The organism is Streptomyces sp. CA-111067, from assembly GCF_050956065.1.
Lineage (GTDB): Bacteria > Actinomycetota > Actinomycetes > Streptomycetales > Streptomycetaceae > Actinacidiphila.
Window position 1 is genome coordinate 2,482,096 of sequence record NZ_CP192103.1, and the last position, 57,671, is coordinate 2,539,766.

At 72.2% G+C, this 57,671-nt stretch carries 44 protein-coding genes and 1 pseudogene (2 of these 45 only partly in view); 28 read left to right on the plus strand and 17 right to left on the minus strand.

Going from position 1 to position 57,671, the window contains the following annotated elements; all coding sequences use genetic code 11:
- A protein-coding gene (locus ACQPW6_RS10800) for an asparaginase (RefSeq protein ID WP_433889353.1) crosses the window boundary here: on the plus strand, positions 1–531 show its final stretch. It extends 597 nt beyond the left edge of the window; the window shows 531 of its 1,128 coding nt (coding positions 598–1,128); its start codon lies off the left edge, out of view; its stop codon occupies positions 529–531.
- On the opposite strand, the gene ACQPW6_RS10805 is transcribed toward ACQPW6_RS10800, so the two are convergent.
- The gene (locus ACQPW6_RS10805) at positions 496–690 is read right to left on the minus strand and encodes a hypothetical protein (protein WP_433889354.1); all 195 of its coding nucleotides are present in this window, start codon (positions 688–690) and stop codon (positions 496–498) included. The genes ACQPW6_RS10800 and ACQPW6_RS10805 overlap by 36 nt on opposite strands.
- A gap of 133 nt (positions 691–823) precedes the next feature.
- On the minus strand, positions 824–1,966 hold the full coding sequence (locus tag ACQPW6_RS10810; protein ID WP_433889355.1) for a PP2C family protein-serine/threonine phosphatase: 1,143 nt from the start codon (positions 1,964–1,966) through the stop codon (positions 824–826).
- Positions 1,967–2,287: 321 nt separating this feature from the next.
- On the opposite strand from ACQPW6_RS10810, the gene ACQPW6_RS10815 reads away from it, so the two are divergent.
- Both ACQPW6_RS10815 and ACQPW6_RS10820 read left to right on the plus strand, forming a co-directional pair.
- Positions 2,288–3,523, plus strand: a complete 1,236-nt coding sequence (locus tag ACQPW6_RS10815) for a GNAT family N-acetyltransferase (protein WP_433889356.1) — start codon at positions 2,288–2,290, stop codon at positions 3,521–3,523.
- A gap of 411 nt (positions 3,524–3,934) precedes the next feature.
- Positions 3,935–4,345: pseudogene (locus tag ACQPW6_RS10820) on the plus strand (GntR family transcriptional regulator); the annotation flags it as partial.
- 15 nt (positions 4,346–4,360) lie between these two features.
- Here the strand turns inward: ACQPW6_RS10820 and ACQPW6_RS10825 are convergent.
- Positions 4,361–4,828: a MarR family winged helix-turn-helix transcriptional regulator gene (locus ACQPW6_RS10825; protein WP_433889357.1), complete on the minus strand. Its 468-nt coding sequence runs from the start codon at positions 4,826–4,828 to the stop codon at positions 4,361–4,363.
- Positions 4,829–4,957: 129 nt separating this feature from the next.
- Between ACQPW6_RS10825 and ACQPW6_RS10830 the strand changes: the two genes are divergently transcribed.
- A complete protein-coding gene (locus tag ACQPW6_RS10830; protein ID WP_433889358.1) occupies positions 4,958–5,605 on the plus strand; it encodes a nitroreductase family protein in 648 nt (215 codons plus the stop codon).
- A 359-nt stretch (positions 5,606–5,964) separates the two neighbouring features.
- Here the strand turns inward: ACQPW6_RS10830 and ACQPW6_RS10835 are convergent, their stop codons facing one another.
- The 4 genes from ACQPW6_RS10835 to ACQPW6_RS10850 form a co-directional block, all read right to left on the minus strand.
- A complete protein-coding gene (locus ACQPW6_RS10835) occupies positions 5,965–6,855 on the minus strand; it encodes an Fpg/Nei family DNA glycosylase (RefSeq protein WP_433889359.1) in 891 nt (296 codons plus the stop codon).
- A gap of 8 nt (positions 6,856–6,863) precedes the next feature.
- On the minus strand, positions 6,864–7,352 hold the full coding sequence (locus ACQPW6_RS10840; RefSeq protein ID WP_433889360.1) for a ribose-5-phosphate isomerase: 489 nt from the start codon (positions 7,350–7,352) through the stop codon (positions 6,864–6,866).
- A gap of 51 nt (positions 7,353–7,403) precedes the next feature.
- Positions 7,404–7,793: a VOC family protein gene (locus ACQPW6_RS10845; RefSeq protein WP_433889361.1), complete on the minus strand. Its 390-nt coding sequence runs from the start codon at positions 7,791–7,793 to the stop codon at positions 7,404–7,406.
- Between the two features lie 147 nt (positions 7,794–7,940).
- A complete protein-coding gene (locus tag ACQPW6_RS10850) occupies positions 7,941–8,600 on the minus strand; it encodes a mycothiol-dependent nitroreductase Rv2466c family protein (protein WP_433889362.1) in 660 nt (219 codons plus the stop codon).
- A 194-nt stretch (positions 8,601–8,794) separates the two neighbouring features.
- Here ACQPW6_RS10850 and pepN (ACQPW6_RS10855) point away from each other — a divergent pair, with 194 nt between their 5' ends.
- Together pepN (ACQPW6_RS10855) and ACQPW6_RS10860 are read left to right on the plus strand one after the other, a co-directional pair.
- The gene (gene pepN / locus ACQPW6_RS10855; RefSeq protein WP_433889363.1) at positions 8,795–11,389 is read left to right on the plus strand and encodes an aminopeptidase N; all 2,595 of its coding nucleotides are present in this window, start codon (positions 8,795–8,797) and stop codon (positions 11,387–11,389) included.
- A gap of 238 nt (positions 11,390–11,627) precedes the next feature.
- Positions 11,628–12,656 carry a hypothetical protein gene (locus ACQPW6_RS10860; protein ID WP_433889364.1) on the plus strand — a complete coding sequence of 343 codons (1,029 nt, stop codon included), beginning with the start codon at positions 11,628–11,630 and terminating at the stop codon, positions 12,654–12,656.
- Positions 12,657–12,713: 57 nt separating this feature from the next.
- Here the strand turns inward: ACQPW6_RS10860 and ACQPW6_RS10865 are convergent, their stop codons facing one another.
- On the minus strand, positions 12,714–14,561 hold the full coding sequence (locus tag ACQPW6_RS10865) for a TIGR03767 family metallophosphoesterase (protein ID WP_433889365.1): 1,848 nt from the start codon (positions 14,559–14,561) through the stop codon (positions 12,714–12,716).
- Between the two features lie 436 nt (positions 14,562–14,997).
- Here ACQPW6_RS10865 and ACQPW6_RS10870 point away from each other — a divergent pair, with 436 nt between their 5' ends.
- A complete protein-coding gene (locus ACQPW6_RS10870; protein WP_433889366.1) occupies positions 14,998–18,336 on the plus strand; it encodes a S8 family serine peptidase in 3,339 nt (1,112 codons plus the stop codon).
- A 127-nt stretch (positions 18,337–18,463) separates the two neighbouring features.
- Here the strand turns inward: ACQPW6_RS10870 and ACQPW6_RS10875 are convergent, their stop codons facing one another.
- Both ACQPW6_RS10875 and ACQPW6_RS10880 read right to left on the minus strand, forming a co-directional pair.
- The gene (locus tag ACQPW6_RS10875) at positions 18,464–20,977 is read right to left on the minus strand and encodes an FtsX-like permease family protein (RefSeq protein ID WP_433889367.1); all 2,514 of its coding nucleotides are present in this window, start codon (positions 20,975–20,977) and stop codon (positions 18,464–18,466) included.
- A 133-nt stretch (positions 20,978–21,110) separates the two neighbouring features.
- Positions 21,111–21,926: an ABC transporter ATP-binding protein gene (locus tag ACQPW6_RS10880; protein ID WP_433889368.1), complete on the minus strand. Its 816-nt coding sequence runs from the start codon at positions 21,924–21,926 to the stop codon at positions 21,111–21,113.
- A gap of 489 nt (positions 21,927–22,415) precedes the next feature.
- On the opposite strand from ACQPW6_RS10880, the gene ACQPW6_RS10885 reads away from it, so the two are divergent.
- The 3 genes from ACQPW6_RS10885 (at position 22,416) to ACQPW6_RS10895 (ending at position 26,305) form a co-directional block, all read left to right on the plus strand.
- Positions 22,416–23,198 (plus strand): DUF4253 domain-containing protein, encoded by a 783-nt coding sequence (locus ACQPW6_RS10885; protein WP_433889369.1) that lies wholly within the window; start codon positions 22,416–22,418, stop codon positions 23,196–23,198.
- A 740-nt stretch (positions 23,199–23,938) separates the two neighbouring features.
- The gene (gene malQ, locus ACQPW6_RS10890) at positions 23,939–26,011 is read left to right on the plus strand and encodes a 4-alpha-glucanotransferase (RefSeq protein WP_433889370.1); all 2,073 of its coding nucleotides are present in this window, start codon (positions 23,939–23,941) and stop codon (positions 26,009–26,011) included.
- Positions 26,012–26,059: 48 nt separating this feature from the next.
- Entirely contained in the window at positions 26,060–26,305 is a 246-nt protein-coding gene (locus ACQPW6_RS10895) for a hypothetical protein (RefSeq protein WP_433889371.1), read from the plus strand.
- Between the two features lie 120 nt (positions 26,306–26,425).
- Here the strand turns inward: ACQPW6_RS10895 and ACQPW6_RS10900 are convergent, their stop codons facing one another.
- Positions 26,426–26,932: a MarR family winged helix-turn-helix transcriptional regulator gene (locus tag ACQPW6_RS10900; protein ID WP_433889372.1), complete on the minus strand. Its 507-nt coding sequence runs from the start codon at positions 26,930–26,932 to the stop codon at positions 26,426–26,428.
- A gap of 108 nt (positions 26,933–27,040) precedes the next feature.
- On the opposite strand from ACQPW6_RS10900, the gene ACQPW6_RS10905 reads away from it, so the two are divergent.
- Positions 27,041–28,438 (plus strand): MFS transporter, encoded by a 1,398-nt coding sequence (locus ACQPW6_RS10905; protein ID WP_433889373.1) that lies wholly within the window; start codon positions 27,041–27,043, stop codon positions 28,436–28,438.
- A gap of 111 nt (positions 28,439–28,549) precedes the next feature.
- Here ACQPW6_RS10905 and ACQPW6_RS10910 read toward each other — a convergent pair whose 3' ends face one another.
- The 3 genes from ACQPW6_RS10910 to ACQPW6_RS10920 all read right to left on the minus strand — a co-directional run bounded on the left by ACQPW6_RS10910 (position 28,550) and on the right by ACQPW6_RS10920 (position 33,089).
- Positions 28,550–29,110, minus strand: a complete 561-nt coding sequence (locus ACQPW6_RS10910) for a GNAT family N-acetyltransferase (protein ID WP_433889374.1) — start codon at positions 29,108–29,110, stop codon at positions 28,550–28,552.
- Between the two features lie 131 nt (positions 29,111–29,241).
- Positions 29,242–31,839 (minus strand): aminopeptidase N, encoded by a 2,598-nt coding sequence (gene pepN / locus ACQPW6_RS10915; protein ID WP_433889375.1) that lies wholly within the window; start codon positions 31,837–31,839, stop codon positions 29,242–29,244.
- Between the two features lie 38 nt (positions 31,840–31,877).
- Positions 31,878–33,089 carry a hypothetical protein gene (locus ACQPW6_RS10920; protein WP_433889376.1) on the minus strand — a complete coding sequence of 404 codons (1,212 nt, stop codon included), beginning with the start codon at positions 33,087–33,089 and terminating at the stop codon, positions 31,878–31,880.
- Positions 33,090–33,220: 131 nt separating this feature from the next.
- Between ACQPW6_RS10920 and ACQPW6_RS10925 the strand changes: the two genes are divergently transcribed.
- Entirely contained in the window at positions 33,221–33,853 is a 633-nt protein-coding gene (locus tag ACQPW6_RS10925) for a hypothetical protein (RefSeq protein ID WP_433889377.1), read from the plus strand.
- Between the two features lie 87 nt (positions 33,854–33,940).
- Positions 33,941–35,017: a Rieske 2Fe-2S domain-containing protein gene (locus tag ACQPW6_RS10930; protein WP_433889378.1), complete on the plus strand. Its 1,077-nt coding sequence runs from the start codon at positions 33,941–33,943 to the stop codon at positions 35,015–35,017.
- 23 nt (positions 35,018–35,040) lie between these two features.
- Here ACQPW6_RS10930 and ACQPW6_RS10935 read toward each other — a convergent pair whose 3' ends face one another.
- On the minus strand, positions 35,041–35,916 hold the full coding sequence (locus tag ACQPW6_RS10935; protein ID WP_433889379.1) for an RNA polymerase sigma-70 factor: 876 nt from the start codon (positions 35,914–35,916) through the stop codon (positions 35,041–35,043).
- Positions 35,913–36,524, minus strand: coding sequence for a carboxymuconolactone decarboxylase family protein (locus ACQPW6_RS10940; protein ID WP_433889380.1), 612 nt, complete (start codon positions 36,522–36,524; stop codon positions 35,913–35,915). The genes ACQPW6_RS10935 and ACQPW6_RS10940 overlap by 4 nt, the downstream gene beginning before the upstream one ends.
- Before the next feature lie 412 nt (positions 36,525–36,936).
- Between ACQPW6_RS10940 and ACQPW6_RS10945 the strand changes: the two genes are divergently transcribed.
- The 3 genes from ACQPW6_RS10945 (at position 36,937) to ACQPW6_RS10955 (ending at position 40,428) form a co-directional block, all read left to right on the plus strand.
- Entirely contained in the window at positions 36,937–37,215 is a 279-nt protein-coding gene (locus ACQPW6_RS10945; protein WP_433889381.1) for a hypothetical protein, read from the plus strand.
- Positions 37,216–37,286: 71 nt separating this feature from the next.
- Complete coding sequence (locus ACQPW6_RS10950; RefSeq protein ID WP_433889382.1) at positions 37,287–39,365, plus strand: hypothetical protein; 2,079 nt, start codon at positions 37,287–37,289, stop codon at positions 39,363–39,365.
- Entirely contained in the window at positions 39,355–40,428 is a 1,074-nt protein-coding gene (locus tag ACQPW6_RS10955; protein WP_433889383.1) for a hypothetical protein, read from the plus strand. Before ACQPW6_RS10950 ends, ACQPW6_RS10955 begins: the two co-directional genes overlap by 11 nt.
- 9 nt (positions 40,429–40,437) lie before the next feature.
- Here ACQPW6_RS10955 and ACQPW6_RS10960 read toward each other — a convergent pair whose 3' ends face one another.
- On the minus strand, positions 40,438–40,974 hold the full coding sequence (locus tag ACQPW6_RS10960; protein ID WP_433889384.1) for an HNH endonuclease: 537 nt from the start codon (positions 40,972–40,974) through the stop codon (positions 40,438–40,440).
- A gap of 233 nt (positions 40,975–41,207) precedes the next feature.
- Here ACQPW6_RS10960 and ACQPW6_RS10965 point away from each other — a divergent pair, with 233 nt between their 5' ends.
- The 12 genes from ACQPW6_RS10965 to ACQPW6_RS11020 all read left to right on the plus strand — a co-directional run.
- Positions 41,208–42,257 (plus strand): mechanosensitive ion channel family protein, encoded by a 1,050-nt coding sequence (locus tag ACQPW6_RS10965; protein ID WP_433889385.1) that lies wholly within the window; start codon positions 41,208–41,210, stop codon positions 42,255–42,257.
- Between the two features lie 245 nt (positions 42,258–42,502).
- Complete coding sequence (locus tag ACQPW6_RS10970; protein WP_433894495.1) at positions 42,503–43,729, plus strand: ROK family transcriptional regulator; 1,227 nt, start codon at positions 42,503–42,505, stop codon at positions 43,727–43,729.
- 190 nt (positions 43,730–43,919) lie between these two features.
- Positions 43,920–45,254, plus strand: coding sequence for an ABC transporter substrate-binding protein (locus tag ACQPW6_RS10975; RefSeq protein WP_433889386.1), 1,335 nt, complete (start codon positions 43,920–43,922; stop codon positions 45,252–45,254).
- Complete coding sequence (locus tag ACQPW6_RS10980; RefSeq protein ID WP_433889387.1) at positions 45,254–46,204, plus strand: carbohydrate ABC transporter permease; 951 nt, start codon at positions 45,254–45,256, stop codon at positions 46,202–46,204. The genes ACQPW6_RS10975 and ACQPW6_RS10980 overlap by 1 nt, the downstream gene beginning before the upstream one ends.
- A gap of 6 nt (positions 46,205–46,210) precedes the next feature.
- Positions 46,211–47,119: a carbohydrate ABC transporter permease gene (locus tag ACQPW6_RS10985; protein WP_433889388.1), complete on the plus strand. Its 909-nt coding sequence runs from the start codon at positions 46,211–46,213 to the stop codon at positions 47,117–47,119.
- Positions 47,116–48,378: a 6-phospho-beta-glucosidase gene (locus tag ACQPW6_RS10990; protein WP_433889389.1), complete on the plus strand. Its 1,263-nt coding sequence runs from the start codon at positions 47,116–47,118 to the stop codon at positions 48,376–48,378. The genes ACQPW6_RS10985 and ACQPW6_RS10990 overlap by 4 nt, the downstream gene beginning before the upstream one ends.
- Positions 48,369–49,409 carry an N-acetylglucosamine kinase gene (locus ACQPW6_RS10995; RefSeq protein WP_433889390.1) on the plus strand — a complete coding sequence of 347 codons (1,041 nt, stop codon included), beginning with the start codon at positions 48,369–48,371 and terminating at the stop codon, positions 49,407–49,409. The genes ACQPW6_RS10990 and ACQPW6_RS10995 overlap by 10 nt, the downstream gene beginning before the upstream one ends.
- A gap of 265 nt (positions 49,410–49,674) precedes the next feature.
- Positions 49,675–51,105: a hypothetical protein gene (locus ACQPW6_RS11000; RefSeq protein ID WP_433894496.1), complete on the plus strand. Its 1,431-nt coding sequence runs from the start codon at positions 49,675–49,677 to the stop codon at positions 51,103–51,105.
- A 56-nt stretch (positions 51,106–51,161) separates the two neighbouring features.
- Positions 51,162–52,190 (plus strand): glutamate ABC transporter substrate-binding protein, encoded by a 1,029-nt coding sequence (locus ACQPW6_RS11005; protein ID WP_433889391.1) that lies wholly within the window; start codon positions 51,162–51,164, stop codon positions 52,188–52,190.
- A gap of 96 nt (positions 52,191–52,286) precedes the next feature.
- Positions 52,287–53,591 carry a hypothetical protein gene (locus tag ACQPW6_RS11010; protein WP_433889392.1) on the plus strand — a complete coding sequence of 435 codons (1,305 nt, stop codon included), beginning with the start codon at positions 52,287–52,289 and terminating at the stop codon, positions 53,589–53,591.
- A 361-nt stretch (positions 53,592–53,952) separates the two neighbouring features.
- Positions 53,953–56,556, plus strand: a complete 2,604-nt coding sequence (locus tag ACQPW6_RS11015) for a tetratricopeptide repeat protein (RefSeq protein WP_433894497.1) — start codon at positions 53,953–53,955, stop codon at positions 56,554–56,556.
- A gap of 4 nt (positions 56,557–56,560) precedes the next feature.
- A protein-coding gene (locus ACQPW6_RS11020) for a PP2C family serine/threonine-protein phosphatase (RefSeq protein WP_433889393.1) crosses the window boundary here: on the plus strand, positions 56,561–57,671 show its 5' portion. Its footprint extends 227 nt past the window's final position; the window shows 1,111 of its 1,338 coding nt (coding positions 1–1,111); the start codon lies at positions 56,561–56,563; its stop codon lies beyond the right edge, outside the window.

The window sequence follows — 57,671 nt, forward strand, 5'->3', positions numbered from 1 at the left end:
GGAGTTCAGCCGCCGCGGGTGGACATCGTCATGCACCACAGCGACGGCGACACCGTGCTGTTCGACGCGGCGCTGGCCGCCGGCGCGCGCGGCATCGTGCTGGTCGGCACCGGCGCGGGCAACGCCACCCCGCAGGTCGCGCGGGCGGTGCGGCGGGCCACCGAGGCGGGCGTGCTCGTCGCGGTGAGCACCAGGGTCGCGGCCGGCGCCGTGGCGCCGATCTACACCGGTGGCGGCGCGGTGGACCTGGTGGCGGCCGGCGCGCAGCTGACCGGCACCCTGCGGGCCGGGCAGGCCCGGATCGCGCTGCTGGCCACGCTGCTCGCGGAGTCGGGCGCGGCCGCCGGAACGGGCGCCCTCCCCGTAGCGGGCCCGCTGACGATCACCGACGGCGCGGCCGGGGACGTACTGCGGGACGCCGTCAGGGAGGCCCCGCAGGACCCGGCCGACATACTCCGGCGGGTCCTGGAAGCCGCCCCCCAGGCCCTGCCTGCCTCAGAGCTTTATCTGGTTGATGGTGTCGGCCAGTGACGTCAGGAACCGGTTGACCGACGGTGCCATGTTCGTCGAGGCGAGGAAGAAGCCGAAGAGCGCGGCCACTATCGCCGGACCGACCTTGATGGTCTTGCTCCTGATCATGACCACCAGGACGATCGCCAGCAACAGCACGGCGGACGCGGAGATAACCACAGCGGATCACTTCCTCTTTCGGTATGCCTAGCCGTCCGGGGACCGCGCCGCCGCCCCCGCCTCGCCCGTTCTCCATGGTGCCATCAGCCACCGACACGAGCGCCGTGTTGGCCTATAGTCCCATTCCCGTCGGCTAGTTGCGGCACACCACGAGCAACGCCCGGTCATCGTTGACGTCCTTGGCGACCGCTTCGATCAACCGCCAGGCAGAACCCCTGAATCCGGTGGTCACGAAGCGGTCGGCCTCGCCGATCAGCCGGTCGATGCCCTCGGTGATGTCCCGGCCGGGGAGCTCCACCAGGCCGTCGGTGAACAGCAGAAGAACGTCACCGGACCGCAACGTGCCCTTGACGCCGTGGAATTCGGCCCCGTCGTACACCCCGAGCAGCGGCCCCTCGGCGGCCTTCTCCTCCCAGCGGCCGGTACCGGCGTGCAGTTGGACGCCCGGCAGGTGCCCGGCGGACAGCAACTCGTAGTCGCCGCTCTCCAGATCGAGCACCAGGTGGACGGATGTGGCGAAGCCCTCGTCCCAGTTCTGCCGCAGCAAGTAGCCGTTGGCGGCCGTGAGGAACGCGTGCGGCGGCAGCGAGCCGAGCAGCCCGCCGAACGCGCCGGACAGCAGCAGCGAGCGGGAGGCGGCGTCCATGCCCTTGCCGGAGACGTCGGTGAGCACGGCCTCCAGCACCCGGCCGTCCGAACTGCGGGTGGCCACCACGAAGTCGCCGGAGAACGACTGCCCGCCGGCCGGCCGCAGCGCCATCTCCGCGTGCCAGCTGCCGGGCAGCCGCGGCAGCCGGCTCTGCACCCTGATGCGTTCGCGCAGGTCGAAGAGCATGGTGTGGCCGCGCCGCCACGGCACCCCGACCCGGGCCCTGAACTGGGCGATGACCAGGCCGATCAGCGCGACGGCGGTGACCACGAGCACGGTGCCCGGGGTGACCCGGGCCGGCCCCTCGCGGTACGGGCCGAGCGCCGCGGACTCCGCGACCAGCGCGACGGCGGAGGCCGCGTAGACCAGCAGCAGGCTCGACGGGCGCAGCAGCAGGCCGCCGGCCAGGATCGGCATCACCAGGGCGCTGGGCGGGCACCAGACGGGCGTGCAGGTGGTGATGTAGGCGAGCAGCGGGATGACGAGGATCAGCACGGCCAGCCCGACCCAGTCGGAGGCGTCGCCGCGGAAGTAGTCGACGGCGGACTTGCGCACGGCGAGGCGGCCCCGGTGCAGCCTTCTGCGCCACCTGAACCGTAGCTCGTCGCTTGCCAGCCGTTTAGCCATGTCCCGGCGACCCTATCCACCGGCGGGCCCGCTGTGCAGGCCGGATGGGGGGTGAGCTGGGTCGCGGGGCGGATTCAGGGGACGCGGGCGGGGGTTGTGGGGCGGCCGGGACGGGCGGTCCGCCGGCGGTGACGGGCGGGCCGTACGGCGGTGACGGGGGCGGGCCGTACGGTGGCGGGGCCGCCGGCTGGACGGCGGTGGAGCCCGGCCGGAGCCCGGCTGGACGGCGGTGGGCCGGTCTGCGGCGCGACCGCGGCCCGGTCGTCGTGGGACGGCCGAAATGCACTCGCCCGCGCGGGGCCCGGCTGGTAGGCAGGGGCCATGACGACCGAACTGCGGGTGCTCGAACGGGACCAGTGGGACCTATTCATGGGACGTCTTGAACGGGCCTTCGGCGGCCCGCAGGACAGCCCGGAAAGACGCGAGGGGTGGCGCCGGGTCACCGAGTTCGAGCGGTCGCTGGCGGTCTGGGACGGCGCGGAACTCGTCGGCACGGCCGGTGCGTTCTCGTTCCGGATGACGGTGCCGGGCGGCGCGCTCGCCGAGATCCCCGGTGTGACGATGGTCAGCGTCCAGCCCACCCACCGGCGCCGCGGGGTGCTGACCTCGATGATGCGGCACCAGATGGACGAGTTCCATCAGCGCGGGGACGCGGTGGCGGTGCTCACCGCATCCGAGCCGGCGATCTACGGCCGCTTCGGATACGGCGTCGGCAGCAGCCAGTTGGCGATGTCGGTGGACACCGGCCGGGTGACGATCGCCGGGCCGCCCGGCGCCGATGTGGACGGCGTCCGGATGCGGGTGGTCTCCCCCGCCGACGGGCGTGAGGCGTGCGAGGCGGTCTACGCGGCCGTCGTCCCGAGCCGCCCGGGCATGATCGCCCGCGGGCCCGGCTGGTTCGAGAAGCTGATCGCCGACGCGCCCGGCGACCGGGACGGCGCGGGCGAGTTGCTGTGCGTGCTGGCCGAGGTCGGGGGCGAAGTGCGGGGCTATGCGCGTTATTCAGTCACATCGGAGTGGGACCTGCGCGGGCCCAAGGGCATCGTCAACCTCCGCGACCTGGAAGCGCTCGATCCGGTGACGTACGCGGCGCTGTGGCGCTACCTGGCGGCGATCGACCTCACCTCGACCATCTCCACGTACAACCGCCCCGTCGACGACCCGCTGCTCCACCTCGTCTCCGACCCGCGCCGCTGCGACCAGCGGGTACGCGACGGACTGCACGTCCGGGTGGTGGACGTGGGCGGCGCCCTCGAATCCCGCACGTACACCGCCCCGGTGGACGTGGTGTTGGACGTCGAGGACGCCTTCTGCCCCTGGAACGCGGGGCGTTGGCGGCTCACCGGTGACACGAAGGGGGCGAGTTGCACTCGCACGGGTGATCAGCCCGATCTGGCGCTGACGGTTCGCGAGTTGGGCGCGGCGTTCTTCGGAGGCTTCAGCCTCCGCGCGATGGGTGCGGCCGGGCTGGTCCGCGAGCTGCGCCCGGGCGCTTTGGCGGAGGCGTCCACGGCTTTCCGGGTCGACGTGGAGCCTTGGCTGCCGCACGGCTTCTAGCTTTGCGCGCTCCTGGTTCTCCCCGGTGAGTGGTGCGGGTCGTTTCCGGGTGCGGCCCGGTTGCCTGCCGGTGTTTCCCACCCCGGTGGGTGGTGCGGTTCGTTTTCACGGCTGGGCGCCGTGCCTGCCGTTTTTTCCCACCGCCCCGCCCGTGCGGGTGCGTCCTTGGGTGCACGTTTTCTGGTGGGTGGGGTCGGTGCCGGTCCGGGGCACCTCCTCGGATTTCCTCCGTGCGGGTCTCTGTTTCGGGTGCGGGCCGGTCTGTCGGAAATCCTGCGGGGGCACCCCGGCCCGTCCCCTCCCGAGTCCGTCGGCGGCTTGAGGCCGCGGGGGGTGATCGGTGGGGGCGGGCGAGACGTAACACGTGAAGGTCACGTCTCTGGGGAGGAGAAGGAGCGATCATTCATGGCCGAGGCGGCGCCGGAGCGGATCGCCAAGGTGCTCGGGCTCGCGCCCGACGCCGCCGTCTGCGTCCGGCGCAGGCGGTTCGTGCTCGACGGCAAGCCGGTGCTCCTCGCCGCGTCCTACCTCCCGGCTGGCGTGGTCTCCGGCTCGGCCATCACCCGCCAGGACACCGGCCCCGGCGGCACGTATGCCCGGCTGGCCGAACTCGGCCTGGAACCCGTGCACTTCCGGGAGGAGATCCGCTCCCGGATGCCCTCCCTGGCCGAGGCGGACCAACTCGGCCTGACCACCGGCACCCCCGTGATCCTGATCTGCCGCACGGCCTACGCGGAGGGCGGACGGGTGGTCGAGGTGAACGAGATGACGCTCGACTCGGCGTCGTACGTCCTTGAGTACGAGTTCGACGCGGAACCGTGATGGCCGCAAGCCCGCTCATCCGCTGGATTGTGAGGGGCGGGGGCGCAGGAGTTTGCCCAGGAGGCCGGAGAGTTGAGCGCGTTCTGTCGGGGTGAGGGGCTGGAAGGTGCCGTCGAGGAAATCCGGGACGGCGTCCTCGGCCTCGGCGAGGAGTCGGCGGCCGGGGGCGGTGATGGTGACGGCGTACGCACGGCGGTCCGCGGTGTCGCGCTCGCGGCGTACGTGGCCAGCCTGTTCGAGGCTGTCGCAGATGCCGACCATCACCGTGCGGTCGATGCGCAGTTCGTCGCTCAGGACGCGCTGCGAGCACGGGCCGACGTCGGCCAGCATCTTCAGCACCAGGTGCTGGCCGACACCGAGCCCTAGCGCAGCGGCCCGGGCGTCCGCGGCCCGCGCGACAGCGGCTGAGGCTCGGCACAGGGCGATGTCCAGGCGCTCTGCGGCGAGCCGGGGGAAGTAGTCGTTGCTCGCGGTGGACGGCATGTGGTCTCCCTCCTGGATGCCGCCACCCTATCAACAATCATCTGACGGCAGATCGTTTGACTACAAACCATCTGTCGGTCAATCATTGGCGCGCAGATGAAGGTCGCACCCGACGCCGAGGAGGCTCTCGTGACCTTGGACCTGACGCCTGACCAACTGCTGTCCACGACCCGCGCGGTGCGCAAGCGCCTCGACCTGGACCGTCCGGTCCCGCGGTCGCTGATCGAGGAGTGCGTCGACCTGGCCACCCAGGCGCCGACCGGGCGCAACCGGCAGCGCTGGCACTTCATCGTCGTCACCGACCCCGACCGGCGCCGCCGCGTCGGCGACATCTTCCGCCGCGCGCTGGCGACCGGCGGCGGCCGCCCGCCGACCGCGCAGGACCTGCCGCGGATGTTCGCGTACCCCGGCTCCATGGAAGGCATCTCGGACGGCCTGCGCCACCTGGCCGACAACATCCACCGCGTGCCCGCCTTCGCCATCCCGGCCGTCGAAGGCCGCACGGAAGGCGCCTCGGTCCTCGACCAGTCCATGACCTGGGGCTCGATCCTCCCGGCGGTCTGGAACTTCATGCTCGCCGCCCGCGCCCGCGGCCTGGGCACGGTGTGGACCACCGCACAAGGCCCCCTGGAGCAGGAACTCGCCGCCGCCCTCGAAGTCCCCTACGACGACGTGATGCTCGCCGCCTTCATCCCCCTGGCGTTCACCCTGGGCACCGAATTCAAACCGGCCCGCCGGATCCCCCGTGACCAGGTCCTGCACTGGGAGCAGTGGTAGCCCAGCCCCCGACACCGAACCCCAGCCCCCACCGATCACCCCCCAGCGGCCGTGAAGCCGCCACTCGGCCCGGGAGGGGACGGGCCGGGGTGCCCCCGCAGGATTTCCGACAGACCGGGGCGCGCCCGGAAACGAAACCCGCACGGAGGAAATCCGAGGAGGTGCCCCGGACCGGCACCGACCCCACCCACCACAAGACGTGCACCCAAGGACGCACCCGCACGGGTGGGGCGGTGGGAAAAACGGCAGGCACGGCGCCGCACGCCGGAAGCAACGGAACCGCCCACCGGGGAGGCGGAAAACCCGGACGGCACCGGGCCCGCACCCGGAAACGACCCGCACCACCCACCGGGCCGGGGTTACTGCACCGCCCGCGCCGGCTGGCACCTGGAGCACCAGAAGAGGTTGCGGCCCGCCAAAAGCGCCGTCCGCACCGGGGTGCCGCACAAAAGACAAGGAGCACCGGTGCGCCGGTAGACGTAGACCTCGCCGCCGTGGTCGTCCCGGCGGGCGGGGCGGGACATCGCCTCCGGGGTGTGCCACGGGCGAACCGTGTCGATGCGGTTCGTGCGGACGCCCTCCCGCATCAGCGCCACCAGGTCGGACCACAGGGCGTCCCAGAGCGGGCGGGGCAGGTCGCGGCCGGGGAGCAGCGGGTCGACGGCGTGCCGGAAGAGGACCTCGGCGCGGTAGACGTTGCCGACGCCCGCGACGACCTTCTGGTCCATCAGCAGGGTGGCGAGCGGCGTACGGGACCGGCTGATCCGGGCGTACGCGCGGTCCGGGTCGTCGCCGGGGCGCAGCGGGTCGGGGCCCAGCCGGTCGTGGATCGCCTGCTTCTCGTCGTCGGTGAGCAGCACGCACGCAGTGGGCCCGCGCAGGTCCGCGTAGTGCTCGGCGTTGGCCAGCCGCAGCCGCACCGTGTCGGCCGGCGGCGGTGCGGGCGCCGCGCCGAAGCCGAGCTTGCCGAACAGGCCGAGGTGGACGTGTATCCAGCCGAAGCCGGGACCGGCCCCTGGGCCGCCCCCCGAGCCGGACTCGGAGCCGGCGCCCGAGCCGAAACCGGGAGCTTCGCCAAAGCCAAGAAACAAGTGCTTGCCGTGCGCCTGCGCCTCGCGCAGCACCTGGCCGTCCACCAGTGCCGCGCCGTCGGCGAACTTGCCCTGCGGGCTGGTCACCCGTACGGGGCGGCCGCCGAACCGCGCCTGGTGGTCGGCGGCCAGCCGGTGGATCGTGTGGCCCTCGGGCATCGCCCGGGTCAGCCCCGCTGCGGGTGGTGCGCCGGGACCGGCGGCAGCTCGCCGGTGGCCTCGTACGCCGTGAGCATGTCGATCCGGCGCTGGTGCCGCTCCTGGTGCGAGTACTCGGTGCGCAGGAAGATCTCCACGAACGTGGTGGCCTCGTCCTGGCTGTGCATCCGGCCGCCGATGCTCAGCACGTTGGCGTCGTTGTGCTCGCGGGCCAGCTCCGCGGTCTCGTCGCTCCAGGCGAGCGCGGCGCGGACGCCCTTGACCTTGTTCGCGGCGATCTGCTCGCCGTTGCCGGAGCCGCCGATCACGATGCCGAGGCTGCCGGGGTCGGCGGCGGTGCGCTCGGCCGCGCGCAGGCAGAACGGCGGGTAGTCGTCCACCGCGTCGTAGATGTGCGGGCCGCAGTCGACGGGCTGGTAGCCGTGGACGGTGAGCCACTCGACGAGGTGGTTCTTGAGTTCGAAACCGGCGTGGTCCGAGCCGAGGTAGACGCGCATGATCCGAGTCTGACACGGCCCGGGTCCGTTCCGCGTCCAGGGCCCCCCGACTCAGCTCGGCTGGATCAGATCCCACCGGTTCCCGTACAGGTCGTTGAAGACCACCACCGCCCCGTACGGCTCGTACCGCGGCTCCTCCTCGAAGACCACCCCGGCCGCGACCATCCGCTTGTACGCGCCGTCGAAGTCGTCGGTGTTCAGGAACAGGCCGACCCGGCCGCCGGTCTGGTCGCCGACCCTGGCGAGCTGGTCGGGGGTGGTGGCCAGGGCGAGCAGCAGGCCGGTCTCCCGGGTGCCGGGCGGGGCGACGACCACCCAGCGGCCGTCGCCGTCCGCCCGCGGGGTGTCCTCGCGCAGCTCGAAGCCGAGGGCGGCGGTGTAGTACTCGATGGCCTCGTCGTAGTCCCGGACGACGACGGCCACCAGGCCGAGGTGTGGCATGGCGTGCGCGCTGCTTTCGGTGAGGGAGGTGGTGGTACAGGGGCTGGCCCCGCGGCCACGTTACGCGGCCGACCTCGTACGAGGGCCGGCCACGTCACGGGGCCTGACGGCCGCCGGCGGTCGGCGGCCTTCAGGAGCCCGCCGCCGTCATTCGAAGCTGGGACCCGCCGTCCGGGTGCGCTTGATCTCGTAGAAGCCGGGCACGGACGCGACCAGCAGCGTGCCGTCCCACAGGTTCGCGGCCTGCTCGCCGCGCGGCGTCGGGGTGACGACCGGGCCGAAGAACGCGATCTCCTCGCCGTCGGCGCCGGGGACCGCGATCACCGGGGTGCCGACGTCCTGGCCGACCTTGTCGATGCCCTCCTTGTGGGAGGCGCGCAGCTGCGTGTCGTACTCGTCGGAGTCGGCGTAGTCGGCCAGCTCGGCGGGCAGGCCGACCTCTTCGAGGGCCGAGACGATGGTCTCGCGGGTCCTGGGCAGGTCCAGGTTGTGGAAGCGGGTGCCGAGCGCGGTGTAGAGCGGGCCGACGACGTCGTCGCCGTGCTGCTGCTGGGCGGCGACGACCACCCGGATCGGGCCCCAGGCGTCCCGCAGGAAGGTGGCGTACTGCTCGGGGAGGGTGTCGAGCTTGTCCTCGTTGAGCACGGCCAGGCTCATCGCGTGCCAGTGCACCTCGACCGGGCGGACCTTCTCCACCTCGAGCATCCAGCGGGAGGTCATCCACGCCCAGGGGCAGAGCGGGTCGAACCAGAAGTCGGCCGGGGTCTTGTCGGCCTGCGGAAAGGTCTCGGGGACGGTCGCGGTCACTGCGTGCTCCTCGTACGGGGTTCGCCGGGTCTCGGCCAATGGCGCTGCGCGGGTCCGTGGTCCTGCGCGAGTCCATGGTCCTGCACAACCGACAACGCGCGGCCACCCCGGCCGATTCCCCAGCGTCGCCGCCGTGGCACCGTGGGAAGATGCCGCGGATACCCCCGTCCAGCGGAAAAAAGAAGGAGTCGCCCGTGCCCGGCGAGAATCTCTCCCGTGAGGAGGCCCGCGCGCGGGCCGCGATCCTGTCCGTCGAACGGTACGACGTGGCGCTCGACGTGCGGTCGGCGGCCGGTCCGGCCGAGCCCGGTCTGCCGCGCGGCTTCCGTACCACGACGGTGATCGACTTCCGGTGCGCGCAGCCGGGCGCGTCGTCCTTCGCCGACCTGATCGCCCAGGAGGTCAGCTCGGTCCGGCTCAACGGCCGCGACCTGGACCCCGCGGAGGTCTTCGACGGCACCCGGATCGCGCTGGACGGCCTCGCCGACCGCAACACGCTGGTGGTGGACGCGCGTTGCGCGTACAGCAGGACGGGCGAGGGGCTGCACCGGTTCGAGGACCCGGAGGACGGCGAGGTCTACCTCTACACGCAGTACGAGCCGGCCGACGCCCGCCGGGTCTTCGCGAACTTCGAACAGCCCGACCTCAAGGCGCCGTTCACCTTCCAGGTGACCGCCCCCGAGGGCTGGACGGTGCTCGGCAACAGCGCGCAGGACGGCGAGCAGACCGCCGCCGACGGCGGCGGCACCGTGACCCGCTTCCTGCCGACGCTGCCGATCTCGACGTACATCACGGCAATCGTGGCCGGGCCGTACCACGTGGAGCAGGACCACTACGCGCGCACGCTGGACGACAAGGCGGTGCTCGACATCCCGCTGCGCGCGCTGTGCCGCCGGTCGCTGGCCCGGCACTTCGACGCGGACGAGATCTTCACCGTCACCAAGCAGGGCCTGGACTTCTTCCACGACCACTTCGACTACCCGTACCCGTTCGGGAAGTACGACCAGGCGTTCGTGCCCGAGTACAACATCGGCGCGATGGAGAACCCGGGCTGCGTGACGTTCCGCGAGGAGCTGGTCTTCCGCGGCAAGGTCACCCGCACGTCGTACGAGCGGCGGGCCAACGTCATCCTGCACGAGATGTCGCACATGTGGTTCGGCGACCTGGTGACGATGCGCTGGTGGGACGACCTGTGGCTGAAGGAGTCGCTGGCGGACTTCATGGCCGCCCTCTCGCAGGTGGCGGCCACCCAGTACAGCGCGGGCTGGATCACCTTCGCCGACCGGCACAAGACCCGCGCGTACCGGGCCGACCAGCTGCCGTCCACCCACCCGGTCACCGCGGACATCCGCGACCTGGAGGACGCCAAGCTCAACTTCGACGGCATCACGTACTCCAAGGGCGCCTCGGTGGTGAAGCAACTGGTCGCCTACGTGGGGCAGGACGCGTTCCTGGAGGCGGCCAGGCGCTACTTCAAGCGGCACGCGTACGGCAACACGACGCTGGACGACCTGCTGTCGGTGCTGACCGAGACCTCGGGGCGGGACATGACCGGCTGGTCCCGGTCCTGGCTGCAGACGGCGGGCGTCAACTCGCTGACCCCGCAGGTCACTTGCGACGGCGAGGACCGGATCACCGGCCTCACCGTGCTGCAGACCGCTGACCCCTCGCATCCCGAACTGCGCCCGCACCGCGTGGCGGTGGGCCTGTACCGGCGGGACACCGCCGGCGCGCTGGAGCGCTACGCGCGCTCCGAGGTGGACGTGTCGGGGCCGGCCACCGAGGTGCCGGGGCTCACCGGGCAGCGGCGCCCCGACCTGGTGCTGGTCAACGACGACGACCTCACGTACTGCAAGATCCGCTTCGACGAGCCGTCGCTGGAGACGCTGCGGGCGCACCTGGGCGACATCACCGACCCGCTGGCCCGCACGCTGGCCTGGTCGGGGGTGTGGAACCTGACCAGGGACGCGCTGATGCCGGCCCGCGACTACCTGGCGCTGGTGCTGCGGTTCGCCGGGCAGGAGTCCGACATCGGGGTGCTCCAGTCGCTGCACCAGCAGGCCAGGACGTCGCTGGCGACCTATGTGGCGCCCGACCGCCGGGCGGAGTCGGCGCTTGAGGTGGCGCAGGGCGCGCTGCGCGAGCTGCGGCTGGCCGAGCCGGGCAGCGGCCACCAGCTGGCGTGGGCGCGGTTCTTCGCCTCGGTGGCCTCCTCGCAGGCCGATCTCCAGCTGCTCCAGGGCCTGTTGGACGACTCGGCGAAGATCGACGGGCTCGATGTGGACCAGGAGCTGCGCTGGACGTTCCTGGAGGCGCTGACCGCGCACGGGGCGGCGGACGAGGCGGCGATCCGGGCGGAGCGGGCCGGCGACGACACCGCGTCCGGCCACCGGCACGAGGTGCGCTGCCTGGCGGCCCGGCCGTCGGCTGCGGTGAAGGCGGCGGCCTGGGCCGACGTGGTGGAGTCCGACGCGCTCTCCAACGCGCTGGTGGAGGCGACGATCTCGGGCTTCATGCAGACCTCGCAGCGGGAGCCGGCCGCGCCTTACGCGCAGCCGTACTTCGCCGCGCTGGAGGGGCTGTGGGAGTCGCGGTCGATCGAGACGGCGATGACGATCGTGCGCGGCCTGTTCCCGTACCTCCAGGACCGGCAGGAGACGCTGGACGCCACCGACGCCTGGCTGGAGGCGCATCCGGAGGCGGCGCCGTCGCTGCGGCGGCTGGTTCTGGAGTCGCGGGACGACCTGGCGCGGGCGCTGCGCGCACAGGCGTGCGACGCGCGGTACTGAACTCCGGTGCTGTTCAAGGGCGTTCAGCGACATTTGATCGACGCTCGGTGATTCGTCGTAAGCACAGCGTGAGTTGACGAAGCCGTCCCGGCCTGGCCGGGGCGGCTTCGTCACTCTGATAGGTGAACGAGGCCCATCGGCATCCGAACACCTGGACTTTAGCCCGGGGTTGTCCTGGTTTGTCGACGAGCATGTAACAGCGGTTAGTGACCGGTGCGGCGGCGGGAAGCACCTGGCCATGAACGCGAACCGCACCCCCCACGCCCTGGACCACCTTTCCCGCACCCAGCACAGCGTGTTGACGGACCGTCAGCTGCGGGAGCACGGGGTGACGCCCGCCGTGATCGCCGAGCGCTGCCGTCCGGGCGGCCAGTGGAGCCGGCTGCTGCCGCAGGTCTACCTGCTGCGTCCCGGGCCGCCCAGCAGCCAGGAGCGGCTGGAGGCCGCGCTGCTCTACGCCGGCCGCGATCCCGGCGGCCACGGCCCGCTCGGCGGCGGCCGGGAGGCGCTGGTCACCGGTCCTGCCGCGCTGGCGCTCTACCGGTTCTCCAGCGTGCCGCCGCTGCCGGGGCTGCGGCGGATCGACGTGCTGGTGCCCCGGCAGCGGCGGCTGCGCGACGCCGGCGAGGTCGCCATCCACCGCACCCGCCAACTCCCGCGCCCGCAGGAGGTGTCGGGGCTGCCCTGCGCGCCGGTGGCGCGGGCGCTGGCCGACGCGGTCGCCGGGCTCGACGACCCGGACTCGGTGCGGGTGCTGCTCAACGAGGCGGTGCGCGGCGGCCATTGCGACGCCTCGGCGGTGCTGGACGAGCTGGCGGCGGGCGGGCTGCTGGAGCGGCCGTACGTCGCCGCGGCGGTGCGCACGCTGCGGGACGCCGGCCGGGCGATGGCCGAGGACCGGCTCTTCGCGATGGTCCACGACCACCAACTGCCTGACCCGGTGTGGAACGTGGACCTGCGGCTGCCGGGCGGCCCGCCGCTGGGCGCGGTGGACGCGTACTGGCCCGAGCACGCGGTGGCGGTCGCGATCGACCCCCGCGGCGAGGGCGCGGGCGACCGTGACGGCGGGGCGGAGTACGAGGAGCAGCTGATGCTCGCCCGCACCCGGCAGCGGGAGCGCCTTGAGGCGCTGGGCATCACCATCGTGCACCTGACCCCGGCCAAGCTGCGGGAGAGCGCGGAGCAGCAGGCCACGGTGGTCAGGACGGCGCTGGTCGGGTCGGCCGACCGGCTGCCCGCCGCCTATGTGGTGGTGACCCCGCGCTGACCCGCTGGCCCGCGCTGACCGGGTGCCCGCGCTGTGCCCGTTCGGCGCTGTGCGCGTTCAGCGCTTGCGCAGCAGCAGCTCGGCGTTCCGGTCGTCCTTGCCGCCGGCCAGGGCCGCCGGGTCCGCGCCGGGGGCGTTGAAGGCCAACTCGCGGTAGAGCGCGGCCAGTCCGTGCTGTGAGAGGTCGTGGAAGTCCGCGCGGTGCGGGGCCGCGGACTCCACGAGGGTGGTGATCAGCGACAGCGTCCCGTCATGGTTGTCCACCAGCTCGATGATCCGGGCCAGCTGCGGATAGTCCACGTGCGAGGCGGTGTTGACCTCCCAGAAGCCGTCGTGCGACTCGATCCGGTTCAGGTGGCTGTGCCCGTTCACCCAGGCGATCACGTTGCGGTGCCGGCTGAGCAGCGAGACGAACTCCGCTCCGCCGTGCCGCTTCTCGTGCGGATTCGCCGGGTCGGGGCGCAGGTTGGTCATGCTGTGGCTGGTGTGGTGGCTGAAGACCAGCACGTGCTGGTCCTCGTTCTCGGTCAGCGTCCGCTCCAGCCACCGGAGTTGGCCGGTGCCGATCGAGCCCTGGTAGCCGCCGCCGCGGTTGGTGGTGTCCAGGCTGATGCCGAGGACCCCGTCGGCGATCTGGAAGGTGTAGTACATCCGGTCGGCGCTGACGCCGTCGGCGGCGTAGCCGTGCCCGACCGGGCCGGGACCCGTGCGCCGCGGTTCGAGGTGCGCGGCCAGGTACTCGGCGGGCGTGAAGGGGGCGCGCCGCTCGTCGGGGGTGACGGTACGGGCGGAGCGCGCGTAGTGGTCCAGGACGGCCCGGTAGAGCGAGCCCTCGGGGTCGCTCTCCGCCCGCACGACCTTCCGCAGCCGAGCCGCGTCGGCCGGCTCGACCCGCTCGACCTTGCGGCCGCCGGTGGCGATCTCGGCGGCGAACGACGTCGCGAAGCCGCCGGCCACGTACGTCCCGCCGTAGAGCGCGTCGTGGTTGCCGGACGTGGAGTACCAGGGCAGGTTGAGCCCGGGGCCGGCCAACGGGCGGACGGCGGCGGCGAGATAGCCGGGCAGGTGCGGGAAGCCGGCCTTCTTGTCGGCGTCGGGACGGGCGCTCTCCGGCTGCCAGTACAGGTCGAGGCCGGAGTTGTGCACGCCCTCGAAGCGGACCGGGTCACCGGAGTTGGGGTCGATGGCGCCGCCGCTCATCGCGGTCAGGAACCAGTCGAGCTCGATCTTGGAGTTGTTGTCGGTGTTGTCGCCGGTGGTGATCACCATCGACAGCGGGTGGCCGGTGACCGGGCCGCCGCGCAGGGCGTTGATCCGCTCGATCAGCGAGACGGTGCCGGCCGCGGAAAGTGCCTCGTGCGGGCGCCAGTCGGCGGCGCTGTGAGCGCGCATGAACTCGAACCGCAGCGGCGACTGCACGTCCACCACATGCAGGTCGGTGCACTGGACGAAGGCGGCGATCGGGGTACGGCGCTGCTCCCGGCCGTCGTGCGCGGCGGCCAGTTCGGTGCGCACCACGCGCTTCCAGCCGGGGCCGTCGGTCAGCGGCCGGTAGCCGCCGCGGCCGCGCGGGGCGGCGACGGTGGCGAGGGTGGTGCCCTCGGTGCTCGGCGGTACGGCGGTGGAGGTGCGCACCGGCGCGGGCTTCGTCGTGGCGGGAGTCGTGGCCGTCGTACCGGTGGTGACGGTGCGCGTGGCGCTCGCCGTACGGGCCCCGGCCCGGCCGCTGCCGGGGCCGAACGCCCACGCGGAGCCGCCGGCTGCCGCCGCCCCGGCGCCGGACGCGATCAGCAGGGTGCGGCGGTTCACGAACCGGCGGGCGGCGGCGGCACCGGCCGGGCGTTCGGCGGGCCGGCTCTCGTTCTCCGGCGGCTGGCTCTGGGACGGTTGCGCGGGTCCGGACATCGGGTCCCCCCGGGAGCGGCTGAGGCACGGCGGGCCTGCCCGGTCCCGGGCCGCCCACCAGGATGTTTGGCAGCGGGGGTGGCCTGCGCCCCAACTCCGGGCGAACGCCGCAAGCCCATCGCGGGACGCTGGATGTCCGCTTCCGCGCTGGTCACGGAGCCCTCTCCGGACCGTGCGGCTGCGCTCACCCGCCGTTCATCCGGGCGGGGAACGTGCTCGGAACCCGCCGCCGAATCAGCGCACTTGACCCGGTTCGTCACCGTTGGCGCATGGCGGATATACGTCACGGCGGGACCATCTCCGAGTCAACGGCCTCCAAAGACTTGTTAATTCGAGCAAGGTGAGCGCTCGTACGGCTCCTTCCGAACGCCAGTCCCGCACACGTTCCGAACGCCAGTCCTCAGCACGCCACCTCGACGGCCGAACAGGGATGCTCATGCCACTCGCTCACATATCCGGGAAGAGACGCGCGGCCCGTGTCGCGCTGGCCGCCGGCCTGGCGGCGGCGCTGTCGGTCGCCGCCCCGGCGCTCGCCGCCGCGGACTCGCCCGCGCCGCCCGCCGCCTCCGACTCCCCCGCGACGCCCGGCGGTCCCGCCGCCCCGGCCAAGGACGCGGCGGACAAGCTCGGCTCCGCCGACGCCGCGCTGCTCGCCAAGGCCAAGGCCGACCGCGACAAGAACGTCACCTTCATGATCGCCGCCGCCCCCGGCAGCACCGCGCAGGTCAGCGCCCAACTGCGGGCGCACGGCGCCGGAGTGGGCCAGACGTACGACAAGCTCGGCTACGTACGCGCCACCGTGCCGACCGCCAAGGCGGACGCGGCCATCGCCGCGGCCCAGAAGCTGCCCGCGGTGCTCGCGATCGACCTGCGGCAGGAGGTCAAGCTCGACGACCCGACGCCGGCCGCCGACACCACCCCCGCGGTGGCGAAGAAGGCCGGCCACGGCAAGCCGTCCGCCACCTACCCCGGGCCCGGCAAGAACACCCCGGCCAAGAACCCGTACCAGCCGGCCTTCGAGACCGGCGCGGTGGACTTCGTCAAGGACCACCCGTCCGCAGACGGCCGCGGCGTGACCGTCGGCATCCTGGACGCGGGCGTCGACATCGGCCACCCGGCGCTGCAGAAGACCACCACCGGCGAGCGCAAGATCGTGGACTGGGTCACCTCGACCGACCCGATCATCGACGGCGACGGCACCTGGCGCCCGATGGTCACCGCCGTGTCGGGACCGTCGTTCACCGCCTCGGGCCGCACCTGGACCGCGCCCGCGGGCTCGTACTACTTCAGCACGTTCGCCGAATCGGCCACCGTCGGCGGCGACATGGCCGGCGACCTCAACCGGGACGGCGACACCACCGACGTGTGGGGCGTGCTCTACGACCCGGCCGCCGGCACCGTACGGGTGGACCTGGACAACAACGGCGACTTCACCGGCGACACCGCCATGAAGCCGTACAAGGACGGCTTCCAGATCGGCCACTTCGGCACCGACGACCCGGCCACCGCGATCTCCGAGTCGATCCCGTTCACCATCGAGATCCGCAAGAACGTGCCCATGGACCCCTACGGCGGCACCTGGGTCGGCAAGACCGCGGACTTCGTCAACATCGGCATCGTGCAGTCGGAGCACGGCACCCACGTGGCCGGGATCACCGCGGCCAACGGGCTGTTCGGCGGCAAGATGAACGGTGCCGCGCCCGGCGCGAAGATCGTCTCGTCGCGGGCCTGCACCTGGAGCGGCGGCTGCACCAACGTGGCGCTCACCGAGGGCATGATCGACCTGGTCGTCAACCGCCATGTGGACGTGGTCAACATGTCCATCGGCGGCCTCGGTTCGCTCAACGACGGCAACAACGTCCGCGACCAGCTCTACAAGGAGCTCGTCGACACCTACGGCGTGCAGCTGGTCATCTCGGCCGGCAACGACGGCCCCGGCGTCAACACCATCAGCGACCCGGGCCTGGCCGACCACGTGCTCAGCGTCGGCGCGTCGATCTCCAAGGAGACCTGGGCGGCCGACTACGGCTCGCAGGTGACCGTGCCCTACTCGCTGCTGCCCTTCTCGGCCCGCGGGCCGCGTGAGGACGGCGGCCTGGCCCCGGTGATCACCGCGCCCGGCGCGTCCATCAACGCGGTTCCGACCTGGGAGGAGGGCGCGCCGGTCAAGGAGGCCGGCTACAGCCTGCCGCCCGGCTACGCGATGCTGCAGGGCACCTCGATGGCCTCGCCGCAGGCCGCGGGCGCGGCGGCGCTGCTGCTGTCCGCCGCCAAGGGCAGCCACCTCGACGTCACTCCGGCGAAGCTGCGTACCGCGCTGGTCAGCACCGCGCGTAACATCCGCGGCGCGCAGACCATCGACCAGGGCGCCGGCCTGATCGCCGTCGGGCCGGCCTGGGACCTGCTGCGGCGCGGGGTCACCTCCGACGCCTACACCGTCAAGGCGCCGGTCGACACCACCCTGTCCAGCTTCCTGGCGACCCCCGGTTACGGCACCGGGCTCTACGACCGCGAGGGCGGCCTGACGGCCGCTTCCTCGCGTACGTACAGCGTCACCGTGACCCGTACCAGCGGCCCGTCCTACGCCCAACTGCACACCCTCACATGGGCGTTCAACGACGGCACGTTCAAGGTGCCGAGCCCGCTGGTGCTGCTGCCGCTCAACAAGCCGGTGACGGTGAAGATCACCGCCAAGCCGCGGACGGCGGGCGTGCACAGCGCGCTGCTCAACGTCGACGACCCGCTCACCCGCGGCACCGACACGCAGATCGCCGCGGCGGTCGTCGTCTCCACGCCGCTGGCGGCCCCGTCGTACACGCTCAGCCGGTCCGGGACGATCGAACGGGACAGCACCACCTCGTACTTCGTGACCGTGCCGGCCGGCGCGACCACCGTCCAGGTGGCCATGAGCGGCCTCAAGGCGGGCAGCCAGACCCGCTTCGTCACCATGCACCCGTACGGTGTCCCGCTGGACTCCACGCAGACGCCGGACTGCTACCCCAACTACGACAACCCGGCCAACACCTGCCGCCCCGACCTGCGTTCCTACTCCGATCCGCTGCCCGGGGTCTGGGAGATCGAGGTCGAGGCGCGCCGCACCTCACCGCAGCTGGACAACCCCTACAAGCTCGACGTCACGGTGCTCGGCGCGGCCTTCGACCCGGCCGTGCAGACGGTGCCCGAGGCGAAGGTGGGCACACCGGCGCCGGTCAGCTGGAACGTCACGAACAACTTCGCGGCGATCAGCGGCGGTTCACTGAAGGGCGGCCCGCTCGGCTCGGCGTACACCGCGAAGCCGACCATCGCCGAGGGCGACGCCCAGACGACCACGCTGGTGCTCCCCGCGGGCGCCACCCGGCTCGACGTCTCGATCGGCTCGACGTCGGACACCGGCGCCGACCTGGACCTGTACGTGTACCGGGACGGCGTGCTCGTCGGCCAGTCGGCGGACGGCGACGCGGAGGAGGCGGTCAGCCTCACCGACCCGGCCGCCGGTACGTACACCTTCGAGGTGGACGGCTACGCGGTGCCGTCGGGTTCGACGACGTACGACTACGAGGACGTCTACTACTCCGACGGCCTCGGCCAGGTCGAGGTGGACGGCTCCGCACCGGTCGACCTGGCACACGGCTCGACCGCGCCGGTCTCGGCCACGCTGCTCGCGGCCGCCGTGGCGCCGGAGGGCAGGCAGCTCTTCGGCGAGGTGCAGCTGCTCAACTCCCGTGGGACGGTGGCGGGGAGGGGCAGCGTGATCATCACGAAGACCACGTCCTGAGGTGATGGTTCTGCGGTGACCGGGCCGGGCGGGTCCTCGTGACCTGACCGGTCCGGCCGGGGGATGGGCCAAGCGCTTAGAAGGCGCCTGGCCCATCCGTCGTTCGCCCACCCCCGCCCACCCCCGCTCACTCCCGGGCGGCGCCCGCCGCGGCCGGGTGGGAGCGGAGCAGGGCGCGGGCCGGGAGGCCGGTGGCGGCGAGGCCGAGGACGATCGCGCCGCCCGCGATGCCGAGGCCGGTGGCCGGCGGGACGTAGGGCGAACCGCCGGTCAGGCCGCGGGCGATGGGCACCAGCGTCACCCAGGCGATGGCCGAGCCGATCAGCAGCCCCGAGGCCGCCACCAGCAGCGCCTCCCAGCGGACCATGCCGAGCACTTGGCGGCGGGTGGTGCCCGCCAGCCGCAGCAGCGCGACCTCGCGGCGCCGGTCGAGCACCGTCATCACCAGCGTGTTGGCAGCCGCCACCGCGGCGAACCCGCCGAGCACCGCGGCCATCACGCTGTTCGCCCACGCGTTGATCTCCAGCTCCTTGTCCGCCTGGGCGCGGTAGCCGGCCCGGTCGGTGACGTTCATCCGCGCGACGCCGAGCCCGGCCAACTCCTTCCGCACCGCGGCCGGATCGGCGCCGGCCTTGTCCCGTACCAGCACCTGCGTGTCGAACGAGTTGTCCGCGTGGGCCGCGACCGCCGCCCGGGGCAGCAGCAACTGGCCGAGTCCCAAGCCCCGTTCGTAGGTCGCGACGACCCTTGGCCGGATCGTCGTGCCGTCGCCGAGCCACAGCGAGAGGCGGTCGCCGACCTTCACCTTCGTGGTGTCGGCGAGCAGCGAGTCCAGTGCCACCGTGCGGCCGTCGTTGGTCAGCGCGCTCAACGAGCCGGTCTTCACGCCCAGTTGCAGCACGTTCGACAGCCGGCCCGTGTCGCCGGAGACCGCCAGCACGCTCGTCGAACTCAGCGAGCCGGCCGCCCGGTACAGCGCGCCGGTGCGCAGCACGCCGACCGCGGTGTCGACTCCCTTGAGCCGCGCGGCCCGTTCGGCGGTGCCGGACGGCAGCCCGGCCGCGTCGGAGCCGACCACCTGGTCGGCCACCAGGCCCTGCTGGATCTGCCGGGACGAGGTGTGGGTGATCGAGCCCTGCATGCACAGCAGCGTCCCGCAGAACGCGGTGACCATCACGATCGGGGTGATGGCCGAGGCCAACCGCCGTGCCCCCGCACGGGTGTTGGCCGCCGCGAGCGAGGCCGCCGGACCGCCGGCGCGCAGCGGCAGTCCCAGCACCGTCGCGGCCAGCCAGGCCACCACCGGGCCGAGCAGCGCCACCGCGAGCAGGAAGGTCATCACGACGCTGAGCGCGATGTTGGCGGCGTCGTCACCCGAGGCGTTCGCGGCGACGACGGACAGGACGATGCCGCCGGCCGTCGCGGCCACGCCCAGCACGGTACGGATGATGCCCGGCCGGCGGCGTTCGACCGCGGCCTCGCCGAGCGCCTCGCTCGGCCGGGCCTTGGAGGGCCGGCGGGCGGCCAGGTAGCCGGCGCCCAGCGACGCCAGCACGCCCGCGCCGACCGCGCTCACCATCGGGATCCAGCCGACCGAGAGCGTCACGCCGTGCGGCACCGCGTCCTTGTGCACGAGCTGGTTCAGCCACCAGCGGGCCAGCCCGACACCGGGCAGGATGCCCGCGGCGCCGGCCAGCGGCGCGACGAGCATCGCCTCGGTCGCCACCATCCGGCGGATCTGCCGCGGGGTCGCGCCGATCGCGCGCAGCAGCGCGATCTCCCGGCTGCGCTGGCCGATCGCCAGCGCGACCGTGCCCATCACCACGAACACCGCGGTAGCGGTGGCGATCCCGCCGAACGAGCCGCCGACCCCGCTCAGGATCTCGCGGCCCTGGGCGAGCTGCGGCTGCTCGGCCTCGCCGCGGCCGTTGCCGGTACGCACCTCGGCCGCGTGGCCAACGGCCTTCCTCGCCTGCGCGGCGAGCTGGTCGGTGTCCACGCCGGGCCGCGGCAGCACGGCGACGGCGTCCGCCCGGCCCGGGTGCCCGGACAGGCCGCTCGCCGCGGACTCCGCCACGTACGCGGTCGGCTGGTGCTCACCGGTCAGCCCGGACACCCGGTAGGCGGCGGTGCCGCCGGGCGCGGTCAGCGTGACGGTGCTGCCGACGCCGAGCTTCGCGGCGCGCGCGGTCCCCGCGTCGAGCACCACCTCGCCGGCGCCGGGCGCCCTGCCCTGTACGGCGGTGGCGCCGTCGATCGCCCGCGCGTCCCAGTTGCGTCCGGTCAGCTGCGGCAGGTGCGCCGACTGCACGGGAAAGGCGATGTCCGGCACCGCGGCGGCCACGCCCGGCTGCCGGGCAACCTTCGCCGCGAGCGCGGTGTCGATCCGCGGCTGGTCGGGCAGCGGCTCCGACTCGGTGTCCTGGTTGTCACCGTGGCCGGTGGTGATGCTCGCCTGCGGGTCGGCCGCCACCACGACCGGCACCTGCGCGTATCGCACCGGCTTGACGTGTGCGGTCACCCCGGTCTGCAGCATGGTGCCGCACGCGGTGACGATGACCGCGGCGAACATCAGCGCGATGAAAGTGCCGGCGAAGGAGGCGGGCCGGAACCGGACGGAGGCGCGGGCCAGGCCGTTCATCGGATTGCCTTTCGTGTGCGAGGCGGGTGTGTTCTCTGGCGGGTCTTACGGATCTGGCAGGTCTTGGGGGTCTTACGGGGCCGGTCCCGGGCGGGCGGATCGTGCACGCCCCGGGGGGACGGATCGTGCGCGGTCATGCCGCCGCGCTCACCTGGCCGCCGCGGCCGGCCTGCGCGGTCAGGGCGACCATCCGGTCCGCGATCGTCTGCGGGTCCGGGCGGTGCAGCTCGCCCGCGAGGGAGCCGTCGGCCAGGAAGAGCACCCGGTCGGCGTACGAGGCCGCGGTCGGATCGTGGCTGACCATCACGACGGTGGCGCCCGCCGCGTCCACCGCCTGCCGCAGCAGCCCGAGCACGTCACGGGCGGTGCCGGTGTCCAGCGCGCCGGTCGGCTCGTCCGCGAAGATCACCTCCGGGTCGGTGATCAGGGCGCGGGCGATCGCCACGCGCTGCTGCTGGCCGCCGCTCAGCTGGCCGGGGCGGCGCCTGCCGTGCCCCTCAAGGCCCACCTGGGCGAGCAGGGCCGCGGCGCGGCGGCGGTCCGGGCGTTCGCCCGCGAGGCGCAGCGGGAGCAGGACGTTCTGCTGGACGGTCAGCGAGGGCAGCAGGTTGAACGACTGGAACACGAAGCCGATGCGGCTGCGCCTGAGCTGGGTGAGGCGGTTCTCGCTCAGCTTGGTGATCGGCTCGCCGCCGAGCAGCACCTCGCCCGAGGTCGGGCGGTCCAGGCCCGCGGCGCACTGCAGGAACGTGCTCTTGCCCGAGCCGGACGGGCCCATCACGGCGGTGAAGCTTCCCCTCGGCAGGGCGAGGGTCACGCCGCGCAGTGCGTGGACGGCGGCGTCGCCGCGGCCGTAGACGCGGCGGATGTCGCGGAGCTCGATCGCGAGCCCGGAGGGCTCGCTCAGCTGGGCGGACTGGTTCCGCTTCGTCTTGCGACGCGATGCCATGACTCCTCGTTTCGCCGGGGGCGCCTGCTTTTTCGTTCGCTCTCGACGCTACGGATCGCCTCGGCGGCGAACCATGACGTCCCCTGGCGTACCGGGGGTGGGGGTGGCCCCACCCCCACCCCCCGGGGTGGTGCGGGTCGTTTCCCCGGCTGGGCGCCGTGCCTGCCGGTTTTCCCACCCGCGCCGCCCGTGCGGGTGCGTCCTTGGGTGCGGGTCTTCTGGTGGGTGGGGGTCGGGGCCGGTCCGGGGCACCTCCTCGGGCTGATCACGGCACCGGGGTGAATTGCGGATCCCATGTCGTTCACAGCCCTGCGGGGGCACCCCGGACCGTCCCCTCCCAGGCCGAATGGCGGCTTGAGGCCGCTGGGGGGTGACTGGTGGGTTGCGGGGGTTCGTTGTCGGGTGCGGGTTACTGATGGGGCATTGCGCGCCCTGCCCGTCCCCGCCGGTGGTGGCTTGATTGTCGGTGGCAAGGTTTACCGTCGGGCCGTGACGTTCACCTTGCCTGACGGTTTGCCTCCCGGACGCTCCGAGCCTCCTGGTTCGGCGGGAATATGGATCTCGAACGAGCTGCCCGAGGACATCGAGCGATTGTGGGGCCTTCTGCTGGAGAAGCAGGAAGTCACAGAACTATTCCCGCTGCTGTGCTGGCCTGGTTCGCCCGCTCGGTCACAACTGGCCGAGGAGGATGCGATTCACCTGGAGGCGGTATTGGCGGCCGACTTCGTCGCATACCGGCGGCAGAGGCTACCGTTCTGGTCGAACCCCACACCCCAGGAGGTTCCCGAGGGAGTCGAGCCCTGGCCACACGATCCCGGGCCGCCGTTTGAGAACTGGCCCGGACTGGCGCCGCCGGTAGCGGTGGCCGCCGGCATCCCGTCACCGGCGCAGGCAGCTGGGCGCACGGTCGCCCGCCTCGTTCACGCGGAGTGGCATGAGCTCAAAGACTGCCGCCTTGCACTCGTCCCTGCACGGCGCAGCGCGGACCTCCCGGCGCTCCTGGAGTGGTCGTCGGAGGCCCCGGTGTCTCTGTTGTGTGCCTTGTTGCGCAGCTGGGAGGAGCGGTTTGGCACGCAGGTGGTGTCGGCCTGCAGGAACTCGCTGCGTGTCTCGGTCGCCCGGCCGCCCCAGAATCTGCGGGACGCGGAAGTCCTGGCGTGCGAGCACCTGTTGTCCACCGCGCAGAGTGTCGTCGACGACCCGCCAACGACGTTTCCTGACTACGCGGCCAGTTTGGTGGGGCGATCCGACTGGTGGTTCTGGTGGGATTAGGGCGTATGTCAAAGGTTCGGTCACAGCCACTCGTTGATGACGGCGACCAGTGCTGTCGCCTCGTAGCGAACCGCGAGCTTGTCGTATCTCGTGGCCACCGCGCGGTGTCGTTCTAGCCGATTGCTCCCGCACTCCAGCGCGTGACGTTCCCTGTAGCCCTCCTTTCTTCCGGGGGGTGAGGGTTTTGGATTGAACGTCGGACGGTCGGTTTCCACTCCCCGGTCGGTCACCTGACAACGGACCCCCGCCCCCACCGATCACCCCCAGCGGCCTCAAGCCGCCGTCCGGCCTGGGAGGGGACGGTCCGGGGTGCCCCCGCAGGGCTGCGAACAACACGGGGAGCACAACTCACCCCGGTTCCGTGAACAGCCCGAGGAGGTGCCCCGGACCGGCCCCGACCCCACCCACCAGAAGACCCGCACCCAAGGACGCACTCGCACGGGTGGGGCGGTGGGAAAAACGGCAGGCACGGCGCCCAGCCGTGAAAACGAACCGGCACCGCCCACCGGGGCGAAAACCCCACCCGGGGGTAACCGGGAGCGAACCACCACCTCCCCCACCCACCCCGGAGCCCGGAAACGTGACAGCTTCACTCACCAGGAGCGAACCACGACCTCCCCCACCCGCCCGGCGGAGCCGGGGCACCCCGCCGGGCAGATGGTGAGCCGGGTAGGGATCCCGCTCGCGGGGTAAGGGTGAGGGGGTCCGGCTGGCGGGGTCGGGGAGAAGATGGAGGGTGGATGGAACGGGTGCGGCTGGCCGCGTTGTACGGCGTGGATGTCACGTATCGGCCAGCGCCAGGCGCCGAAGTGAAGGTCTCGGACGACACCGTGATCGCCGTCCTCGCCTCCCTCGGCGTGGACGCCACCACGCACTGCGCCGTCAAGGACGCCATCGCGGCGTACGAACTCCGCGCGGCCCACCGGCTGCTCCCCCCGGTCACGGTACTCAGAGCCAACCGGGGCACCTTGCGCGAGGCGCTGCCCGGGCTTCCGGCGGGGACGCGGCTCACCGTGGACGGGGGGTCGGAGCGCACTCCGGACGCGCCGGGGGCGTACGCGCTGCGGGCCGCCACGGGGGACGGGCGGACCGCCCGGGGGGATCTGATCGTCGCGCCGGAGCGGCTGGCCGGGCCGCCCACCCGCACGTACGGGTTCATGGCGCAGCTCTACTCCACCCTGTCCCGCCGCTCCTGGGGCATGGGCGACCTCGGCGACCTGGCCGACCTCGCCGCCTGGACCGGCCGTACCCTCGGCGCCGGGTTCCTGCAGATCAACCCGCTGCACGCGGCCGTGCCCGGCCATCCGACGGACCCGTCCCCGTACAGCCCGTCGTCCCGCCGCTTCCCCGATCCGGTCTATCTGCGGATCGAGGAGATCCCCGAGTACGCCTACCTGGCGCCGGACGCCCGCGAGCAGGCCGAGAAGCTGCTGCGCCGGGCCGCCGCGCTGCGCGAATCCGTGCTGGTGGAGGGCGCGCTGATCGACCGGGACGCGGTGTGGGCCCTGAAGGCGGAGGCGCTGGCGCTGGTGCGCGGGGTGCCGATGAGTCCGGGGCGCCGGGCGGCCTACCAGGGGTTCCTGGCCGAGCAGGGGCAGGCGCTCGACGACCACGCCACCTGGTCGGCGCTCGCCGAACTGCACGGCTCCGACTGGCGTTCCTGGCCGACCGGGCTGCGCGATCCGCGGTCCGCGCAGGTCGCGCGGGCCCGCAGCGAGCATCTGGACCGGGTGGACTTCCACTGCTGGCTGAGCTGGCTGACCGACGGTCAGCTCGCGGCGGCGCAGCGGTCGGCGAAGGACGCGGGGATGCCGCTGGGCATCGTGCACGATCTGGCGGTGGGTGTGAACCCGTCCGGGTCGGACGCCTGGTCGATGCAGGACGTGCTGGCCAAGGGCATGTCGGTGGGGGCGCCGCCGGACGCGTTCAACTCCCGCGGCCAGGACTGGGGTCTGCCGCCGTGGCGGCCGGACGCGCTGGCCGCCACCGGCTACGCGCCGTACCGCGATCTGATCGCCCGGATGCTGCGGCACGCGGGCGGCTTGCGGATGGACCATGTGATGGGCCTGTTCCGGCTGTGGTGGGTGCCGGAGGGCCGGCCGCCGACCGAGGGCACGTATGTGCGGTACGACGCGCAGGCGATGCTCGGCATGCTGGCCCTGGAGGCGCACCGGGCCGGCGCGGTGGTGATCGGCGAGGACCTGGGGACGGTGGAGCCGGGGGTCCGCGAGGAGCTGGCCGACCGGGGCGTCCTGGGTACGTCGGTGCTGTGGTTCGAACGCGACTACGCCGCCGCCGACCCGCAGCCGCTGCCCCCGTCGGCCTGGCGGGAGTCGTGCCTGGCGACGGCGACCACCCACGATCTGCCCAGCACGGCGGCCCGGCTGACCGGCGAGCACGTCGAACTGCGGCACCGGCTCGGCCTGTTGACCCGGCCGCTGGCGGAGGAGCAGGCGGCGGACGCGGCCGAGGTCGCGGAGTGGATCGCGTTCCTCGGCCGGCTCGGGATGCTGCCGGAGGGCGCGGCCGACGAGGAGGCCGTGGTCAGGGCCGTGCACCGGTTCCTGGCGGCCACGCCGGCCCGGATGATCGGGGTGTGGCTGCCGGACGGGATCGGCGACCGCCGGCCGCAGAACCTGCCGGGCACGTCGGACGAGTTCCCCAACTGGCGGCTGCCGGTGGCCGGTCCCGACGGCACGCCGGTGACGCTGGAGGAGCTGGCCGACTCCCCCAGGCTGCACGCGCTGGCCGAGGAGGTCCGGCGGGCGCTGGCCGAGCCGGCCGGGCCCGGCGACGCGCCCGGGCGGCCGTAAAGACACCCCGGGCGCGCGTGCCGCTCGGGTGGTCACTACATTGAGGGCGTGGACAAGAAGCTCAACAAGATGGCCGTGCGCGCCGGAGTCATCACCGCCGGTACGACGCTGATGCTGCTGATCTCGTCTCCCGCCTTCGCGGTGGCCCGCGACGACGGCGACGACCCGGGTTCCGGCCTGAGCGTCCTGCAGACGCTCGGCCTGTTCGTGGCCTGCCCGATCGTGCTGTTCGCGATCATCGCCGGCGGCGTCATCCTGACCGACCGGCCGCGCAAGCCGCACAGCGACAGCTGATCCCGGTACGGCCGCACGCGCGAAGTCGGCACGCCGTGGCGGCCGGCCCCGCGTACAGCAGGCCGTCGGCCCGTTCAGGCCCCCGCCAGGTCCGGCGGGGGCTCAGTGCTGCCCGGCCGCTCAGCCGGCCGCCGGGTGCTCCAGCGACGCGAGCAGCTGCCGCAGCAGGTCGGAGATCCGTTCCGCGTCCTGCTCGCCGAGCGCGTCCAGGACGGACTTCTGCACGAGCAGTCCGGCGCCGACCGACTCGTTGATCGCCGCCAGGCCCCGCTGGGTCAGGCTGACCCGCAGCCCGCGCCGGTCGTCGGGGTCGGGGGCGCGCTCCAGCAGCCCGGCGCGTTCCAGCTTGTCCAGCCGGCCGGTCATGCCGCCGGTGGTGAGCATCAGCGTCGCGGACAGCTGCCGGGGCGAGAGCGTGTACGGGTCGCCGGCCCGGCGCAGGGTGGCCAGGACGTCGAACTCGCCGGTGCCGATCCCGTAGCGCTGGTACTCCTTCTCCATCCGCTCGCTCATCAGCCGGGCGATCCGGTAGATCCGGCCGAACACGGCCATCGGGAGCGTGTCGAGCTCCGGCCGCTCGGTGTTCCACTGGCCGGTGATCGCGTCCACGGCGTCGCGTTGCTCCATGCCCTCAGTATCCGGCGCTGTCCGCTCGACGGCAAGAAAGTTGCTTGACTCTAAGTCTCTTACGACTAAGCTACTTACTAACGACCTACTCCGTCCCGGGGGCGCACGATGCTGTTCCGCAAGCACACCACCACCTCGAAGGCGGGCACGTCCGAGCGCCGGATACCCGGCGAGCGGGCGATGCTCGGCGCGATGGCCGTGGACGCGGTCGGCTCCGGCATGTACGTGCCGTTCAACCTGGTGTTCTTCCACCACATCACCGGCCTGTCGTTCGCCGTGGTCGGCGCGGTCCTCACCGCCGTCGGGCTGCTCGGCATGGCCGCGCTGCCGCTGGCCGGCGCGGCGGTCGACCGGTACGGGGCCCGCCGGGTGCAGCTCGTCCTCTACGTCGTCCGCGGTACCGGGTTCGCCCTCTACCCGCTGGCCACCGCGCTGCCCGCCTTCGCCGCCGTCGCCCTCGGCACCGCCTTCGGCGACCGCGCCTTCCCCGCGGTGCAGCAGGCCAGGATCGGCGAGGTGGCCCTCGGCATCGACCGGGACCGGCTCCAGGCGTCGTCGCGCGCCCTGCGCAACGGCGGGATGGGCGCGGGCGCGCTGCTCGCCTCGCTGGTGATCACGCTGGCCGGCGACCGCGGCTTCACCGCGGCCGCCTGGCTGAACGCGCTGAGCTTCGCGGTGGCGTTCCTGCTGATGCGCCGGGTCCGCACCGTCCACGGCGGCGCCCCGAAGGGCGGCCCCGGGACCGGGTCCGCGCGGCAGGCCGCCGGCTACCGGGTGGTCTTCGCCGACCGGCCGTTCCTCGCCCTGACCGGCATCAACTTCCTTACCGCGCTGGGCTATTCGGCGCTCTCGGTGCTCTTCCCGCTGTTCATCGCGGGGAGGCTGCACGGCCCGCAGTCGCTGACCGGTGCCGCGTTCACCGTCAACACCGTGCTGTGCGGCGTCGGCGGGGTGGCGATCGCCGCCCGGGCCCGCAGGACCGGCGCCCGGCGCACCCGTTCCGCGGCGCTCGGCGCGCTGCTCTTCGGCGCGTCCTTCGCCGGGCTCGCCCTGCTGGGCGCGCTGCGGCCGCAGGACGGCTGGGTGGTGGCCGGCGCGCTGTTCGCCCTGGTCGCGCTGTACACGGTGGGCGAGATGGTGCACAGCCCGGCGGCCGGCTCGCTGGCCGTCGCCGCGGCCCCGGAACCGCTGCGCGGCCGGTACATGGCCGCCTACCAGCTGTCCTGGTCGCTGGCCGCCGCCCTGGCGCCGTCCCTGTTCACCGCCCTGTACGCCGCCGGGTCCGAGCTGCCCTGGCTGCTGCTGACCGCGCTCTCGGTGACGGCGGCGGCCGCGTTCCTCCGCCTTGAGGCCCATCTGCCCGCGTCCGTGGTCGAGTTGACCCCGACGACCCCGGCCGTGCACCGGCGCCCGCAGCCCCGCATCGAGGGTGGCGCGGACGCCGGTACGGCGGCCGGCGCGGCAGGAGGGGCGCCCGTCACCGAGCCGGCCGAGCTGACCGTCTGAGCCCGGCACGCCGGGCGGCCGGGCCGACAGCGGGGCCGGCCGGCGGGCGTCAACCGGCCGAGATCGGACGAGGTCGGACGAGGTCGGCGCACCCGCGTCAGGGCTGCGCGGTCACCAGACGTCGCCGTCCCGCCAGTCGCAGGTCAGGCCGCCGGTGGTGTCCAGCGAGGTGCCGGGCAGCGGCAGGACGTGGATCGAGCCGTCCTCGTCCGGTGTCGGCAGCACCCCGTCGGCCGGGGTGAGCGCGGCCGTCGGCCCGCGCCAGCGCTGCCAGCCGCGGGCGGTGTAGAAGCCGGTCGCCGCCTCGGCGGAGCTGAGTGCGCCGAGCTGGTAGCCGCCGCGGATCACCCGCTCGGCGGCGTCCATCACCGCGGCCCCGTAGCCCTGCCCGCGGCGGTCGGCGCGTACGGCGACGGCCTCGACGTACCCGGTGCGCAGCGCCCGGCCGCGGTGCAGCAGCCTGCGCTGGACGACCGAGGCGTGGCCGACGAGCTCGGCGCCGTCCCGGGCCAGGGCGTGCATGCCGCCGAGCGAGTGGTCCCAGTCGGCGTCGGTGAAGTCGCCGCCGCCCGGGCGCGCGGCGAAGGCGCCGTCGAGCAGCGCGCGGACGGCCGCCAGCTCGGCCGCGGAGAGTTGCGAGGTGTGGGCGAGGGTCACCCGTAAGTCGGTCACACCGGCATCTTGGCACTGGCGCCCGCCATCCGGTGGCCCGGGCGCGCGGTGAGCGCCCGGGCCACGGATGTTGCCGGTGATGTGCCGGTCGGGCCGCCTGCGCGGCCGCTGCCGGCCGGTGCCGGCCGGTGTCAGCTCGTGGCAGCCGCGTCGGCCGCCTGCGCCCGCAGGGCGCGTTCCACGCCCGCGCGGGACTCGATCATCAGCCGGCGCAGCGCCGGTGCCGGGTCGTTGGCGGCGATCCACGCGTCGGTCACGTCCAGGGTGGCCTGCGAGACCTGGAGCGTCGGGTACAGGCCGATGACGACCTGCTGGGCCATCTCGTGGCTGCGCGACTCCCAGACCTGCTTGACCGCGCCGAAGTACCGCTCGGTGTACGCGGCCAGCAGCTCGCGCTGGTCGGTCTGCAGGAAGCCGCCGATCACCGCCTCCTGGACGGCGTTGGGCAGCTTGTCGTCCTCGACGACCGACGCCCAGGCCGCCTCCTTGACCTCCGCGCTCGGCCGCGAGGCCCGGGCGGAGGCCGCATGCTGCTCGCCCGCCGAGGTCGGGTCGAGGGCCAGCTCGGCGTCGATGGCGGCCTCGTCGGCCCGCCCGGTGGCGGTGAGCCGGCCGAGCAGGGTCCAGCGCAGGTCGGTGTCCACCGCCAGGCCCTCGATGCTCTCGGTGCCGCCGAGCAGCCCGGCGAGCACGTCAAGCTGGTCCTTGGTGCGGGCGGTCGCGGCGAACGCCCGTGTCCAGGCGAGCTGGTGGTCGCTGCCGGGGGCCGCGTCCCGAAGGTGCCGCAGGGTGGCCTCGGTCCACCGGGCGAGCCCGGTCTCCCGCCACGCCGGGTCGGCGTACAGGTCGAGCGCCAGCTTGACCTGCCGGTGCAGCGACTGCACCACGCCGATGTCGGTCTCCTTGCCGATGCCGTGCAGCACCAGCTCCAGGTAGTCGCGGGTGGCCAGTTCGCCGTCCCTGGTCATGTCCCAGGCCGACGCCCAGATCAGCGCGCGCGGCAGCGACTCGGTGAAGTCGCCGACGTGGTCGCGGACCACCGCGAGCGACTGCTCGTCCAGCCGCACCTTGGCGTACGACAGGTCGTCGTCGTTCAGCAGGATGACGTCGGGCCGCGGGGTGCCGGCCGGCCACGGTACGTCGGTCAGCTCGCCCTCGACGTCCAGCTCGATCCTGGAGCCGCGGACCAGCTTGCCGTCCTTGAGGTCGTACGCGCCGATGCCGATCCGGTGGGGGCGCAGCACGGCCTCGCCCTTCGCGCCGGGCGGCAGCGCCGGGGCCTCCTGCCGTACCGCGAAGGAGGTGACGACGCCGGCCTCGTCCACGGTGAGTTCGGGCCGCAGGATGTTGATGCCCGCGGTCTCCAGCCACGCCTTCGACCAGGTCTTCAGGTCGCGGCCCGAGGTCTCCTCAAGGGCGCCCAGCAGGTCGGAGAGCCGGGTGTTGCTCCAGGCGTGCCGCTTGAAGTACGCCTGCACACCGGCGAAGAACTCGTCCTCGCCGACGTACGCGACGAGTTGCTTGAGCACCGAGGCGCCCTTGGCGTACGTGATGCCGTCGAAGTTGACCAGGACGTCGTCCAGGTCGTTGATCTCGGCCATGATCGGGTGGGTGGAGGGCAGTTGGTCCTGCCGGTAGGCCCAGGTCTTCATCGAGTTCGCGAACGAGGTCCACGAGTGCGGCCACTTGGAGCCGGGCGCGGCGGCCTGGCAGGCGATCGAGGTGAAGGTGGCGAACGACTCGTTCAGCCACAGGTCGTTCCACCACTCCATGGTGACCAGGTCGCCGAACCACATGTGCGCCAGCTCGTGCAGGATCGTCTCGCCGCGCACCTCGTAGGCGGCGTCGGTGACCTTGGAGCGGAACACGTACTGGTCGCGGATGGTGACCGCGCCGGCGTTCTCCATCGCGCCGGCGTTGAACTCCGGTACGAACAGCTGGTCGTACTTGGCGAACGGGTACGGGTAGTCGAACTTCTCCTCGAACCAGTCGAATCCCTGCCGGGTGACCTGGAAGATCGCCTCGGCGTCGAGGTGTTCGGCGAGCGAGGGCCGGCAGTAGATGCCCAGCGGCACGCTGCGGCCGTCGCCCTCCCAACTGCTGTGCACCGACGTGTACGGGCCGACGATCAGCGCGGTGATGTACGAGGAGATCCGCGGGGTGGGGTCGAAGACCCACACGCCGTCGGCCGGCGGCTCGGGGGTCGGCGAGTTGGAGATCACCGTCCAGCCGGCCGGCGCCTTGACGGTGAAGGCGAACGTGGCCTTCAGGTCGGGCTGTTCGAAGCTGGCGAAGACGCGGCGGGCGTCCGGCACCTCGAACTGGGTGTACAGATAGGCCTGCTTGTCCACCGGGTCCACGAACCGGTGCAGGCCCTCACCGGTGTTGGTGTACGCGCAGTCGGCGACGACCCGCAGCTCGTTGCGGCCGGGGCGCAGGCCGGTCAGGGCGATGCGCGAGTCGTCGAAGACGTCGGCGGCGGGCAGGGGGGCGCCGTTCAGCACGACCTCGTGCACGGTGGGGGCGACCAGGTCGATGAACGTGCTCAGGCCGGCGCCGGACGTGTCGGTGCCCGCGTCCGCGGCGACGTCGAAACGGACCGTCGTCACGGAGCGGAAGGTGCCGCCCTCCTGGGCGCCGCTCAGGTCGAGATCGATCTCGTATCCGTCCACGGTGAGCAGCCGCGCACGCTGCTGCGCCTCCGCACGCGTGAGGTTTGTACCTGGCACGGTTGGCCACTCCTTCTCGTCAGGTGAGACGGCCATCCTTACACGGTGGCCTCGGGACCGGGGGTGGGGATTTGGTCCGCGGGTCGGCCGGAGGGGGCCGGGGCGGCGAGCGGCAGCACGGTGAAGGCGGCGTCGCGGTGGGCGGCGGCGGGCTGGAAGGCGATCAGGACGCCCGCCCGGCGCGGGGTCCCGGGGGACTCGATCAGGCCGAGGAGCTCGTCCGCGAGGCGTTCGAGGCGTTCGAGGCGCTGCGCGTCCTGGGGTCCTTCGACGGTCAGCCGCGCGGCGGTCTCGCGGCCGATCGCGTGCAGGAGCAGGCCGTCCGGCGACACCTCGACGGCGGTGATCCGGTCGGCCCGCAGCCGGATGCCGTCGGCGCGTACCCACACCAGGGTCTTGTCGAGCGGGTGGCCGCCGTGGCCGCCACCGGGTGCGGCCTCCGGCAAGGCGGCCTCCGGGGAGGCGTCGGCCGCGAGCGCGATCCGGTCCTCGACGGCGTAGACCGACGGGTCCGCGGCGGCGTGCCGCAGCATCACCTGGTCGCCGGGCCGCAGCGTACTGGTCGCCGTCTTGTAGGTGGCGGCGACGGTGACGTCGAAGCCGTCGTCCGTGCTGAAGGCCAGGACGGGGGTGGTCAACTTTTCGCCGAGGTCCTTGGCCGGGTCCCGGCGTTCGCTGACGTCGATCACGCGCGCGGTCACCTGCTCGGGGGTGGCGAGAAGGTGCCGGCGCCGGCGGGCGGCGCGGCTCCCGTGCACCACCCCGACCGCGATCAGGACCGCCACCACCACCCCGGAGGACGTCCCGATCGCTCCTACGGGGTTGTCGAGGCCGAGGAGGGCACGGGCGCCCCACGACGCGGCGATCAGGATCAACGACGCGCCGAGGCCGGAGAGATTCGCGTCGAGCAGCGGCGGCGGCTGGTCGGCGACCCGGAAGTCGTCCGGCCGCCTGACCCGCCCGAAGGCCACCACCTCGCGCCCCGGCCAGGCCGCCGCCAGCCTCCCGGCCCTGCCGCCGCCGCCTTTGGTGACGCCCAGCAGCTCGCGCCGGCTGCCGGGATCCACGAACCCGATCTCGGCCGGCACCCCGTTCGACCACCCCGCCCCCGCCGCCGGCTCCCACACCCGCAGCACCCGCGCGACCCCCCGCCGCCGCCAGGGCCCGCGCACCAGATACCGCACCGCGCAGAACGCCCCGAACCCCCCGGCCACAACGGACCACACCCCAAGCACGACATCGCTCGCCATCCCCGCCCCCTCCCCGTTCCTCGTCCCCCGTCCCCACAAAGTGGACGACCGAACCCCCCACGCGGTTGCCCTCCGGCCCCGCCCTCTCAGGTGGAACCTGCCGCCGCCCAGGGTGAGTTAGCCTCCGGCGGGTGAGCTTCAACAACCTCGCGAGAGCGGTCCGCGACGAGGCGCTGCCCTACGACCGGCGGGTGACGCGGCTCCGGTCCTGCGTGCAGTTGTACCGGCCGATCGGCTTCCACGCGACGCTGAGCTTCCTGGAGGCCAAGGCGGGCCGCTTCAGCCGTGACGAGGGCGCGTTGCCGCGCGCGCTGGACGTGCTGGAGAGCAGCAGACACGCGTGGCATGCCGAGCTCCGGGCGTTCGACGATCTGCGGAGGCTCGCCAAGGGCCGGGGAGAACGCCGGCCGACGCGGGCCGGGCGGAACCCCTACGTGGAGATGTGGTGGTCGGGTGCGCCGCGGGAGGGGGCGCTGCACGCGCTGTCGTTCCGGCGCGACCAGCTTCGGACGCTCGCCGCCGGCGATCCGGTCGCCGCGGAGCTGGAACGCTGCGTCGCCGCCTGCCTCGAATCCGGTGGGTTGCTGACGGCAGAGGAGCGTTCGGTGCTGGCGGACTGCCGCCGGCGGCTCGGGGACCGGCAGAGCCCGGCCGCCTGGAGCGACGACACAATGGGCTATTTCAGGACCGCTGACCTGCTGAAGGTCGTCAGGCATGCCGAGGTCGCGGCAGCCTTCGGAGACGACCTGCGGCGGGAGATTTGACCAAGTCGTTACCTGACCGGACGCCGGAAGGGGTGAGAACCGGCCGGTACGTTCGGGGATATGACGCTCCCGGAAACTAAGCCTCGCTTGCGCAAATACCGCGATGTGGCCCCGGAGGGGGATGTCCCCGAGACCAGGACCACCGGGCTCGACCCGGACTTCTGGTATCCGTTCGCCCGGTCACGTGATCTGAAGCCGGGGAAGACGCTGGCGGTGAAGTTCGCGGGCACGGAGATCGTGCTCGTGCGGCCGGACAACGGGGGTGCGCCGTACGCGCTGGAGGACCGGTGCGCGCACCGGCAGGTGCCGCTGAGCATGGGGGTGGTCAAGGGCGAGCAGCTGCAGTGCGGATACCACTGCTGGGCGTACGACCGCAGCGGGGCGTGCGTGAGCATCCCGTACCTGGACCGGGGCAGGACCCTGCCCAACGGGGTGCGCGGCTACGGCTGCCGCGAGGCGTACGGCTTCGTGTTCGTCTTCCCCGGCAACCAGGAGCTGGCCGACGTCACCCCGGTGCCCGAGCTGCCGACGTTCGGCGACCGCCGGTACAAGACGCGGGTGCTCGACCGGGACATCGCCTGCCACTACTCGTTCATGCACGAGAACCTGATGGACATGAACCACCAGTTCCTGCACCGCAGCCTGATGGGCCGGATCCGGGCCAAGCTGCTGGACGTCCGCGAGGGCGAGGACTGGCTGGAGGCCGACTACTCCTTCTCCCGCACCGAGGGCAAGCAGTCGCTAGGTGAGCGGCTGATCATCGGCAGCGGCAACGACGACAAGTACGCCGACCTGATGACCATCCGCACTGGCTACCCGTACCAGACCCTGCGCTACTGGACGGACGGCAAGCGCGAGGAGCCGCCGGCCCTCGACCTGTGGAACGCGTACGTCCCCACCGACCGGGCCCAGCACCACAACCACACCTACGGCCTGATCATGATCCAGAAACCGCCGATCCCCGGCGTGATCCACCTGCTGTGGCCGGTGATCACCCTCTTCACCGAGGGCATATTCGGCCAGGACCGGGTGATCGTCGAGGCCGAACAGCGCGCGTACGAAACCCAGGGCGCCGACCTGAACAACGAGGTCTTCCCGATCATCCAGTCCCTGAAGGCCCTCCTGGCCCGCCGGGGCGTCCCGATCCCCCCGGCGGACTGCTGAGGCCCGGCCCCTCGGAGCGCGAGCTATCGGGTCAGGGGGGAGGGGTGGGTCAGGTGGGTGAGTTTTTGGGGGTTGCGGATCAGGTAGATGTGGGTGATCTGGCCGTTGGCCACCGACAGGGTCATTGCTGACGGGGTTTCGCCGGGGATCTCGATGCGGGCGGCGGGGGACGCGTTGAGGTGTACGGGGGTGACCCGGAGCGGGGGCGGCTGGGGGTGGTGGTGGGTGCGGGCCAGGATGCGGGCCACCAGGGCCGCTCCGTGGACCGGCTCGCGGGCCGCCGGGGCCAGGCCGCCGCCGTCGGCCGTCAGGATCACGTCGGGGGACATCACCTCGATCAGGTCCTGCAGGCGTCCGGTGTGCAGCGCCGCCAGGAAGCGTTCGACCACGGCCTGCTGCTCGGAGCGGCTCACCGGCACCCGCGGCCGGCGGGACGCCACGTGCTCGCGGGACCGCCGGGCGATCTGCCGTACCGCGGCGGCGGACTTCCCGACCGCCTCGGCGATCTCGCCGTACGGCAGGTCGAAGACCTCGCGGAGCACGAAGACCGCCCGCTCCACCGGTCCGAGCGTTTCGAGCACGGTGAGCATCGCGATCGAGACGCTCTCCGCGAGCTCGACGTCCTCGGCGACATCAGGGCTGGTCAGCAGCGGCTCCGGCAGCCACTCGCCGACGTACTCCTCGCGCCGCCGGGACAGCGTCCGCAGCCGGTTCAGCGCCTGCCGGGTGACGATCCGCACCAGGTACGACCGCGGATCGCGCACCTGCGCCTGGTCGACGTCCGCCCACCGCAGCCAGGACTCCTGCACGACGTCCTCGGCGTCGGCGGCCGACCCGAGCATCTCGTAGGCGACCGTGAACAGCAGGCTGCGGTGGGCCACGAACGCGTTCTCCGTCACGGGCGCGACCCCGCGCGGGGCTCGGTGCCGGGTTCGGTGCCGGGCTCGGTGGAGGGTGCGGGGCGCGCCGCGAGCGGGGTCTCGCACGCGTCGGAGTAGCCCTGCGACGTGACCCCGTTCGCGATGTTGCACCGGGTCGCCATGTTGGCGAAGCTGATGAACGCGGTGAGCTCGACCAGCGCCGCCGCCCCGAGCTGGTCGAGCAGGCTCGCGTACTGCTCGTCGGTGACGGTCAGCGGCGTGTCCGACATCGCCTCGGCGTAGCCGAGCACGTCACGCTCCAGCGGGCTGAACACCTCCGACTCCCGCCAGCGCGGCACCTGGCTGGCCTTGGCCAGGTCCAGCTTCTCGTTGCCCGCCTGGAAGTAGCCGACGTCCAGGCACCAGCTGCATCCGACCTTCGCCGCGACCGCCATGTGCGCGAACGACTTCAGGCTCGCGTCAGCCGCGTCCCACTCGCCCACCTTCGACGAGAACTCCAGGTTGGACGTAGCCACCACCGGACTGTTCCACATCACTTCGACGGGCTCCGGCACCGCGCCGAGCAGCCTGACCATGTTCTCGCTGAGCTCAGTGGGAAGCTCCGCCTTGGGAACGCGTACCGCCATGATGTCCTCCTCCGACGCCCGCGGACGTCTGCCGTATGTGCCATGAAGACACCGCCGCCCCGCCGGCTGTGACAGCCGGCGGAGACAACCAGCGAGTGAGCCGGCCGAGCCGGCTCGTTTGCCCAGCGGGGTTTGTACACGATGCCGTCGCCTGCTACGGACGCCATACGACTTCGGTTGCAATTGAGCAAAGCCGGTTCAACTGTTCGACGTGACGCATAGAGTGACGATGCACCAACACAGTGGCGTCGCGCCTCAGGATGACGCCCGAGTGACACAGGGGGCTCACCCGTGACCCGATGCACGGTGCCCGCCGTCGGGCTGACCGCCGCGGCGCCCCTCCCCCTCGCCGCATGCGGCGGCGGTACGACCCCGCAGGGGCAGCGTGATGAAAAGAGAGGACGAGTCGCGCGTGAGCACACCCAATGAAGAGAATCTGTGTCGAACGGACATGGGGAAGATCGAGTCCGACGTCTCCGACATCCGAACGGCAATCAAGAAGGTTCATGATGTGATGGGCGCCAAGACATGGGTGGGCGCCACGGCTGATATGTGGGCTTCGGACTTCAATGGGCGAATGACTTCATTAAGCCGGCTCTTTGACAGCTTCCCAGCAGAAGAACAACGACTGATCGCCAAGGCCCAGAAAGACCAGGCCGCCAGCGACCGGAAGTACCACGGGCACGCGTGACGTCTCAGACACCGCACAGTTCACGTCATACGGTGGATTGACTGTACGTCAACACTTGGGGGAGGACAGCGATGAGCGATTTTGCAGGGGTGGATCCGCATCAGTTACGGGTCTTGGCGAACCGACTGAAAGATCTCGCAGACGTGCTCGCCCGGGTCGCACCGACCACACGCAGTAAATTCAACGAGTGGGGTGGCACGCTCAACATCAGCCAGCTCCATCAACAGGCAGTGCAAGTAGGCGATGACGCCAAGAAAATGGCGCTGCGCGCCGACGAAGCCCTCAACCTTCTGCGCCAGCCGAACGGAGCCGCCTACTGCTCTCCGAACGGCGACTGGGTGAACATCCCCTGGGACACCGCAGACATCAATTCGGCGCAGGAGGCCCAGCAGGAGGCTGCGGCACTCAAGAGTGCACTGGACCATCCCAAAGACGCCGCATCGCGAGAGATCATTTCCCAGATGGGCCAGTCGCTTGCCGACCACCAAGGCGATTCGGCCTATATGACCGCCTTCATGCGGGCCGGAGGTATCGCTGACTCGACCCAGGTGGCTAATTCGTTGCTGGACAAGGACAGCGCGGAGAAGGGGTTCCCGCTGAGCAAGGAGTCGCAGCGGACGCTCGCGCAGTTCGGCAAGGCCACCCAGGTGATGTCCACTCTGGCAGTGAAGGGAGACTACCCCCGGCCCGCGCCGAACTACCTCGCGCCGCTGATCGATCCGCCCGACAGTTCGGTGTGGTCCACCGGCATGCTCTTCGAGTACGGGCCGCCCGGCGACGCCTGGAACCCCACAGTGCTGTCCGATGCCGGTACGCGCATGCTGGCATGGCGCGCGAAGCAGGAGGCGGGGCCCGGCGGGCTGCGGCCCGGTTATACCCCGCAGGCCGGGGGCAGCTCGTGGTACGGCTACGGCGCCAGCCCGTACAGCGGCCCGCAGCCCCACGCCTGGTACCAGGACATCGGCCTCGACCCGTCGATGAGCAACCCTGACCACGGCCAAGGGCTGACCAGCGCCATCATGGCGAACGACCCGTCCCTGGCCGTCATGAGGGCCCTCGCCCAGAACGCGCAGGCGTCACGGGACCTGCTCACCAAACCCGATGGCTTCGGCCTGAAGAACGCCCAGCAGTTGGTCGACCACACATGGCAGACTCCGGGCCCGAATGGAGACATCGACGAGTCCGGCCCGGTCGGCAGCATCCTCAACTTCGCGGCCACCGACCGCAGCCCCGCCCATATCGACCAGTCGGGGCAGGCCGCCGACAACATCCTGACAGCCGCCGCGAAGGAGAAGGACATCTTCTTCGACAAGAACGAGAACGAGCACAAGCAGGGCTACCGGCAGGACTACCCGGACTACCCCAAGGCCACCTCCATGGCGCTGGCCGGTATCACCGGCACGTGGGCTCAGGACCTCGGCAGTACGATCAAGACCGCCGACTCCGCCTCCCACACGCACGGCTACGACGCGCAGTTGCACGGTCTCGGGTCCAACTCCACCGACCTGGAGAACGTGATGCAGCTGTTCGTCAAGGGCAATCCGGATGCCGCCGCGATGTTCGACACCACCCTCCACGAGCAGGTGTCCGAGGCGGCCGCCGGGCCGGATCCTGATCATGACCTACTCACCATCGGCAACACCGCGGGGCTGTTCACCAAGGCGAAGGTCGCGGTCAAGTACAGCCAGGCGCAGCAGATCGACGAGGACCACAAGCGCAATCTCACCCTCCTCAACACGGCGGGCCTGTTGTTCGGCTTCGTCCCCAGTCCGCCAGGGAAAGCGCTGGCCAAGGGGCTCAAGTACTCCCAGAACCTCGCCACCATCGGCCGGACGATCGTGGCACCCACGCAGGACCCGTTCTCCACGGGGAACGCGGCTTCCCAGGAAGCGCTCAACAAGGGCGATGCGCGCGACCAGTACAAGTCTTTCTCTCCGGCCGTGGCGCAGGGCCTTGTCCGCTCGGGCAAGGTGAAACCTCCAACTGGCCACGTCTCGTGGTATGACCCGAAGACGAAGACCATCATGCCGAATGCGAACAAGGATTCCACCTTCAATACGTGGGCGGGCGACCAGTCCAGCTATGACGGTTACCTTGCCCAGTTCAAAGGCGGGTTCGACACCCAGGAAGGGGACGTCAGTGGCTCGTAGGAAGCGCGGGCGGGCCGCACAGCGGATCGGCGCGCTCGGTGCTCTCGTCGGACTGCTTGTAGGCTGCTCGGGCGGCGGTGGTAAGCACGAGACCAAAGGGCTGCCCGATCCGGCGCCGGGCACGGTGGCGGCATTCGACCTGGACGGCCTCGACAGCCGCTTCGAGCTGCAGCGCGATGTCAGTGACATTCCGGCCCTCAGTCACGTCACCTCCGGCCAGGAGGGAAACGCCTACGTGATGGACAGCGGTTCCGGACAGCCGATCGACATACTGCGCCTCACGTCCACGGGCACGGTCAGCCGGTTCGCGTCCATCGAATCCACCGCGATCCCGCTCGGGCTGGCTGCCCTGCCGGACGGTGTGCTGGCCGTCGGGCGCAAGGGCGGCTTGCTGCGTGTGGACGGTCACAGCACCCCCACGGTTCTGCCCACCGGACACCGCTTCACCTATCCAGTTCCGATCGGAGTTCGCCCGGACGGCTCACTCGTGGTCTTGGACGCCGACCAGGTCTGGTCCGTGAAAGACGGGCGCACGACCTTACTGGCCGGCGAGCCCTCGGACGGAGGCAGCGACGGTGCCGTGGACGGCTCAGGAACGACCTACGCGCTCCTGGACGGTAAGACCACGATCGCCGACTTGCTCGTGATCCCCCCGGGACAGCCTCCGCACGCCCTGCGCGTGATCGGACACCTGCCTGGCGGCTCCGCACCGGTCTCCGGGCTGAACGTCTATGCGCTCGCCGCCGCCGGCGACGACGGCTTCTATGCCACCGCAGGCACCCACGACGGCACCGCCGACTACCTGATCCACGTCCACGGCGCCGCGGCGGACGTGCTCGCGGCGTTCGGCGCGCCCGACAAGGCCGCGACGTGCGCCGCGGGGCACCGCTATCCCGCCCTCGGCAACCCCTGCGTCATGCCCTACTTCGCCCTCCCGCTCGGCGACCGGGTGCTGCTCGTCGGCCAGACCGACGACGCCGCGACCCCCGCCCTCGCGCTTCGCGCTCCCGCCGCGGGGGTCACGAATCGCCAGGTCAGGGGTACTGCCCCGGGAAATAGCTGAGCCCGGATCTCAGGCTGATATGCCGTCGATCCGGGCCAGGGCGTCATCCGCGCCGAACGGTTGCAGGTATGGCAGCCACCGCGGGTCCCGATGACCGGTCCCGATGATCCGCCAGGCCAGGCCGGATGGTGGCGCCGGTTGATGGCGCAGCCGCCAGCCGAGTTCCGCCACATGGCGGTCGGCCTTGACGTGGTTGCACCGTCTGCAGGCCGCGACCACGTTCTCCCAGGCGTGCTGGCCTCCGCGGCTGCGCGGGATGACGTGGTCGACGCTGGTGGCGGCGGCGCCGCAGTACGCGCATTTGCCGCCGTCGCGGGCGAACAGCGCCCTGCGGGTCAGCGGCACGGAGCCCCGGAACGGGACGCGGACGAACTTGGTGAGCTTCACGACACTCGGCGCGGGCAGCGCCTGGGTCTCGCTGTGCAGGTAGGCGCCGGATTCCTCTAGGCATATGGCCTTGTTGTTGAGCACGAGGACAAGCGCGCGGCGGAGCGGTACGACGCCGAGCGGCTCGTACGACGCGTTCAGGACCAGGACATGCGGCACGGATGCCTCCTTTAACGCCGGCGGCGCGTGGCTCGCGCCGGGACGATCTGTCTCAGTCTCTCCGGAAGGCGGCCCACGGCGCCACCATGCCCGGGTAACGGACCGAGGGTGTTTTGGGCCACACCTGTGGTTCTTCCCCCGCGGCGCGGCATTTCGTGCGGTGATCACGGCAACGAGACCACAACGTTCCTTCGTTAGTGTGGAGGCTTCGTTCTCCCCGGAGGTTGCCTACCTTGTCCACCGCGACGCCCCGTGACGGCGCGACACTCCAAGCCTTTCCCCACACCGCCGTGCAGGCGGGCAGCTGGATCGACGACAACTGGGCCGGGTGGCTGAACGCGGGTCTGCGGATCCTGCTGATCGTGGTGATCGCGGTCGTCCTGCGGGGGGTGGTGCGGCGGACCATCAGCCGGATGATCGACCGGATGAACCGGGGCGCGCTGGCCACCGCGGGCGCGGCGCTGGGCGGGCTGCTGGTCAACGCGGAGCGGCGCAAGCAGCGCAGCGAGGCGATCGGGTCGGTGCTGCGCAGCGTGGCGTCGTTCCTGATCCTGGGCACGGCCGCGCTGACCGTGCTGTCGGTGCTGAAGATCAACCTGGCGCCGCTGCTGGCCAGCGCCGGGGTCGCCGGGGTGGCGATCGGCTTCGGCGCCCGCAACCTGGTCACGGACTTCCTGTCCGGGGTCTTCATGATCCTGGAGGACCAGTACGGCGTCGGTGACGTGATCGACGCGGGCGTGGCCAGCGGCACCGTGATCGAGGTGGGGCTGCGGGTGACGAAGCTGCGCGGCGACCAGGGCGAGATCTGGTACGTGCGCAACGGCGAGGTCAAGCGGATCGGCAACCTCAGCCAGGGCTGGGCGACGGCCGTGGTGGACGTGCAGGTGGGCCTCGGCGAGGACCTGGAGCGGGCCCGGACGGTGATCGCGCAGACCGCGGAGGAGATGTCGAAGGACGCCCCGTGGGACGAGGCGCTGTGGGAGCCGGTGCGGGTGATGGGCCTGGAGTCGGTCGGCACGGAGTTCGTGGTGATCCAGACCCAGGCGAAGACGATGCCGGGGAAGGCCGCGGGTGTGGCCCGGGAGCTGCGCTGGCGGATCAAGCGGGCGTTCGACCGCGAGGGCATCGCGATCAGTGGCGGCGCCCCGCAGGTGACGGTCTCCGAGGCCGGCCAGACGGGCGAGGGCCCCTCCCCGTCCGAGGGCGCCGCCCAGGAGCCGGCGGGCTCCCCCGAGCCCCCGGGCATCGTGTCCGTCCCGCCGCCGAGCGCGGGAGACCGCTGATCCGTCCGCTCCGCTGAGGGCCGCAGAAAACCGGCGCCAGCCGCCGCCCGGCGTCCCCCTCCCGTCCATGAACGGCCCCCGGCCCCGCCGGGGGCCGTTCGCCTGCCCGCACCTGCGCGGCGCAGCCGACCCCGTTGATAACGACTTGGCTGCCGCGCCGCCGGGCCCCCTTGACGCTCTGCCGAAACCGGGCCTACCTTTCGTTTTGCCAATAGGAAACTTTCCTAACAGTGAACTGAGGGAGGATTGCGCGCATGGCTGGCACCCCCGGAACGCCGCGCGTACTGCGCGCCATGAACGACCGCGCCGCGCTCGACCTCCTGCTGGAGCACGGCACCCTGTCACGGACCCGGATCGGCAAGCTCACCGGCCTGTCCAAGCCGACCGCCTCCCAGTTGCTGGCGCGGCTGGAGGCGGCCGGACTCGTGCTGGCCACCGGCACCACCGCGGGCCGTCCGGGGCCCAACGCACAGCTGTACTCGGTCAACCCGGCCGCCGCGCACGTCGCCGCGCTGGACGTCACCACCGAGCGGATCAGGGCCGCGGTCGCCGACATCACCGGCCGCACCGTCGGCTCGTTCCGGCTGCCCACCCCGCACCACCGGGCCGGCAGCGCGGTGGAGCAGGTGGTGCGGGCCCTGGAGGGCGCGGTGAAGGCGGCCGGGCTCAGCCGCTCCGACCTGCACCGGGTGGTGATCGGCACGCCGGGCGCGTTCGACCCGAGCACCGGCCGGCTGCGGTACGCCAGCCACCTGCCCGGCTGGCACTCCCCCGCGCTGCTCGACGAGCTGGCTGCGGCGCTGCCGATGCCGCTGGAGTACGACAACGACGTCAACCTCGCCGCGGTCGCCGAGCAGCGGATCGGCGCCGCCGCCGGGCACGGCGACTTCGTCCTGCTGTGGAACGAGGAGGGCATCGGCGCCGCCGTGGTGATCGGCGGCCGGCTGCACCGCGGCTGGACCGGCGGTGCCGGCGAGGTCGGCTTCCTGCCGGTGCCGGGCACCCCGCTGGTGCGCAACGTCGCCAAGACCAACAACGGCGGCTTCCAGGAGCTGGCCGGCTGCAACGCGGTGCTGCGGCACGCCCGCGACCTGGGCATCGAGGTGCCGGCCGGCAGCCTGCCGGACGCCGCCGCCGACGTGCTGGAGCAGGCCGCCGACCGCTACCGGCAGGACGCGGACGGGCGGACCGGCCGGTCCGCGGAGCTGCTGGCCCGCTGCGCCACCGGCACCGCCGTCGGCCTGGCCTCGCTGGTCGCGGTGCTCGACCCGGAACTGATCGTGCTGTCCGGTGACGTCACCCAGGCCGGCGGCGAGCCGCTGCGGGCGCTGATCCAGGCCGAGCTGGCCGAACTGGCCGTGCCCAGGCCCCGGTTGGTGCTCGGCACGGTACGGATGCACCCCGTACTGACCGGCGCCCTGGAGAGCGCGCTCGCCACCACCCGCGACGAGGTGTTCGACACCTCGCGCTGACCACCCGCCACCCGCCCGCCGACCCCCGAGAACCGACCGCCGCAGCACCCGTACCACGTCCCGCACACCGCCGGCGGAACAGCGTCCCACGCCGTTCCGCGGGCACCGCACACCCTCGTTCCGCCCGCGGAACACCCTCGTCCCGCTCACGAACCCCCCCGAATCCCGGAGGTATAGCGCAGTGTCCCGTATGACGTCCCGTACGACGAAGACAGCCGCCGCGGTCGCGACCGCCGCCGCGATATCCCTGCTCGCGAGCGCCTGTACCGGCCAGAGCTCCAGCGGCGCCGGCGACGACGCCAGCAAGGAGACCACGATCACCTTCTGGCACGGCTGGACCGCGCCCAACGAGCTCAAGGCGATCAACGACAACGTCGCCAGGTTCGAGAAGGCGCACCCCAACATCCACGTCAAGGTGCAGGGCAACATCACCGACGACAAGATCAACCAGGCGCTGCGGGCAGGCGGCAGCAAGGCGCCCGACGTGGTGTCCTCCTTCACCACCGACAACGTCGGCCAGTTCTGCTCGTCCGGCTCGATGACCGACCTGACCTCGTTCCTGCAGAAGGACAAGATCGACCCGAACACCACCTTCCCCAAGCCGATGCTGGAGTACACCCAGTTCGACGGGAAGCGCTGCACGCTGCCGCTGCTCGGCGACGCGTACGGGCTGTACTACAACAAGAAGGAGTTCGCGGCGGCCGGCATCACCACCCCGCCGAAGACGATGACCGAGTTCAAGCAGGACGCGGTCAAGCTCACCAAGTCCAAGGGCGACTCGTACTCCCAGCTCGGCTATATGCCGAACTTCCACGGCTTCGAGAGCACCACCACCCACCTGGCGGCGCAGTGGGGCGTGAAGTACTTCGACGCGGCCGGCAAGTCGCAGGTGGCGAAGGACCCGGGCTTCGCCTCGATGTTCAACTGGCAGCAGGACATGGTGAAGTCGCTCGGCGGCTTCAGCAAACTGGAGAAGTACCGCAACACCTTCGGTGACGAGTTCGGCGCCAAGAACCCGCTGCAGACCGGCCAGGTCGCGATGGGCATCGACGGCGAGTGGCGGCTCGGGATGGCCAAGGACGCCGGGATGAACGACCTCGCCGTGGCGCCGTTCCCGGTGCCCGACGACCAGGCGAGCACCTACGGCAAGGGCTACCTGTCCGGCACGATCATCGGGATCGCCAACACCAGCACCAAGAAGAACGCCGCCTGGGAGCTGGTGAAGTTCATGACCACCGACACCGACGCGGTCGTCTCCTTCGCCAACGCGATCCACAACGTGCCCTCGACGCTGGCCGCGCTGAAGTCGCCCGAGCTGGACCAGGACCCGGGCTTCAAGACGTTCATCGACATCGCGCAGAACCCGAACAGCACCACCACCCCGCCGAGCATCAACGGCGGTGCCTACCAGCTGACCCTGCAGGACTTCGGCTACGCCTACGAGTCCGGCAAGTCCAAGGACCTGGCCAAGGGCCTGGCGGGCGTTGACACGCAGGTCAACAAGGACATCGCGCAGGCCAAGTGATGACCGCCGCCGTCCATCCCCTGCTGAAGGCCAAGCGGCGCAAGTCCGCGCTGCGCACCCTGGCCTTCCTGTCACCGTGGATCATCGGGTTCAGCGTCTTCTTCCTGTACCCGCTGGCCTCCACCGTCTACTTCTCGTTCATGCACTACAACGGCATCAACCCGCCGACCTGGTCGGGCGGGAAGAACTGGTCCTACGTCTTCAAGGACTACCCGTTCTTCTGGCCCGCGCTGCGCAACACCCTGTGGCTGGTCATCGTGATGGTGACGCTGCGGGTGGTGTTCGGGCTCGGCGTCGGGATGCTGATCACGAAGATCAAGACCGGTGCGGGCTTCTTCCGTACCGCGTTCTACCTGCCCTACCTGGCGCCGCCGGTCGCCGCCACGATGGCGTTCGTCTTCCTGCTCAACCCCGGTACCGGGCCGGTGAACCACATCCTGGGCGACCTCGGCCTGCCGACGCCCGGCTGGTTCACCGACCCGCACTGGTCCAAGCCGGCGCTGACCATGCTGGCGGTGTGGGGCGTCGGCGACCTGATGGTGATCTTCATGGCCTCGCTGCTGGACGTGCCCAAGGAGCAGTACGAGGCCGCGGAGCTGGACGGGGCCGGCGCCTGGCACCGGTTCCGCTATGTGACGCTGCCGAACATCTCGCCGATCGTGATGTTCGCGGTGGTCACCGGGGTCATCCAGACCATGCAGTACTACACGCAGCCACTGGTGGCCGGGAAGGTGGCGTCGGGGATCATCGGCAACTCCGGGCAGCAGATCGAGCCCGGCTACCCCGACAAGTCCACCCTGACGCTGCCGCAGCTGGTCTACAACCTGGGCTTCCAGCGCTTCGACTACGGATCGGCCTGCGTGATCGCGCTGGTGCTCTTCGTGCTGTCGATGGCGTTCACGGCGCTGCTGCTGCGCCGCCGCAACGGCTTCCTGTCGGCTGAGGACTGATTCACCATGACCCAAGCGACTCTTCCCGCGAAGGCGGCCGCGTCCGGCACCAGTGCCGGCTCCGACCCGCGGGCCAGGCGCGCCGCGCGGCGCAGGGACACCCTGCACTGGATCGCGGTGCACTCCCTGGGCCTTGCCGCCGCCGCGTTCTTCGTGCTGCCGTTCGTGTTCGTCTTCCTCACCGCGGTGATGAGCGACAACCAGGCACTGACCCGGGACCTGTGGCCGCATCCGTGGCAGTGGTCCAACTTCCGTACCGTGTGGGACACCCCGGGCTTCCTGACCTGGTGGCGCAACACCCTGATCTACGCGGTGGCCGGCACGGTGCTGACCGTGGTGTCCTCGCTGCCGGTGGCGTACGCGCTGGCCAAGTTCCGCTTCCGCGGCCGGAACCTGGTCATGGTGATGGTGATCTCCACCATGATGCTGCCGCCGCAGGTGGTCATCATCCCGATGTACCTGTTCTGGACCAAGCAGATGGGCATGGACGGCAGCCTGTGGCCGCTGATCATCCCGCTGGCGTTCGGCGACGCGTTCACCATCTTCCTGCTGCGGCAGTTCCTGCTCACCATCCCGAAGGAGTACACCGAGGCGGCCAAGGTGGACGGCTGCGGTGAGCTGCGCACGATGCTCACGGTGGTCGTCCCGATGATCCGGCCGGCCCTGGCCGCGGTGGCGCTGTTCCAGTTCTTCTACTGCTGGAACGACTACTTCGGGCCGCAGATCTACGCCAGCTCCAATCCGGCGGCGTGGACCCTCAGTTACGGACTGGAGTCTTTCAAGGGCGCACACCACACCAACTGGAATCTGACCATGGCGGCGACCGTTCTCGTGATGGCCCCGGTGATCGTGGTCTTCTTCTTCGCGCAAAAGGCCTTCATCGAAGGCGTGACCCTGACGGGAGTCAAGGGATGAAACTGGCAGTCGTAGGCGGCGGGTCCACCTACACCCCGGAACTGATCGACGGGTTCGCGCGGCTGCGCGACACCCTGCCGGTCGAGGAACTGGTCCTGGTGGACCCGGCGGCCGACCGGCTCGAACTGGTCGGCGGGCTGGCCCGGCGGATCTTCGCCAAGCAGGGGCACCCGGGGGTGATCACCACCACCGCCGACCTGGAGGCCGGGGTGGAGGGGGCCGACGCGGTACTGCTCCAGCTGCGGATCGGCGGGCAGGCGGCCCGCGACCAGGACGAGACCTGGCCGCTGGAGTGCGGCTGCGTCGGCCAGGAGACCACCGGCGCGGGCGGCCTCGCCAAGGCGATGCGCACGGTGCCGGTGGTGCTGGACATCGCCGAACGGGTCCGGCGGGCCGCGCCGGACGCGTGGATCATCGACTTCACCAACCCGGTGGGCATCGTGACCCGGGCGCTGCTCCAGGCCGGCCACAAGGCCGTCGGGCTGTGCAACGTGGCGATCGGCTTCCAGCGGAAGTTCGCCAAGGCGCTCGACGTCTCCCCGGACCAGATCCACCTGGACCACGTCGGCCTGAACCACCTGACCTGGGAGCGCGGGGTGCGGCTCGGCGGGCCGCAGGGCGAGGACGTGCTGCCCCGGCTGCTCGCGGAGCACGGCGACGACATCGCCGCCGACCTGCACCTGCCGCGGCAGGTGCTCGACCGGCTCGGCGTGGTGCCGTCGTACTACCTGCGCTACTACTACGCGCACGACGAGGTGGTGCGGGAGCTGAAGACCAGCCCGTCGCGCGCCTCGCAGGTGGCCGCGATGGAGAAGCAGCTGCTGGAGATGTACGGCGACCCGGCGCTGGAGGAGAAGCCCGAGCTGCTGTCCAAGCGCGGCGGCGCGTTCTACTCCGAGGCCGCGGTGGCGCTGGCGTCCTCGCTGCTCAGGAACACCGGCGACGTCCAGGTGGTCAACACCTACAACAACGGCACGCTGCCGTTCCTGGCCGACGACGCGGTGATCGAGGTGCCCGCCGTGGTGGACGCCACCGGCACCACCCCGCTGCCGGTGCCGCCGCTGGAGCCGCTGTTCGCCGGGCTGGTCGCCAATGTCACGGCGTACGAGGACCTGGCGCTGGAAGCCGCGCTGCGCGGCGGCCGGGACCGGGTGTTCACCGCCCTGCTCGCGCACCCGCTGGTCGGCCAGTACGAGTACGCCGAAGCGCTGACGGACCGCTTGATAGCGCACAACCGGGAGCACTTCGCGTGGGCCTGACATCCCGGGAGCCGCTTGTCCCCGGCGGTGTGCTGGCCATCGACGCGGGCAACAGCAAGACCGACGTGGCCCTGGTGGCCGCCGACGGGCGGGTGCTCGGCGCCGCCCGCGGCGGCGGCTTCCAGCCGCCGGTCGTCGGAGTGGAGGCGGCCGTGTCGGCCCTCGCGCAGATCGTCCGGCGCGCGGTGGCCGACGCGGGCCTGCCGGCCGACGCAGGGCTGCCGGCCGGGGCGGGCCCGGCCGGCGGCGGGGCGCTGCTGGTCGCGCACACCTCGGCGTGCCTGGCCAACGCCGACCTGCCGGTGGAGGAGGCCCAGTTGGAGGCCGCCGTGCACGCCCAGGGGTGGGCTCGCGGCACGAAGGTCGCCAACGACACCTTCGCGATCCTGCGGGCCGGCGTGGACGAGCCGCGCGGGGTGGCGGTGGTGTGCGGGGCCGGCATCAACTGCGTGGGGATGCTGCCCGACGGCCGCACCGCCAGATTCCCGGCGATCGGCCGGATCTCCGGTGACTGGGGCGGCGGTTCCGGGCTTGCCGAGGAGGCGCTGTGGCATGCCGCGCGCGCCGAGGACGGCCGCGGCGAGGCCACCGCGCTGGCGGCCACGCTGCCCGCGCACTTCGGCCTGACGTCGATGTACGCGCTGATCGAGGCGCTGCACCTGGAGCGGATACCGGCGGAGCGCAAGTACGAGCTGACGCCGGTGCTGTTCGCCACCTCCGACGCCGGCGACCCGGTGGCCAGGTCCATCCTGGACCGGCAGGCGGACGAGATCGTGGCGCTGGCCACGGTGGCGCTCGGCCGGCTCGGGCTGCTCGACGAGGAGGCCGACGTGGTGCTGGGCGGCGGGGTGATGGCGGCCCGCAACCCGTATCTGATGGACACCCTCGCCGACCGGCTGACCGCCCGCGCGCCCAAGGCGCGCACCCATGTGGTGACCGCGCCCCCGGTGCTCGGCGCCGGGCTGCTCGGCCTGGACCAGGTGGCCGCGCCGCCGACCGCGCACGCCGCGCTGCGGGCCCACTACGCCTGACCGGCCGCGCTCGTCCCCCTTCGGCGCCCCGACCCCCGCCGCCCGCTGGGAACCGTACGGTTCCGGCGCGCGTGTGGGGAGTTGGGGGGGTACGGCCGGCGGCCGGCAGCGGGCATGATCCACCGGTGCGGCTGGAGGTGGGATGGCCGCTACCGCCATACTGCTGGCCTAAGCGTGACTTCCGCGGACGCGGCAAGTCGGTTCCGGGGGAGGATATGTGACATACACGCCGACAGGGGGCGGGAATCCGGGCGTTCACGGCCAGGTGGGCGTGCCGGGGCCGCGAGGCGGCGTTCCGCTGCCCGCGCGCCCGCCGGCCGCGCCGCAGCCGCAGCCGCCGTCCGGCCACCCGCCGAGACGGCGTGCATGGGCCGAGCAGAGCCACCGGATCCGGCAGTCCGCCACCACCGAGCCGGGCCGGCTGCGGATCATCGGCGCCGTACTGGCCCTGCTGGTCGTGGCGTTCGGCGCGGTCACCGCGTGGCAGATCAGCGCGCGCTCCACCGCGGCCGACAACGTGGTGCACCACAGCGCCCCGCTGAGTGACGACGCCGCCTCGATCTACCGCTCGCTGGCCGACGCCGACGCCACCGTGGCCGGCAGCTTCCTCGTCGGCGGCCAGCCGCCCGCCGCGGACAAGAAGCGCTACGAGGGCGACATCAGGACCGCGGCCACCCTGATCGCCCAGGCCGCGGCCAACAGCGACGGCTCCCCCGAGGCCCGCGCCCAGATCTCCCGGCTCAACCAGCAACTGGCCCCCTACACCACCCTGGTGGCCACCGCGCAGGCCGACAACCGGCAGGGGCTGCCGCTCGGCGGCGCCTACCTGCGGTACGCCGACGCGCAGATGCGGATGCCCGGCGGGCTGCTCGACTCCGCCGACCAGCTCTACAAGACCGAGAACTCCCGGCTCAGCAGCGACTACGCGGACGCCAAGGCGCTGCCCTACGCCTCCTGGGTGCTCGGAGTGCTGGCGATCGCCGCTCTGCTGTGGATGCAGCGGCGCAACTACCGCCGCACCAACCGGGTGTTCAACCAGGGCCTGCTGGCCGCGAGCGCCGCCTCCGCGGTGGTGCTGCTGTGGCTGGTGGCCGGCCACACGCTGGCCAGGGCCGGCCTTGACGACTCCTACACGCACGGCGCCAAGTCGATGCAGGTGCTCAACAACGCCCGGATCGCGGTTCTCCAGGCCCGCGGCGACGAGAACCTGACGCTGGTGGCCCGCGGTTCCGGCGACAACTACCAGGACAGCTACGCCAAGGGCATGGTGACGCTGGCCGGCACCGACCCCAAGGGGGTCGGCGGTGAACTCGCCCAGGCACTGGCCCTCGCGGACAAGACCGCGGGCCGCACCCCGGTGGACACCGCGATCAAGAACGTGCAGACCTGGCGGGCCCGGCACGCCCAGGCGCACACCAGCGACCAGAACGGCGACTACACCGCGGCCGTCACCCAGGTGATCGGCGGCAACGACGGCAACGGCAAACCGGTGACCGCGACCACCAAGCAGTCCTTCACCGCGGTGGACGACAGCCTGGCGCAGGCCGTCGCGCAGGAGCGGAAAGAGTTCCAGAAGTCGGCCGACGACGGCCGCGGAGCGCTGTCGCTGCTGCCGCTGGGCGCTGCGCTGCTGGCGGTGCTGGCCGCGGCGGGCGCGCTGCTGGGAATCGGACGACGGCTTTCGGAGTACCGGTGAGTGGCGTGCGGAACGGATCAGGTGTGCGGAACAGGCTGGCGGCTGGGAGGCGGAAGGTGACCGGAAGCAGCTGGCGCGGCTGGGGCGGGGTGGGCGCGATGGCGGCGGCCTGCTCGCTGGCGCTCGCCGCGGCGTTGGTCCCGCTGCGTGACAGCGGCGGCCCGGTGGCCGCGCCGCCCGGCGGACCGCTGACGCAGGCCAGATACGCGTCCACCGAGGCCGCCCAGACCTGCGCGAACGGCCTGCCGCCCGAGCTGAGCCTGCGGCCGGACTCCGGCACCATGGACGGCCCCGCGGTGGCCAGGATCAAGAAGCAGGGCCGGCTGAAGGTCGGCGTGGACCAGAACAGCTACCTGTGGGGCTTCCGCGACCCGGCCACCGGCCAGCTGGCCGGCTTCGACATCGACATCGCGCACGCGATAGCCAAGGACATCTTCGGCGACCCGAACAAGGTGCAGTTCCTGACGGTGCCCACCAGCCAGCGGATCCAGAAGATCCAGAACCACGACGTGGACATGGTGGTCCGTACGATGACCATCAACTGCGACCGGATCAAGGACGTGGCCTTCTCCACCGCCTACTTCACCGCCGGCCAGCAGGTGCTGGCGCCCAAGAACTCCGGGATCAAGGGCTACGACGACACGCTGCGCGGCAAGACGGTCTGCACGGCGTCCGGTTCGACCGGCGAGGCCGAGCTGAAGGGCGGCCCCGGCAGCACCGGCGAGTCCGGCGAGCAGAAGTTCGGCCTGAAGGTGCTCACCGTCCCCAACCAGCTCGACTGCCTGGTCAGGCTGCAACTCGGCCAGGCCGACGCGGTGTTCACCGACAACGCGCTGGCCGCGGGCCAGGCCGCGCAGGACCCGACGGTGAGCCTGGTCGGCAGTGCCGTCACCGACGAGCCGTACGGTGTGGCCATGAACCTGGGCGACAGCGACCTGGTCCGCCGGGTCAACAAGGTGCTCGCCGACTACGCCGCGGGCGGTCTCAAGAGCGAGTGGAACAAGTCGTACAACAGGTGGCTCGCCGCCGATCTGCCGGCGGCTCCCGGCACCACTCCCGGCCCGCCGGCGCCGAAGTACAAGTAGCGTCTGTCCTGCGGCGGCCGGGAGGCGCCACGAGCGGCGGGAGGGCCCGGGGGGCGGGCGGCGGGCAGCACGGACGACCAGCGGGAAGAGGGTGTGATGGCGGTCGCGGGACCATCGGGGCCTGTGATGGGCCGGGAGGACGTGGACCGTGCCCTGGCGCGGCTCGACGCCGAGCACGAGGCGATCGAGTCGTCCCTGCTGGCGCTCCAGGACCACTCCGGCCGCAGGCTGCTCGAAGGCGCCGAGCTGACCGGGGTCACCAAGGAGCGGTGGGCCGAGACCGACGCGGCGATCACCGCGCTGTGGACGCACTTCGAGGCCTACCACGCCGCCCTGGACAGCGCCCGTGAGCTGCGCGCCCGCCGCCGCTGGCCGACCCAGACCGAACTGGTCAGGCTGACCGAGCTGCTGCGCGGCGAGGGCATCACGGTGGCCGGCGCCGAGGTGCCGGCCGGCGCCCGCTCGCTGACCGGTCCCGCCAGGCTGACCGAGCAGTACAGCCTGGAGCAGCTGCTGGAGCGGATGAACGGCTGGTACGACCACGCGATGGAGACCGTGTCGGCCGCCGACTCGGTGTGGTCGGCGCTGCCGGCCAGGATCGACCTGCTGGCCGCCGAGGCGCAGCGGGTGCGGGCACTGGCCGAGTCGGTCGGGGTACGGCCGGGCGCCCATCCGTCCGGTGACGAACTGGAGGGCCTGATAACGGAGTTGACACGGCTGCGGGCGCAGACCGTGTCCGACCCGCTGGCCTTCTGGCGGCCCCGCCCCACACCCGGCCGGCCCGACACCGGCCGCTACGAGGAGGCCGGCCGCCTGCTGGAGGAGATCCGCCGCGAGGTGGAGGCCGTGCTGCACGTACGGGACGACGCCGAACACCGGCTGGGCCGGCTGCGCGACGTGCTGGGACGGGCCGACCGCACCCTGACCGAGGCGCGCAGCGCCCGGGTCGAGGTGCTCTCCAAGATCCTCGCCTCCGATGTGCCGGCCGTCAGCGGGCCGTCCGCCGAACTGCACGAACGGCTCGCCGCCGCCGAGGACTTCACCAGGTCCTCGCAGTGGCACCGGCTCTCCCCGCTGCTCGACAGCCTGGAGGAGCGCGCCGACGACGAGCTGCTGCGGGCCCGCGAGTCGCTGACCGCGGTCACCGCGCCGCTGGCCGTCCGCGCCGAGCTGCGCGGCCGGCTCGACGCCTACCGGGCCAAGGTGGCCCGGCTCGGCATGGCCGAGGACCCGCTGCTGATCGAACGCTACGACCAGGCCCGCCGGCTGCTGTGGTCCGCGCCGTGCGACCTGGCCGCCGCCGAGCGCACCGTGCAGCGCTACCAGCAGGCGGTGGCCGACACGGTCGCGCCGCGACCCCCGGCGGCGGGCGGCCCGCAGGACCGGCGGGGTCCGCAGTGACAGGTGCAACCGGCGGGTACGCCATGGCCGTCTCAGCGGGTGGGGGTGCCGCCGGTCGCGCCGGTGCCGTCGTCCGTACCGGTGACGGTGTTCGTACAGGGGCTATCGGACGTGTGGATGTCACCGGTCGTACGGGTGTCGTCCGCACGGCGATTCCCACGATGCGAGACGGTTTCCGGCCACGGACCGCGTCGTTTACCCGGTACGGGGTGTGTGTGGTGCGGTCGGCCGCAGCGTCAGCTTCTTCTTCAGCGTCATCGTCGGCGTCATCGGCGTCAGGGGCGCCAGGGTCAGTGGAAAGGCGGAGGGGGACACCGTGAGCAAGTGCCAACGGCCCGGTTGCGGCGGGACTCTGGAGGACATGGGCGGCGGCGAGCTGTTCTGCGACACCTGCGGGCTCGCGCCGGTGCCGGCCGCCGCGGCGGCGGGCGCGGGCTCCGGTGCCGTGTCCGGGGCGGCGCACTCCGGGGCGGCGCACTCCGGGGCGGCGCACTCCGGGTACTCCGGCTCGGCGTCCGGCGTGCCCTCCGCGCGCGCCGAGTCCGGCCGCTCCACCTCGCAGTCCTCGCGCTCGTCGAAGTCCTCCTCGCAGGCCTCCCGCCGGTCGGTCTCCGGCCGGCTCTCGCAGTCGCTGACCGGCAGCGGCACCGGCCGCTCGGTGTCGGTGCGCAGCAGCCGGAGCGGCGGCAGCGGCGCCACCCGCGGCAAGCTGGGCGCCGGCCTGGTGTCGGTGCCGACGATCCCGCGGCCCGACCCGGCCGCCACCGTGCTGAGCAACCCCGAGGTGCCCGAGCGCAAGCGGTTCTGCTCCAAGAGCGACTGCGGGGTGCCGGTGGGCCGCAGCCGCGGCGACCGCCCGGGGCGCACCGAGGGCTTCTGCACCAAGTGCGGCCACCCGTACTCGTTCTCGCCCAAGCTCCAGCCCGGTGACGTGGTGCACGGCCAGTACCACGTGGTCGGCTGCATCGCGCACGGCGGCCTCGGCTGGATCTACCTCGCCGTCGACCGCGCGGTGTCCGACCGCTGGGTGGTGCTCAAGGGCCTGCTCGACACCGGTGACGAGGACGCGCTCGCCGCGGCCCTGTCCGAGCGGCAGTTCCTGGCGAAGATCGAGCACCCCAACATCGTCCGGATCTACAACTTCGTCGAGCACCTCGACCAGCGCACCAACACCCTCGACGGCTACATCGTGATGGCCTACGTCGGCGGCAAGTCGCTGAAGGAGATCGCCAACGAGCGGCGCACCGCCGACGGCCGGCGGGCGCCGCTGCCGGTCGCGCAGGCCATCGCGTTCGCCATCGAGGCGCTGGAGGCGCTCGGCCACCTGCACAGCCGCAACCTGCTCTACTGCGACTTCAAGGTCGACAACGCGATCCAGACCGAGGACCGGCTCGAACTGATCGACATGGGCGCGGTGCGCCGGATGGACGACACCGAGTCCGCGATCTACGGCACGGTCGGCTACCAGGCGCCCGAGGTCGCCGAGGTGGGGCCCTCGGTGGCCTCCGACCTCTACACCGTGGCGCGCACCCTGGCGGTGCTGACCTTCGACTTCCAGGGCTACACGAACGTCTTCGTGGACAGCCTGCCCGACCCGGGCAACATCGAGGTCTTCTCCCGCTACGAGTCCTTCTACCGGCTGCTGGTCCGGGCCACCGACCCCGACCCCAACCGGCGCTTCGCCTCCGCCGAGGAGATGTCCGACCAGCTGCTCGGGGTGCTGCGCGAGGTCGTGGCGCTGGAGAGCGGGGTGCCGCGGCCGGCCCTCTCCACCCTGTTCGGCCCCGAACTGCGAGTCGTGGACACCGAGTTGGTGCGCCCGGTGACCGGCGACGCCTCGGCGCTCGGCGCCGACCGGGCGCTGGAGAAGGCGTCCAGACGGAGAGACAAGGCGGGGCCGCGCGCCGCCGTCCCGGCGCTGCCCGGCGGCGCCCCGCCGCCGGGAGCGGCGCCCGGCGGGCTTCCGGCGGTACCGCCGCAGGCCCCCGGCCAGTGGGTGCCGGGCCCGGTCACCTCACCGCTGGTGGCGCGGCTCGACACCACCGCGGCGGTGCTGGCGCTGCCCGTCCCCCACGTGGCCGCCGGCGACCCCAACGCGGGCTTCCTGGCCGGGCTTTCGGCCGCCGCGCCGGCCGAGCTGATCACCGCGCTGCGGTCGGCGCCCGAGGACTCGGTGGAGAAGCGGCTGCGCGAGCTGCGGGCGCACCTGGAACTCGGCGACACCGCGGGCGCCCACCAGGTGCTCCAGTCGCTCGCCGACGACGACCTGGAGGACTGGCGGGTCGTCTGGCACCGCGGCCTCGCCGCGCTGTGCGCCGGCGACCAGGAGACCGCGGCGCTGAGCTTCGACGCGGTCTACGACGCCTTCCCCGGCGAGCCGGCGCCGAAGCTGGCGCTGGGCATCTGCGCCGAGGTGCTGCGGCAGTTGGACAACGCGGCCGAGTACTACCGGCTGGTGTGGAGCACCGACCGCTCCTACGTCAGCGCGGCCTTCGGCCTGGCCCGGGTGCTGCTCGCGGCCGGCGACCGGCCCGGCGCCGTACAGGCCCTGGAATCGGTGCCCGAGGCGTCGATCCACTTCACGGCGGCGCGGGTGGCGGCGATCAGGGCGCGGCTGCGGGACCGCTCACCGCAGGAACCGCTGCTGCCCGACCTGCACGCGGCCGGCATACAGGTGGAGGCGCTGCAACGGCAGGGCCTCGACTCCGACCGGCGGGAGCAGTTGGCGACGGAGGTGCTGGGCAGCGCGCTGGACTGGGTGCTGGCCGGCCGCTCAGGAGAGCAGACGGCGGGCGTGCCGTCCGGCCCGGCACACGGAGTGCTGGGCGCGGACCTGAGCGAACGCGGCCTGCGGTTCGGCCTGGAGCGCTCGTACCGGGTGCTGGCCAGGCTCGCCCAGCAGGGCGGTACAAGGATCGAGCTGGTGGAACGGGCCAACCGCTTCCGCCCCAGGACGTGGGTGTAACCAGATGCCACCACTGCCCGAGTCGGCGCCGGCCCAGCAATCCGCCGCCGCCCCCGACCGCTGCCCCGCGTGCGCGGATCCGCTGGAGCCCGACGACCGCTTCTGCGGTCACTGCGGCTTCGACCTGACGGCCCCGGCGCCCGCCGCCGAGCCGGCGCGGTCGGCCACGCCGCCGGACGGCACCCCGACGGCCGTCCCGGCCTCCCCTGCCGCCGAACCGGCCTCGTCCGCCGCCGAGTCCGGCGGACCGGCCGCCGCGGAGTCCGTACGGCCCGGCGGGCACGAGGAGTACGAGGAGCCGGACAGCACCGACTCCTTCCTGCTCGCGCCGCCGGCCGGCGGCGACACCCTGGCCCTGGGCGTCCCGCTGCCGCCGGCCCGGCTGTCCGACCCGCGCGAGGAGGCCGCGGAGCCCGCCGGCGGCGGCACCGTCTGCGTGGCCTGCGGGGTCGGCGGGGTGGACCAGGACGGCTACTGCGAGCACTGCGGGCACGCCCAGCCCCGGCAACGCGACCACCAGGAGCAGGAGTTGGAGGGCGTGGCGGCGGTCAGCGACCGCGGCCTGCGGCACCACCGCAACGAGGACGCGTTCGCGCTCGGCGCCGCCTCGCTGCCCGACGGCACCCCCGCGGTGACCGCCGTGGTGTGCGACGGCGTCTCCACCGCCTACCGTCCCGACGACGCCTCGGCCGCCGCCTCGGTGGCCGGCAGCGAGTCGCTGCTCGCCGCGCTGGAGCGCGGCACCCCGGCGGAGGACGCGATGCGCGACGCGCTGATGGCCGCGTTCGACGCCGTCACCGCGCTGGCCGCCGAGGAGGAGACCCCGGACGGCGTGCCGCACCACAACTCGCCGGCCTGTACGTGCGTCAGCGCGGTGGTGACGGGTCCGGTCTTCACCGTCGGCTGGATCGGCGACAGCCGCGCGTACTGGATCCCCGACGACCGCAGCAAGCCGTCCGCCCGGCTCACCGAGGACGACTCGTGGGCGGCCAGGATGGTGTCGGCCGGCCTGATGTCGGAGGCCGAGGCCTACGCCGACGACCGCGCGCACGCCATCACCGGCTGGCTCGGGGCGGACGCGATCGAGGTCGACCCGCATGTGGCGGCCTTCCAGC

What these genes read in the sequence shown, in the direction of transcription:
- ACQPW6_RS10815 (WP_433889356.1), top strand. Translation starts at nt 2,288, where the DNA reads ATGACGACCGAACTGCGGGTGCTCGAACGGGACCAGTGGGACCTATTC.
- malQ (WP_433889370.1), top strand. Translation starts at nt 23,939, where the DNA reads ATGGAACGGGTGCGGCTGGCCGCGTTGTACGGCGTGGATGTCACGTAT.
- ACQPW6_RS10975 (WP_433889386.1), top strand. Translation starts at nt 43,920, where the DNA reads ATGACGTCCCGTACGACGAAGACAGCCGCCGCGGTCGCGACCGCCGCC.
- ACQPW6_RS10940 (WP_433889380.1), bottom strand. Translation starts at nt 36,524, where the DNA reads ATGGCGGTACGCGTTCCCAAGGCGGAGCTTCCCACTGAGCTCAGCGAG.
- ACQPW6_RS10950 (WP_433889382.1), top strand. Translation starts at nt 37,287, where the DNA reads ATGAGCGATTTTGCAGGGGTGGATCCGCATCAGTTACGGGTCTTGGCG.
- ACQPW6_RS10825 (WP_433889357.1), bottom strand. Translation starts at nt 4,828, where the DNA reads ATGCCGTCCACCGCGAGCAACGACTACTTCCCCCGGCTCGCCGCAGAG.
- ACQPW6_RS10990 (WP_433889389.1), top strand. Translation starts at nt 47,116, where the DNA reads ATGAAACTGGCAGTCGTAGGCGGCGGGTCCACCTACACCCCGGAACTG.
- ACQPW6_RS10920 (WP_433889376.1), bottom strand. Translation starts at nt 33,089, where the DNA reads ATGGCGAGCGATGTCGTGCTTGGGGTGTGGTCCGTTGTGGCCGGGGGG.
- ACQPW6_RS10840 (WP_433889360.1), bottom strand. Translation starts at nt 7,352, where the DNA reads ATGCGCGTCTACCTCGGCTCGGACCACGCCGGTTTCGAACTCAAGAAC.
- ACQPW6_RS10900 (WP_433889372.1), bottom strand. Translation starts at nt 26,932, where the DNA reads ATGGAGCAACGCGACGCCGTGGACGCGATCACCGGCCAGTGGAACACC.
- ACQPW6_RS11015 (WP_433894497.1), top strand. Translation starts at nt 53,953, where the DNA reads ATGGGCGGCGGCGAGCTGTTCTGCGACACCTGCGGGCTCGCGCCGGTG.
- ACQPW6_RS11010 (WP_433889392.1), top strand. Translation starts at nt 52,287, where the DNA reads ATGGCGGTCGCGGGACCATCGGGGCCTGTGATGGGCCGGGAGGACGTG.
- ACQPW6_RS10905 (WP_433889373.1), top strand. Translation starts at nt 27,041, where the DNA reads ATGCTGTTCCGCAAGCACACCACCACCTCGAAGGCGGGCACGTCCGAG.
- ACQPW6_RS10865 (WP_433889365.1), bottom strand. Translation starts at nt 14,561, where the DNA reads ATGTCCGGACCCGCGCAACCGTCCCAGAGCCAGCCGCCGGAGAACGAG.
- ACQPW6_RS10860 (WP_433889364.1), top strand. Translation starts at nt 11,628, where the DNA reads ATGAACGCGAACCGCACCCCCCACGCCCTGGACCACCTTTCCCGCACC.
- ACQPW6_RS10810 (WP_433889355.1), bottom strand. Translation starts at nt 1,966, where the DNA reads ATGGCTAAACGGCTGGCAAGCGACGAGCTACGGTTCAGGTGGCGCAGA.
- ACQPW6_RS10845 (WP_433889361.1), bottom strand. Translation starts at nt 7,793, where the DNA reads ATGCCACACCTCGGCCTGGTGGCCGTCGTCGTCCGGGACTACGACGAG.
- ACQPW6_RS10880 (WP_433889368.1), bottom strand. Translation starts at nt 21,926, where the DNA reads ATGGCATCGCGTCGCAAGACGAAGCGGAACCAGTCCGCCCAGCTGAGC.
- ACQPW6_RS10875 (WP_433889367.1), bottom strand. Translation starts at nt 20,977, where the DNA reads ATGAACGGCCTGGCCCGCGCCTCCGTCCGGTTCCGGCCCGCCTCCTTC.
- ACQPW6_RS10985 (WP_433889388.1), top strand. Translation starts at nt 46,211, where the DNA reads ATGACCCAAGCGACTCTTCCCGCGAAGGCGGCCGCGTCCGGCACCAGT.
- ACQPW6_RS10980 (WP_433889387.1), top strand. Translation starts at nt 45,254, where the DNA reads ATGACCGCCGCCGTCCATCCCCTGCTGAAGGCCAAGCGGCGCAAGTCC.
- ACQPW6_RS10870 (WP_433889366.1), top strand. Translation starts at nt 14,998, where the DNA reads ATGCCACTCGCTCACATATCCGGGAAGAGACGCGCGGCCCGTGTCGCG.
- ACQPW6_RS10835 (WP_433889359.1), bottom strand. Translation starts at nt 6,855, where the DNA reads ATGCCCGAGGGCCACACGATCCACCGGCTGGCCGCCGACCACCAGGCG.